The sequence below is a fragment of the Brachyspira pilosicoli genome (genome assembly GCF_008016535.1).
GTDB lineage: Bacteria > Spirochaetota > Brachyspiria > Brachyspirales > Brachyspiraceae > Brachyspira > Brachyspira pilosicoli_A.
Window position 1 is genome coordinate 1 of sequence record NZ_SAXY01000032.1, and the last position, 57,671, is coordinate 57,671.

53 protein-coding genes (1 of these 53 running past the window's edge) are annotated in these 57,671 nt (G+C 26.7%); 15 read left to right on the plus strand and 38 right to left on the minus strand.

The window, feature by feature from the left end; translation table 11 throughout:
• Positions 1–265 precede the first annotated feature (265 nt).
• Positions 266–727 (minus strand): hypothetical protein, encoded by a 462-nt coding sequence (locus EPJ72_RS05020; RefSeq protein WP_147731121.1) that lies wholly within the window; start codon positions 725–727, stop codon positions 266–268.
• A 271-nt stretch (positions 728–998) separates the two neighbouring features.
• Here EPJ72_RS05020 and EPJ72_RS05025 point away from each other — a divergent pair, with 271 nt between their 5' ends.
• Complete coding sequence (locus tag EPJ72_RS05025) at positions 999–1,703, plus strand: B3/B4 domain-containing protein (protein WP_147731122.1); 705 nt, start codon at positions 999–1,001, stop codon at positions 1,701–1,703.
• 13 nt (positions 1,704–1,716) lie between these two features.
• Positions 1,717–4,140: a TIGR03960 family B12-binding radical SAM protein gene (locus tag EPJ72_RS05030; RefSeq protein WP_147731123.1), complete on the plus strand. Its 2,424-nt coding sequence runs from the start codon at positions 1,717–1,719 to the stop codon at positions 4,138–4,140.
• A gap of 521 nt (positions 4,141–4,661) precedes the next feature.
• On the opposite strand, the gene EPJ72_RS05035 is transcribed toward EPJ72_RS05030, so the two are convergent.
• Both EPJ72_RS05035 and EPJ72_RS05040 read right to left on the minus strand, forming a co-directional pair.
• Positions 4,662–5,297: a class I SAM-dependent methyltransferase gene (locus EPJ72_RS05035; protein WP_147731124.1), complete on the minus strand. Its 636-nt coding sequence runs from the start codon at positions 5,295–5,297 to the stop codon at positions 4,662–4,664.
• A gap of 34 nt (positions 5,298–5,331) precedes the next feature.
• On the minus strand, positions 5,332–6,330 hold the full coding sequence (locus tag EPJ72_RS05040; RefSeq protein WP_147731125.1) for an aldose epimerase family protein: 999 nt from the start codon (positions 6,328–6,330) through the stop codon (positions 5,332–5,334).
• Positions 6,331–6,484: 154 nt separating this feature from the next.
• Here EPJ72_RS05040 and glyS point away from each other — a divergent pair, with 154 nt between their 5' ends.
• Positions 6,485–8,572 (plus strand): glycine--tRNA ligase subunit beta, encoded by a 2,088-nt coding sequence (glyS, locus tag EPJ72_RS05045; protein ID WP_147731126.1) that lies wholly within the window; start codon positions 6,485–6,487, stop codon positions 8,570–8,572.
• Positions 8,573–8,783: 211 nt separating this feature from the next.
• Here the strand turns inward: glyS and EPJ72_RS13380 are convergent, their stop codons facing one another.
• The 3 genes from EPJ72_RS13380 to EPJ72_RS05055 are packed head-to-tail and all read right to left on the minus strand — an operon-like array spanning position 8,784 to position 9,840.
• Positions 8,784–9,041 carry a hypothetical protein gene (locus EPJ72_RS13380; protein WP_242004926.1) on the minus strand — a complete coding sequence of 86 codons (258 nt, stop codon included), beginning with the start codon at positions 9,039–9,041 and terminating at the stop codon, positions 8,784–8,786.
• Positions 9,042–9,079: 38 nt separating this feature from the next.
• The gene (locus tag EPJ72_RS13385; protein WP_242004927.1) at positions 9,080–9,445 is read right to left on the minus strand and encodes a YczE/YyaS/YitT family protein; all 366 of its coding nucleotides are present in this window, start codon (positions 9,443–9,445) and stop codon (positions 9,080–9,082) included.
• Positions 9,446–9,447: 2 nt separating this feature from the next.
• Positions 9,448–9,840 (minus strand): MarR family winged helix-turn-helix transcriptional regulator, encoded by a 393-nt coding sequence (locus tag EPJ72_RS05055; RefSeq protein ID WP_147731177.1) that lies wholly within the window; start codon positions 9,838–9,840, stop codon positions 9,448–9,450.
• Positions 9,841–10,141: 301 nt separating this feature from the next.
• Between EPJ72_RS05055 and EPJ72_RS05060 the strand changes: the two genes are divergently transcribed.
• From EPJ72_RS05060 to recN, 4 genes are all read left to right on the plus strand, one after another.
• Entirely contained in the window at positions 10,142–10,576 is a 435-nt protein-coding gene (locus EPJ72_RS05060) for a PepSY-like domain-containing protein (RefSeq protein WP_147731127.1), read from the plus strand.
• Positions 10,577–10,712: 136 nt separating this feature from the next.
• Positions 10,713–11,447: a hypothetical protein gene (locus tag EPJ72_RS05065; protein WP_147731128.1), complete on the plus strand. Its 735-nt coding sequence runs from the start codon at positions 10,713–10,715 to the stop codon at positions 11,445–11,447.
• Between the two features lie 430 nt (positions 11,448–11,877).
• A complete protein-coding gene (locus EPJ72_RS05070) occupies positions 11,878–12,750 on the plus strand; it encodes an NAD(+)/NADH kinase (RefSeq protein ID WP_147731129.1) in 873 nt (290 codons plus the stop codon).
• 2 nt (positions 12,751–12,752) lie between these two features.
• Complete coding sequence (recN, locus tag EPJ72_RS05075) at positions 12,753–14,480, plus strand: DNA repair protein RecN (protein WP_147731130.1); 1,728 nt, start codon at positions 12,753–12,755, stop codon at positions 14,478–14,480.
• A 193-nt stretch (positions 14,481–14,673) separates the two neighbouring features.
• Here recN and EPJ72_RS05080 read toward each other — a convergent pair whose 3' ends face one another.
• The 7 genes from EPJ72_RS05080 to EPJ72_RS05110 form a co-directional block, all read right to left on the minus strand.
• The gene (locus EPJ72_RS05080; RefSeq protein ID WP_147731131.1) at positions 14,674–15,183 is read right to left on the minus strand and encodes a nitroreductase family protein; all 510 of its coding nucleotides are present in this window, start codon (positions 15,181–15,183) and stop codon (positions 14,674–14,676) included.
• Positions 15,184–15,206: 23 nt separating this feature from the next.
• A complete protein-coding gene (locus tag EPJ72_RS05085; protein ID WP_147731132.1) occupies positions 15,207–16,199 on the minus strand; it encodes a cobalamin biosynthesis protein in 993 nt (330 codons plus the stop codon).
• Between the two features lie 19 nt (positions 16,200–16,218).
• Positions 16,219–16,812, minus strand: a complete 594-nt coding sequence (locus EPJ72_RS05090; RefSeq protein WP_147731133.1) for a histidine phosphatase family protein — start codon at positions 16,810–16,812, stop codon at positions 16,219–16,221.
• Positions 16,813–16,829: 17 nt separating this feature from the next.
• Positions 16,830–17,720, minus strand: a complete 891-nt coding sequence (locus EPJ72_RS05095) for a patatin-like phospholipase family protein (protein ID WP_147731134.1) — start codon at positions 17,718–17,720, stop codon at positions 16,830–16,832.
• Between the two features lie 26 nt (positions 17,721–17,746).
• On the minus strand, positions 17,747–19,231 hold the full coding sequence (locus EPJ72_RS05100) for a hypothetical protein (RefSeq protein WP_147731135.1): 1,485 nt from the start codon (positions 19,229–19,231) through the stop codon (positions 17,747–17,749).
• A gap of 72 nt (positions 19,232–19,303) precedes the next feature.
• Complete coding sequence (locus tag EPJ72_RS05105; RefSeq protein ID WP_242004930.1) at positions 19,304–19,582, minus strand: integrase core domain-containing protein; 279 nt, start codon at positions 19,580–19,582, stop codon at positions 19,304–19,306.
• Positions 19,583–19,625: 43 nt separating this feature from the next.
• Complete coding sequence (locus EPJ72_RS05110; protein WP_147731137.1) at positions 19,626–20,240, minus strand: transposase; 615 nt, start codon at positions 20,238–20,240, stop codon at positions 19,626–19,628.
• A gap of 221 nt (positions 20,241–20,461) precedes the next feature.
• On the opposite strand from EPJ72_RS05110, the gene EPJ72_RS05115 reads away from it, so the two are divergent.
• Entirely contained in the window at positions 20,462–21,118 is a 657-nt protein-coding gene (locus tag EPJ72_RS05115; protein WP_147731138.1) for a DNA-formamidopyrimidine glycosylase family protein, read from the plus strand.
• A 111-nt stretch (positions 21,119–21,229) separates the two neighbouring features.
• Positions 21,230–21,646 carry a single-stranded DNA-binding protein gene (locus tag EPJ72_RS05120; protein ID WP_147731139.1) on the plus strand — a complete coding sequence of 139 codons (417 nt, stop codon included), beginning with the start codon at positions 21,230–21,232 and terminating at the stop codon, positions 21,644–21,646.
• Here EPJ72_RS05120 and tmk read toward each other — a convergent pair.
• From tmk to EPJ72_RS05145, 5 genes are all read right to left on the minus strand, one after another.
• Entirely contained in the window at positions 21,615–22,226 is a 612-nt protein-coding gene (gene tmk, locus EPJ72_RS05125) for a dTMP kinase (RefSeq protein WP_147731140.1), read from the minus strand. The genes EPJ72_RS05120 and tmk overlap by 32 nt on opposite strands.
• A 37-nt stretch (positions 22,227–22,263) precedes the next feature.
• Positions 22,264–23,412: a phospho-N-acetylmuramoyl-pentapeptide-transferase gene (gene mraY, locus EPJ72_RS05130; RefSeq protein WP_147731141.1), complete on the minus strand. Its 1,149-nt coding sequence runs from the start codon at positions 23,410–23,412 to the stop codon at positions 22,264–22,266.
• A 141-nt stretch (positions 23,413–23,553) separates the two neighbouring features.
• Positions 23,554–24,354, minus strand: a complete 801-nt coding sequence (gene hdhA / locus EPJ72_RS05135; protein ID WP_147731142.1) for a 7alpha-hydroxysteroid dehydrogenase — start codon at positions 24,352–24,354, stop codon at positions 23,554–23,556.
• Between the two features lie 203 nt (positions 24,355–24,557).
• On the minus strand, positions 24,558–24,734 hold the full coding sequence (locus EPJ72_RS05140) for a type II toxin-antitoxin system HicB family antitoxin (protein WP_147731143.1): 177 nt from the start codon (positions 24,732–24,734) through the stop codon (positions 24,558–24,560).
• Between the two features lie 2 nt (positions 24,735–24,736).
• On the minus strand, positions 24,737–24,979 hold the full coding sequence (locus EPJ72_RS05145) for a type II toxin-antitoxin system HicA family toxin (RefSeq protein ID WP_147731144.1): 243 nt from the start codon (positions 24,977–24,979) through the stop codon (positions 24,737–24,739).
• A gap of 149 nt (positions 24,980–25,128) precedes the next feature.
• Here EPJ72_RS05145 and EPJ72_RS05150 point away from each other — a divergent pair, with 149 nt between their 5' ends.
• Both EPJ72_RS05150 and EPJ72_RS05155 read left to right on the plus strand, forming a co-directional pair.
• A complete protein-coding gene (locus EPJ72_RS05150; protein WP_147731145.1) occupies positions 25,129–25,383 on the plus strand; it encodes a DUF4160 domain-containing protein in 255 nt (84 codons plus the stop codon).
• 2 nt (positions 25,384–25,385) lie between these two features.
• Entirely contained in the window at positions 25,386–25,631 is a 246-nt protein-coding gene (locus tag EPJ72_RS05155; protein WP_147731146.1) for a DUF2442 domain-containing protein, read from the plus strand.
• Positions 25,632–25,747: 116 nt separating this feature from the next.
• Here the strand turns inward: EPJ72_RS05155 and EPJ72_RS05160 are convergent, their stop codons facing one another.
• The 7 genes from EPJ72_RS05160 to EPJ72_RS05190 form a co-directional block, all read right to left on the minus strand.
• Entirely contained in the window at positions 25,748–27,715 is a 1,968-nt protein-coding gene (locus tag EPJ72_RS05160; protein ID WP_147731147.1) for a hypothetical protein, read from the minus strand.
• 66 nt (positions 27,716–27,781) lie between these two features.
• Positions 27,782–28,330, minus strand: a complete 549-nt coding sequence (locus tag EPJ72_RS05165; protein ID WP_147731148.1) for a hypothetical protein — start codon at positions 28,328–28,330, stop codon at positions 27,782–27,784.
• 131 nt (positions 28,331–28,461) lie between these two features.
• Positions 28,462–30,135: a retron Ec67 family RNA-directed DNA polymerase/endonuclease gene (locus EPJ72_RS05170; protein WP_147731149.1), complete on the minus strand. Its 1,674-nt coding sequence runs from the start codon at positions 30,133–30,135 to the stop codon at positions 28,462–28,464.
• Positions 30,136–30,351: 216 nt separating this feature from the next.
• Positions 30,352–33,312 (minus strand): Eco57I restriction-modification methylase domain-containing protein, encoded by a 2,961-nt coding sequence (locus EPJ72_RS05175; RefSeq protein ID WP_147731150.1) that lies wholly within the window; start codon positions 33,310–33,312, stop codon positions 30,352–30,354.
• 258 nt (positions 33,313–33,570) lie between these two features.
• On the minus strand, positions 33,571–34,491 hold the full coding sequence (locus EPJ72_RS05180) for a hypothetical protein (RefSeq protein ID WP_147731151.1): 921 nt from the start codon (positions 34,489–34,491) through the stop codon (positions 33,571–33,573).
• 481 nt (positions 34,492–34,972) lie between these two features.
• Complete coding sequence (gene ileS, locus EPJ72_RS05185; RefSeq protein WP_147731152.1) at positions 34,973–37,744, minus strand: isoleucine--tRNA ligase; 2,772 nt, start codon at positions 37,742–37,744, stop codon at positions 34,973–34,975.
• Between the two features lie 371 nt (positions 37,745–38,115).
• A complete protein-coding gene (locus EPJ72_RS05190; protein ID WP_147731153.1) occupies positions 38,116–38,778 on the minus strand; it encodes a DDE-type integrase/transposase/recombinase in 663 nt (220 codons plus the stop codon).
• Between the two features lie 236 nt (positions 38,779–39,014).
• On the opposite strand from EPJ72_RS05190, the gene EPJ72_RS05195 reads away from it, so the two are divergent.
• A complete protein-coding gene (locus tag EPJ72_RS05195; RefSeq protein ID WP_147731154.1) occupies positions 39,015–40,976 on the plus strand; it encodes a methyl-accepting chemotaxis protein in 1,962 nt (653 codons plus the stop codon).
• Positions 40,977–41,141: 165 nt separating this feature from the next.
• On the opposite strand, the gene EPJ72_RS05200 is transcribed toward EPJ72_RS05195, so the two are convergent.
• The 11 genes from EPJ72_RS05200 to EPJ72_RS05235 all read right to left on the minus strand — a co-directional run bounded on the left by EPJ72_RS05200 (position 41,142) and on the right by EPJ72_RS05235 (position 49,842).
• Positions 41,142–42,620, minus strand: a complete 1,479-nt coding sequence (locus tag EPJ72_RS05200; RefSeq protein WP_147731155.1) for a hypothetical protein — start codon at positions 42,618–42,620, stop codon at positions 41,142–41,144.
• Between the two features lie 126 nt (positions 42,621–42,746).
• Entirely contained in the window at positions 42,747–42,944 is a 198-nt protein-coding gene (locus tag EPJ72_RS13185) for a hypothetical protein (RefSeq protein ID WP_014936289.1), read from the minus strand.
• Entirely contained in the window at positions 42,941–43,243 is a 303-nt protein-coding gene (locus EPJ72_RS13190) for a uracil-DNA glycosylase family protein (RefSeq protein WP_199749266.1), read from the minus strand. The genes EPJ72_RS13185 and EPJ72_RS13190 overlap by 4 nt, the downstream gene beginning before the upstream one ends.
• A gap of 140 nt (positions 43,244–43,383) precedes the next feature.
• A complete protein-coding gene (locus EPJ72_RS05210) occupies positions 43,384–44,133 on the minus strand; it encodes an N-acetyltransferase (protein WP_014932750.1) in 750 nt (249 codons plus the stop codon).
• Positions 44,134–44,150: 17 nt separating this feature from the next.
• Positions 44,151–44,888, minus strand: a complete 738-nt coding sequence (locus EPJ72_RS05215; RefSeq protein ID WP_147731156.1) for a lysophospholipid acyltransferase family protein — start codon at positions 44,886–44,888, stop codon at positions 44,151–44,153.
• A gap of 126 nt (positions 44,889–45,014) precedes the next feature.
• Positions 45,015–45,245, minus strand: coding sequence for a leucine-rich repeat protein (locus EPJ72_RS13730; protein ID WP_439897263.1), 231 nt, complete (start codon positions 45,243–45,245; stop codon positions 45,015–45,017).
• Positions 45,246–45,248: 3 nt separating this feature from the next.
• Entirely contained in the window at positions 45,249–45,851 is a 603-nt protein-coding gene (locus EPJ72_RS13735; protein ID WP_439897262.1) for a leucine-rich repeat domain-containing protein, read from the minus strand.
• Positions 45,852–46,028: a hypothetical protein gene (locus EPJ72_RS13390; RefSeq protein WP_242004928.1), complete on the minus strand. Its 177-nt coding sequence runs from the start codon at positions 46,026–46,028 to the stop codon at positions 45,852–45,854.
• A 71-nt stretch (positions 46,029–46,099) separates the two neighbouring features.
• Positions 46,100–47,530 carry an SGNH/GDSL hydrolase family protein gene (locus EPJ72_RS05225; RefSeq protein ID WP_147731157.1) on the minus strand — a complete coding sequence of 477 codons (1,431 nt, stop codon included), beginning with the start codon at positions 47,528–47,530 and terminating at the stop codon, positions 46,100–46,102.
• A 69-nt stretch (positions 47,531–47,599) separates the two neighbouring features.
• Complete coding sequence (locus tag EPJ72_RS05230; protein WP_147731158.1) at positions 47,600–48,355, minus strand: class I SAM-dependent methyltransferase; 756 nt, start codon at positions 48,353–48,355, stop codon at positions 47,600–47,602.
• 11 nt (positions 48,356–48,366) lie between these two features.
• Positions 48,367–49,842, minus strand: coding sequence for an MBOAT family O-acyltransferase (locus tag EPJ72_RS05235; RefSeq protein WP_147731159.1), 1,476 nt, complete (start codon positions 49,840–49,842; stop codon positions 48,367–48,369).
• 275 nt (positions 49,843–50,117) lie between these two features.
• On the opposite strand from EPJ72_RS05235, the gene EPJ72_RS05240 reads away from it, so the two are divergent.
• Positions 50,118–51,242: a glycosyltransferase family 4 protein gene (locus EPJ72_RS05240; protein ID WP_147731160.1), complete on the plus strand. Its 1,125-nt coding sequence runs from the start codon at positions 50,118–50,120 to the stop codon at positions 51,240–51,242.
• A 91-nt stretch (positions 51,243–51,333) separates the two neighbouring features.
• Positions 51,334–53,205, plus strand: a complete 1,872-nt coding sequence (locus tag EPJ72_RS05245) for an AMP-dependent synthetase/ligase (protein ID WP_147731161.1) — start codon at positions 51,334–51,336, stop codon at positions 53,203–53,205.
• A gap of 59 nt (positions 53,206–53,264) precedes the next feature.
• On the opposite strand, the gene rpoD is transcribed toward EPJ72_RS05245, so the two are convergent.
• Together rpoD and dnaG are read right to left on the minus strand one after the other, a co-directional pair.
• A complete protein-coding gene (rpoD, locus tag EPJ72_RS05250; RefSeq protein ID WP_147731162.1) occupies positions 53,265–55,028 on the minus strand; it encodes an RNA polymerase sigma factor RpoD in 1,764 nt (587 codons plus the stop codon).
• Entirely contained in the window at positions 55,018–56,832 is a 1,815-nt protein-coding gene (gene dnaG / locus EPJ72_RS05255; RefSeq protein ID WP_147731163.1) for a DNA primase, read from the minus strand. Before dnaG ends, rpoD begins: the two co-directional genes overlap by 11 nt.
• A gap of 271 nt (positions 56,833–57,103) precedes the next feature.
• On the opposite strand from dnaG, the gene EPJ72_RS05260 reads away from it, so the two are divergent.
• Positions 57,104–57,671, plus strand: partial view of an aminotransferase class I/II-fold pyridoxal phosphate-dependent enzyme gene (locus EPJ72_RS05260; RefSeq protein WP_147731164.1) — the 5' portion only. Its footprint extends 413 nt past the window's final position; 568 of the gene's 981 nt are visible here — the first part of the coding sequence; it begins with the start codon at positions 57,104–57,106; its stop codon lies off the right edge, out of view.

The following is a 57,671-nucleotide window of genomic DNA, read 5'->3' on the forward strand; positions in this document are numbered from 1 at the left end:
AATTAAAAGAATATACACATTTTTATAACAATCAAAGATTGATTTCTTCGTTATTGTATATTACAATCAAAGAAAGAATCAAAAATATTATAGCAAGTAAAAGTACAATATCTATGGCTCCATGACATTAATTTTTTAAGCTTATCAAAAATTATATTTTCTTTACATATATATAATTATCTTACAAAAAAGATAAAAAATAAAATCTTACTATATTAAGACATTAATAAAATATTAACAAATAACTATTTTAAACAGCTACAGTTTATTTAAAATTTCTGTCTATTTCTAAATTTCTTAAAGTTTCCATCATCTGTATTTGCATCTGTATTCTAAAATTATCATTAACAGCACTATTTACAGCATTATTATTTGGAGATTTTTGATATATTTCTGACAGTATTTTGGAATTATTTACTCTCACTCTATCTTCAAGCATTCTAATTCTTGGAGAATATCTGCCGTCTATTGCTTTTAATTTTTCTCTCTCTTGATAAGTCATATATACGTTTCCAAATTTATAGAACCTACCATTTTTGTAATATGTTTTTGTATATCCATAATTTTTATATCTTTGATTATACAAATCATAACGAGGCTGATACATTGGTATTCTCTGATTAGGTATTAATGGTTTTACATTGCCTACTCTTGGTGTTGGAGAATAATAGTATTGTGAAAATAAATTAATTGATAGTATAAAAAATATACAAAATAATTTCTTCATCGTTTTACCTCCGTATATATTAATTATACAAATAGTAAAAATAAATTCAATAACTCCGCATAATATAAAATATTACACTGAGTTTTTGAGTAAATTATGAGTAATTATTCTTAAGTTGTGTATTTATTATATTAGACGATTGATATTCAAAAAAAGTTCCCAAAAAATTATTTTTTTATATATTTTTTATGTTTTTTAATACTTTGACAAATGAAGCATTTTATTATATTCTTTATAGAATTATAAAAATAAAATTACATAAAGGATTAGTATGAAATTTAAAATAGAAGAAAAAGTATTTAACACTCTAGACAATTTATGTATAGCATTTGTTGTTGCTAAAAATATAGACAACAGAGAAAATGATAAATATGTTATGGATTTACTTGATAATAATTTATCAAAAGCTCAAAAAGAATTAGAAAATATAAAGATAAAAGAATACAGCGAAATATTATGCTATAGGAATGCTTTTGAAAAATTATCTATTAACCCTAATAAGTTTTTATCATCTATAGAGGCTATACTTACAAGGGTGTCAAAAGGTAAAGGTTTCCCTCATATAAATAAAATAGCAGATTTAGTTAATGCTTTATCTATAAAATATAAACTTCCTATGGGTTCGCATGATATTGATTCTATGAATAATGATTTTTGTGTAAGATATTCTGTTAAAGGCGATAAGTTTTTGCCTTTTGGCGAAACTGAAATAGAGTTATTAGAAGACAATGAACTTGTATACACATCTGGTAACGATATAAGAACAAGAAGATGGATATGGAGACAAAGCGAATATGGAAAGATTGTAGAAACTACTACTAATATTATTTTTCCAATAGACGGTTTTATTGGAGTTAATGATAAAAAGGTAATAGAGGCAAGAGATGAGCTTGAAACAATTTTAAAAGAATTATTTAATTGCACTACTATCAAAGGTTTTTTAAGCAAAGAAAATAATGAATCTGAAGAGTTTTAATTAAAGGGTATTTATGAACAATAATTCAAGCAGCAACATGAGAGAAGAGATATTAAATCTTGTAAAAAGTGAAGATATAATAAAACCTACTAGATATTTAGGCGGTGAGATAAATGCTATAATAAAATCTGATATGCCTTTTAAATTCGTTATGTGTTTTGCTGATATGTATGAAGTAGCAATTAGCAATTTGGGACTTTCTATACTTTATGAGGTTATTAACTCTATTGAATATGCTTCTTGCGAGAGAGTGTATAGTATAGCTGAAGATTTTGAAAAACTTTTAAGAGAGAAAAATATACCGCTTTATACTTTGGAAACTTTCAGCAGAGTAAAAGACGCCGATGTTTTGGGATTTACTTTACAATATGAGCTTATATATACAAACATACTTCAAGTACTCGAATTAAGCCAAATACCTATACATAGAAATGAAAGAGGAGAAAATGTGCCAATAATAGCAGCAGGCGGACCTAGTGTATTTAATCCATTTCCTTTGGTTGATTTTATTGATGTGTTTTTATTTGGGGAATTTGATTTTGAGATGAAAAACTTCGTTGATATAATTTATAATCTCAAAAAAAATGGTGCTAAAAGAGATGATATATTAAAAGAGCTTTCAAAACTTGAATATGCTTATGTGCCTAAATATCCGAGAGATAATGTAAAGAGAATATTTGTTGAAAACATTAATGAAATGCCTTATGTGAAGAAACCTTTAGTTCCTCTTGTTGAAGGAATTCAAAACAGAATATCCGTTGAAATAGCAAGAGGCTGTACTCATAGCTGCAGATTTTGTTTGGCTGGAATTACTTATAGACCTGTAAGAAACCGCACTATAGAAAAGATTGTTGATATAGCAATGGAGTCTTTAGAAGCCACTGGAGCAAACACTTTAAATTTATTTTCTCTTTCTGCTGATGATTATCCGCATATTGGAGAGTTAATAGAATATTTACAAACACTCGGAGAGCATAAAGGTTTTTCTCTCTCTCTGCCTTCATTAAGAATAGATTCATTCGATAAAGAAACAGCCGAAAGAATTGCACAATTTAGGAAAACAGGATTAACATTCGCATTAGAAGTGGGAAGCCATGAATTAAGAGAAAAGATAAATAAATCAATGGACGAAGATGCAATTTATAATATACTTGCTGATGTTCAGAAGATGGGCTGGAAAATAGTAAAAATATATTTTATGATAGGATTCACAGATAATCCAGAAAAAGAAGCTGATGAAATAATAGAAGCATTAGAAAAAATGCTAGAAGTATCAAAAAAGAAAGTAAAAATAAATGCTGCTATTAATGTATTTATACCAAAGCCTCATACACCTTTAGAAAATAATAATCAGCTTACAGATGAAGAAGCTATTTACTATATAGGAAAAGTGAAAGAGCATTTTAGAGGAAGTAAAGTAGCTATAAAATATCACCCACCTAGAATGGCAGAGATTGAAGGCATAATTTCAAGAGGCGATGAAAAAATAGGAGAGATTATTTATAGGGCATATAAAAAAGGAGCAAGATTTGATGCTTGGGTTGAATATTTTAAATATGATGTATGGAAAGATGTGATAGAAGAGAGCGGATACACCATAAAAGAACTATTAATGAAAAAAATAAATATGCCTTGGAAATGCATTGATACTCTTGTAAGCCAGCAATTCTTTGACAAAGAATATGAAAGATTTCAAAATGGAAAGTTTACAGACTACTGCTTTACAGGAAACTGTCAAAACTGCGGTATAGATTATAAAAAATATTGCCATAAATACAAAAAAGAAGTTTTAAATACAAATTTTACTCAAATGGTTGAAGAATTAAAAACTCTAAAGAAAAGAGATATATTTGCTGTAAACTATAAAGTATTTATGAAGTTTAAAAAAGAAGGTATATCATCACTTTTGGGTATGCATGATTTATCACGTGTGATGGTTTGTGCTTTTAAAATCGCAGGGGCTAGTATATCTTTAGGCAGGGGATTTCACCCTCTTGAAAAAATAGTTTTTACCCCACCTACTCCTTTTGCCTGCGAAAGTGATGCTGAATATATGGAAGTAAGTTTAACAGATAATATAGACATAGATTTATTAAAAAACAAAATTAATAATTTACTCTCTCATATAGGAATAGAAATATTAGAAGCTAACTTTATAGCTGAAAACATCAAAAAAATACAAACTCTTCCAAAAAATGTTTTATATAAAATTAATACCAATGATAATAATAAAGCATTTAATTTACTTTCAAATAAAGAAGACTTAAAAGAAAGTGAAGAGCGTTTGGGAGATTATATATTAAACAAAAAAGATGATGAAATATTTATAACTATACTTCAAAATGATAATAAACCTATAAGAATTAGAGATATTAAGAGCTATCTTTTAAATAATACTATTAATATAAAAAATATTAGAAAGCTTAAGTTAGTATAATCATTGTTTTTATTGGGGTATTAATTTTTTATTAATATTTCACTGTATAATAAAAAGTAATATGTGCTTTTGCAACTTTTGCCACGGGAAAAGTTGATATGAAATTACATACCTAAACAACTATATTTTGTCAAAAATAAAATCATATTTTTGTTTTTATATCTGGGGCTTTGCCCCAGACCCCAGTTCTTTTGCCGATAGGCACCTACTCGGTACGACCGAAGGAAGTGCCTGCGGTATTGGTATAAAAGAACCAAAAAAACTGCATTGTTAGTCTAAATTTAGGTTATACCATACATTTAATACATATATTTTTAATATAAAGTTCTAGTAATTGAGTTTTTCGCAAAGCGTACCCATAGGGTAAAAACTTTTTGACGAAGTCCGCACAGCGACCGAAGGGAGTCCTTCAGGGCGACCGAAGGAAGTGCCTGTGGTGCGAGTGTGGCAAAAAGTTGATAATTCTATTAAAGTGCATCAATTAACAAACTTAAAAATTTTTACTATAAAATAGCTTTTATTTAATAATCTATAAATACAGAAAAATCGTTTTGCAAATATTTATCTTCTATGTGTATTTTATAATTTAAATTAAGCTTTTTTAATATATCTTGAGTAAGCAGAAATATATCATCTTTTTTATAATAATAATATTTATCTCCGTATTTCTCTTTACAAGGTATATCAAGCAAATTAAAACAAACGCCCTTTCTTGCCACCAACAAAAATGCTTCTATAGCCTCTTTTAAAAATGCTTCATTGTTTCCCAAATTCAAATTAAATATTCCAGAAGTATATATATAATCAACATCATCTTTTATATCAGTCTTTTTAAAGAAATCCATAGTCATAAATTGAGGGTTAATATTTTTATAAGTTTTTGATTTAGCTCTCTCAACCATCTCAGGCATAATATCTATACCTATGTAATATAAGTTAATATTATTATTATCTATGTATTCTGCCAAACTTCCAACACCGCATCCAACATCAAGCAAAACATTACCTTTCATATTAAAATGTTCTATCAATGCTTTAAATCTTAAATTCTGTGCCTCTTCAGACTCCCAGTCCACTACTTTATAATCTGGTATATTTAAATCAGTTACTCTATTTATATAATGCTCTACTATTATAGATTTTCTGCTTTCTTCCATAATATAATCTCTCTTTATTTATCAATTTATATAATTATTTATTCAAACTTAATTTATATATAGTTCTCTCTTTATAATCCTTATCAGTCGAATATATTATACTAGGAAAATGTAAAAAATTCAAAGCACAAGCTAAATACTCACTCTCAAAACAAAAAGCCATATGTTTGTTTAATACAGTCTTGCTCACCTCTCTATTATTAAGCATGTTTCCAGAATAAAAATGCATAGCAGGTTGTGTTGTATAAAACTCTAAACTTATGCCTGTTTTCTCACTATAAGCCTTAGCTTTTAATTTGTTTATATCATTATTAGCAAATATAAAACAATTATCATAGCCTCCACATCTTTCTATATCAGCACCTATTTTTTTGTTTTTCGTAAAATCAAAAGGACTGTTCTCTGTCTTTAAAATCTCTCCAGTAGATACACATTCATCTGTTACAGGAAGATAATATTTTGAGTCTATAAATAATTCATGTTCATATATAGTACCATCACCATTTAGATTCCAGTATGCATGATTAGTTAAGTTCAAAGGAGTTTTTTTATCTGTCTTTGCAAAATAATCTATTATTATCTCATTATCATCAGTAAGAGTGTAAGTGATGTCAATATTTACGTTTCCTGGATATCCTTCTTCACCATCTTTTGAAAAATAAGAAAATAATACACTTCTATCATTAATGCATTTAGAATCAAACTTTTTAAAAGATATTCCCTCAACTCCTCCATGAAGATGATGTTTATTGTTATCATTTTTAGCTAATTTATATGTTATATTATCTAATGTAAACTCTCCATTTATAGTTCTATTTGCAACCCTACCCACAGAAGCACCTATATAATCATGAGCTTTAAGATAAAAATTAATATCATCGCTTCCAAAAGAAACCTGAACATCATTATTATTTTTATCTTTTACAAATACGCCAACTATTGAAGCCCCAATATCTGTAAGTTTTAATACCACATCATTTTTGTTTTTTAATTCATAAAGTAAATATCCATTATTAAAATTTTTTATTTGCATCTTTATATATTCTCCAATTTATTATAGTAAAGATTATATAAATATTTTAAGTAGTTTTCAACTTAATTTCATTTATATTTGCAATAAAAAATATTGTTTTTTTTATATACTAAATATAAAATATAGAACATAATTATTTTTAAGGATTATAGAAGTGAAAGATTTACTTATTGAAATATTGGTTGAAGAAATACCTGCAGATTTTGCCTATCCTGCAAGTGTCAGTTTCAAGAAAATTATGGAAGATACTCTAAAAAACAATGGTATAAATTTTAACTCCATAATGGCTTATACAACTCCAAGAAGATTATCAGTTCTTGTAGAAGAAGTAGAAGAAAAGTCAAAAGACGAAATTATAGAGTCAAGAGGACCATTATTAGATAGTGCTATAAAAGACGGCACTTTAACAAAAGCAGGAGAAGGGTTTCTAAAATCTCATAATATTGACAATATTAAAAATATAGACGAAAAAGAAGATTTTAATAAAGCATATATAAAAGAAGTAAACGGAAAAAAATATTTATTTGTAAAAAAAGAAAAAAAAGGAGTGGATACTAAAAAATTATTTGAAGAAGTTTTAGAAGATATTGTATCTAAAATAGATTTCAAAAAGAAGATGAGATGGGGAAATAAAGATTTTGCATTCGTACGCCCTATTAGAAATGTATTAGCATTATTTGGAAATGAAGTTATAAAAACTACCGTTGCTGGAATAGAGACTAATAATAAAGTAACTGGGCACAGGCTGCTCTCTCCAGAGTTTAAAGAAATTAATAACCCTAGAGATTATGAAAAAACTTTAGCTAAAAAACATGTAATTGTTTCAAGAGAAAAGAGATTAGAAAACATAGTTGGTCAATTAGAAAAAATAGAAAAAGAGCTTGGTTTTGAAGCTGTTTCAAAGAAAAAAGTTTCTGAAATAGTTGTTGATTTGGTAGAAGAGCCTTATTTGCTTACTGCTGAGTTTGATTCTAAATTCTTAGAAGTGCCTAAAGAAGTTTTAACTAGTGAAATGATTGAACATCAAAAATACTTCCCATTATGTAAAAAAGACAGCTCTTTAACTAATATATTTGTAATCACAGCTAATCAGCCTAAAACTCCTCAGATAATAGCAGGAAACATAAGAGTATTAACAGCAAGACTTTCTGACGGAAGATTCCTTTATCAAGAAGATATTAGAAAGGGAATGGACGAAATGAATGAAAGACTTGAAATGCTTATGTTTAGAAAAGAACTTGGAAGCGTTGCTGATAAAGTAAAAAGACTTGAGAGAAACTCTGAACTTTTAATAAAGCTTTTAGGTTATGAGAAAGATAAAGAAAATATACTTAAAGCTATAAAATATATGAAATCAGATTTGGTAAGTAATATGGTTTACAACTTCCCAGAGCTTCAAGGTATAATGGGCGGATATTTTGCTAAGTCTATGAATCTTAATGATGATGTGGCTTTGGCTATTAATCAACAATATAAACCTTTATTTGCTGCTGATGAAATACCTTCAAATGATACTGGCAAGGCTATAGCTATACTTGATAAAATGGATAATATTGTGGCTGGCTTTTATGTTGCTGATATACCTACTGGCTCTCAAGACCCTAATGCTTTAAGAAGACAGGCTCTTGGTATTATAAACATTCTTATAAAATCTAAAAAGCATATTAATCTTAAAAAATTAATAGAGGATTCTATTAACTCTATGCCTAAATATGCTAAGGTAAACAAAAGTAATGATTTATTGAATGATATATTTGAGTTCTTTAAATCTCGTTTTGAAAATGATATTGACTTTGCAAAAGATTCTGTTGCAGGAGTTCTTTCTACTGGCATAGATGATATGTATGATGCTTACTTAAAGATAGAAGCTATTGATGCATTTAGAAAGAAAAATGAAGAATTATTCTCTAATCTTTTATTAGTATTCAAGAGAGTTAAAAATATGATTAAATCTGCTAAAGAAGTTAATTTAGATGAATCATTATTAAAAGAAGAAGCAGAAAAATCTTTGTATAATATTTATAAAGAAAAATTAAATGAAGTTAATAAACTTATGGAAAAAAGAGAATATGAACAAACATTTGCTTTATTAGCAAGTCTTTATGAACCATTAGATAAGTTCTTTAAAGATATTATGGTAAATGTAGATGATGAGAAAATAAAAAATAACCGCATAGCTTTGCTTTCTTCGGTTGATAAAATTTTCAAGAATATGCTTGACTTCTCTAGTTTGGTAAAATAATAATTATTATTGCAAAATTAAAGGGGCTTTATTAATAAAGTCCCTTTTTTATATAAAAAATAATTGATTAGGATAAATTGAATTATATTTTGTCAATTTTTATTTTTTATAAATATATTGTCAACTTTTTCCCGCCGCAAAAAGTTGCAAAAAATGCAAATATTTTAACTTTATATAATATTAATATGATAGAATATAATTTTAAAATATTTTATGATAACAAATACTTCTCTTCTAAGGCTTTTAAAGGTTTACTAAATTGCTTGGCTAATAATCCCACAAACACAGCACTCGCAATAGTACCCTCTCTCACTCCTTCCAAATGTACTAAAAATGATAATACTGTAACTATTGATACTGCTACTAAAAATATATCGAATGCCATTTTTGTATTGCCAAATTTGAGAGAAAATATTTTACAAATAGCTAAAACTACTCCCTCACCCGGTGTAGTAACTAATTTTGCCATTACCTCTATACTTACCACTAAACCAAGTAATATTATCCCTAATATACATATAAAGCCCATTGCTGAATATAATTTGTATATGTTATATCTTTTATTATATAAGCAGAAAAATCAATCATGAGTCCAAATAAAACAAGCGCAGGTATTTGAAAAAGCTGAAATAAATCATACTTTTTTCTGAGCAGCAATATTTGTATTAATATAAACACAAGATTGATAATAATAGTTGTTGCTCCCACTGATAAACCTGATATTGAACTTGCCACATACGGCACACTAGAAATTGGAGAAGTACCAAGTGCAGCTTTAATAGAAAAAGCTATACCTAAAGACATGATATAAAGTCCTATTAATAATATTATACATCTTTCAATAAAATGATTTTTAAAAATTTCTCTCTTCATAATTAAACTCCCCTAAGCGACTGACACATTTTCATTAACAGTTCTTTTAATTTTTCTTCATCTTCTTTTGACATCTCATTTGTAGCAATACTTTCTATATCCTCAAAAACCTTCTGCATATAATTTGAAGCTTCTATTCCTTTTTCTGTTAGAGAAACATAAAGAGAACGCCTATTACCATCATGCTGCTTCCTTAAAATAAGTCCAGCATTTTCCATACCTAGTAATATGCTTCCAACAGTTGTCTGCTCTATTTCCAAATAATTTGCTATGGTTTTCTGGTCTGCCTCTTTGAATTTAGATAGAAAATATAGAACTTTAGGCTGACCAGATGTAAGCCCTATTTTGTTCGCTTCAAGCATTACTCTTTTTGCAAAAATAGAATTAGCTTTCATTAGCAAATAATGCAGATTCTCCAATGTGAGTATCCTTATAATAAGTATTGTTATAATAAGATAGCTTATTATATATCCTTTAAAAAAATATCAAATAAATTATTATTACTTATAAGTATTATATAAAATATGATATTTTGATTTTGGAGAGTAAAAAATTACATGCAAATAAAAAAAGATTACAAATATTTTGTAAAAATAATTTACCTTTTTACAAAAAAACTGTAAAAAAACTTGACAAATATTAAACAATATACTATACTATTATTATACTTATAATAAAACCGTTAAGGAGAGTAAAATGAAAAAACAAGTAAAACAAATTATTCTAATTGCTTCTATTATGATGCTATCTATAGCTGCGGTATTTGCAGCAGACATGCCTATACAGGCTAATCAGCTTCCAAAAAAAGCACAAGATTTCATCAAAGCTAATTTTGCAAACGACCAGATAGTTTATGCTGAACAGGATAGAAATAGTTTTAAAGCAGAATTAGCTAGCGGAGTTGAAATAGACTTCGATAGAAACGGAGATTGGACTGATGTATCTTCTAAAATGCCTTTGCCTACAAAATTTATACCTACCGCTGTAATTAAAGCAGTAGGAACTAAATATCCTCAAGTTCCTGTTTTAGAAATAAGTAAAGAATATAATAGCTACAAATTAAAACTAGGAAACAATAGAGAAGTTTATGTAGATAATAGTGGTAAAATTGTAGGAGATAAATTAGACTAATAGAAAATAGAAATTAATTATTAAAGAAGAGAGAGGTTTTCATGCTTCTCTCTTTTTTATTAGAATTATAAAAATATTTCATTTTTTTCGTATATAGTATATAATTAATGAAAAATACATAAAAGGATAATAATTTATGAAACATTTAATAATTTTGGCACTATCTATTTTCATTATTTCATGTGGCGGAAACACTGAAACAAATAATCAAACAACAACAGAGCCTGCAACACTTACTATAGACTTTCAGGCTATATTTGGTGAAAAAGCTAATGATGACAATACTATAATGGAAAACTCATATTTAAAAGTGACAGGAAGCTATGGAGATATAGATGCTAAAGTAGATGCAGTTACAGGAGCTTCTACACCTACAGGTGCTACAAAATCTTGGGATTCATATAGATACGAAAACAAACAATTTGCTAACAATAAGATTGAAAGAGGATTAGGATTTTTTGTATTATATGGAGTATCACCATCTAAAACTTATAATTTTGACGGTATGACAGGGACTTCTATATCACAAAAAACTTTAGATGGTACTAATGGACCAAAAGTTACAGGAACAGGCATTACAAAAGATGAAACTGGTGTTATAACTATCAGATATGCACATGCAGGAGGTCCTACTGTTTATCCTTGGGCTTATGAATTAAAATCTGATACTAATGGAATATTTAAAATTGGTTATGATTTAGAAAACAACAAAATGAGTAAATTACAAATTTCTAATGATATTGATTTTGCAAATATAGAAATGGTTACAGATAAAGCAAAAGATGGAATTTCTTATTGGCAAGGAGATTTACAGGGTACTTTTGAAAATGATATTCTTACATTAAAAGGTACTTTAAAAGAAGTTAAATAAACTAAATATTTAATAGGGGATTTTTATCCCCTTTTTATATATAACAACATTTTTATCTTAAAAACATTTTGAAATTTAATATCTACTTACCGCACGCTAAATTAAACAATAAATATAAATTAATTTGAAATACAATTTTAATTATTTTATTAGTTTATTTAACGTGCGGGATATGGTATATTAAACCTAATAAAAATCTTGGGTGGATATGCTTTTTTTATTAAGAATTTTAGAATATAAAAACAAAAATTTTTTATAATACAGAAAGGTTAATAGGGCGGGAATCAAAATAGATTAAAAAACTTAAATGTATATAAAAAAAATATTTTGTGCCTATTAAATACATTATATATTTTTATTTTACTTGATATATTGCTAAAAGTTTTATATAATATTTTAATTAAAAACTATTTATTGTAAGAAAAGTAAGATGAAAAAAAATAATAATATAGAGAAGAAATTAATAGGCATCATAATAAATAAAAGCAGAAATAATACTGACACTATAGTAAAAAAAATAAAAAATATTATAAATAAATATAATGTAGATGCCATACTTATAGATTATGATATATCATCTTATAACAATATCAACAAAGCAATAAAAACCTTAAAAAATGTATCAATGCTTATATCCATAGGAGGAGACGGCACATTATTATCAGCATTAAAAATAGCCATTAAATATAATATATCTGTTTTGCCTATATATAACGGTACATTAGGTTTTATCTCAGAAATTCCTCCAGAAGAGGCATATCTTATTATAGAAGAATATTTTAATAATAAAAAAACATTATATGAAATAGAACCTAGAACACTTTTAGATATAGAAATAAAAACTGAAAAATCTATAAAAAAATATTTAGCAATAAATGAACTAGCATTATGTAAATTAGATGGAAGAACTTTATATATGGATATAAACATATCTGGAAAGAAAGTATCATCTATAATCGGAGATGGTGTTATTATGGCTACTCCTACAGGCTCAACGGCATATGCTTTAAGTGCAGGAGGACCGATAATTGTTCCTACAATAGATGCTATGTCTTTTGTACCAATAGCACCTCATTCACTTACATTTAGACCGCTTGTTATACCTAAGGGGGATAATGTAGAAATAAAACTTTCTCAAAAATCCCAAAAAGGTATGATAACAATAGATGGTTATGATATATATAAATTTGGAAAAAATGATATTGTAAAAGCAAGTATAAGTGATAAAAACTGCTATATATTTCAGAGTGCAAATAGATTATTTTATGATATACTTAGAAACAAACTTAACTGGGGCATATAATAATGCTTAAATATTTAGATATTAGAAATTTTGTATTAATAGATAAAGTAAAAATCAACTTTGAAAATGGATTTAATGTTTTAACAGGTGAAACAGGTGCTGGAAAAAGCATTATCATTAGTGCATTAGAATTAATTACAGGAGAAAAAGGCTCTACAAGAATGGTAGGCTTAAATGGAGATAGGCTAACTGTAATAGGAACTTTCTTTTTGCAATCATCATTAAATATAGTAAAAAACAAATTAAAAGAATGGAATATAGAAATTACAGGCAATGAACTCAATATAAAAAGAGAAATTACAAAAGACGGTAAAAGCCGTTCTTTTATAAACAATATTGGTGTGCGTGTAGCAGAATTAAAAGAATTAGGAGATTTAATTGTAGACATACATGGTCAGCATGAACATCAATCACTTTTTAATGCGGCAAATCATATTAATTTTTATGATGCTTATTTAAACATTGGAGATAAATTGCAAGTTTATAGAGACAATTATAACAAACTTACAAAACTAATAAAACAATATAATGAAATATCACAAAATAAAAATACAATATTAAAAGAAAAATCGTTTTTAGAATATGCTATAGAAGAAATAGAAAAGGCAAACTTAAAATATAATGAAGATGAAGAGATAAAAAATGATATAGCAATGATGTCTAATGCAGAAAATATAGCCTCTGCCCTATCTGTTATAAATAAAGATATATTTGGAAATGAATCTGGTGCTTATTTAAAACTTACAAGAAGCATTAATACATTACAATCAATTTCTCAATATGATGATAGGCTTTCAGATTTAGCATCACAAATAGAAGCTATATCATTAAACCTTGAGGACATAAAAACAGTATTCAGCGAAATAAGAGCGAAGGCTAAATTTGACCCAGAAGAATTACAGGCTCTCAATGAAAGACTTTTCTTTATAAACACATTAAAAAAGAAATATGGAAACAATATTAAAGAAATTATTAATTATGCCAAAGAGGCTAAAGAAAAATTAGACTCTCTTAATTTCTCTGATGAAGATATTTTAAAACTAAAAGAGGAAATAGAAAACATAAGAAAGGAAACATCAGCACTAGCAAAAGAGATTTCTGATATAAGAAAGTCTAAGAAAGATGTTTTTATAAATGCTATAGAAAAAGAGATGTGCGACTTAGGAATGACCTCTACAAAATTTGATGTTGAGATAACCTATGATGAAGATGATGAAGACGGCATACTTAATATAGACGGCACAAACTTAAAAGCAAACTATAATGGTGTAGACAATATAGAGTTTATAATAGCACCAAATAAGCAGGCTATGTTTCAGCCTTTAAGAAAGATTGCTTCTGGCGGAGAGATATCAAGAATTATGCTTTCATTAAAAAGTGTGCTTTCTAGCGGAGATTATTGCGAGACTTGTGTATTTGACGAAATAGATGTAGGTGTTGGCGGAAGGATTGCAGAAGTTATAGGAGAGAAAATTGCTGCTTTATCAAAACAAAAACAAATATTAAGCATTACTCACTTAGCACAAATTGCAATATATGCTAATAATCATTTTAAAGTAATAAAAAATGAAAAAGATGATGTGGTTACTTCTACTATAGAAGAGTTAAATGATTCTAATAAAGTAAACGAAATAGCAAGAATGATAACAGGAAAAGAAATAACAGATGCAAGCATAAAGCATGCCGAAGAATTGTTGGAACATGCGAAAAAGTCATCTGGCTTATTTTAATATACAGTGAAATTTTTATATTTTAATTATTTGCGGGGACTAGCCCACGCACCCCCAGTTCTTTTATTGGTATAAAAGAACCAAAAGAACTGCATTTTTACTTTAATTTATCTCTTATAATATACTTAATGCATATTATAAAAATATAAATATTGAGAAAATAAATCCTCATAAAATAATCAAATAATTAAAATTAATAAGCCTCATAATGAATTTTGTTTGATTCAAATCTATCAGGCATAGCTACTTCACCATCAGGATAGCCCACAGCAACTATTCCAAGAGGTTTTATATGCTCTGGTAAATTAAACAATTTTATAATATCATTCATTCTCTCTTCACGAGGAGCCACCCCAAGCCATACGCTTCCCAAATCTTTTGCCTTACAAGCAAGCATTAAATTTTCTATTGCAGCAGAACAGTTTTGCTGCCAATAAAGTTTTCCAGATTCATCAGATAAATCTCCGCATACAATAACAGCCAAAGTTGCAGTATATAGCATTTTAGCATAAGGGTGAACATCTGCTATTTTATCTAATGTCTCTCTCTTCTCTATAACTATAAACTCCCAATTTCTTTTATTGTTCGCAGAAGGAGCATACATAGCAGCTTTTAATATATACTCTATCTTTTCTTTTTCAACTGCCTTGTCTTTAATATATTTTCTTATACTTCTTCTTGTAAATAAAATATCTTCTTGCATGAAAAATCCCCCCATATAAATAATTAAAAAAATAATTTATTAAAAATAATTCCAAACAACATAAATAATAGTTTTAAAACTATCAACACAAATAAAGCAATTATAGCTCCCATAATAAGTATTTTATTAGATGCCACTATATGACTAGATTCTAATTTGTTAATAGCATCTCCAACTAAAATTCTATCATGAATCTCAGAACATTTAAAATATTCTCCTCCAAGCTCTATATCCAAAGCCCCCGCAACAGCACACTCCAACCTAGCCTTATTATCATTTCCATCTCTCTTAAAAACTCTAAAAACCTTTTTTATATCATATCCCAAAAGAAAATCAGCAGCCGCATATGATAAAAACGCAAATATAGAAGGTATCATATTAATATAGTATGCAAAATTAATATTAAACATTCCATATTTATCTTTAGCCCTATTTTCATCAATAGCAACATCATTATCTGATGATATATCAGAAAGCATGCATAATATTTTATACATAAAACAAAGAGGTACACCACCTAAAAGAAAGAAAATAGAAGTATATATATAATCTTCCCCAACACTAATAGAAGAATATTCTATAGTCTTTTTAATAATATTTTCTCTATCAATATCATTAACATCTATATTAGTATTTTCTTTTAAAATCTTCTTTGCCTCGTCTAAGTTTACATATTTAACAGAAGAATATATTGAATCGCTAACTTCAAAAGGTTTCCTTATTCCTATAATAATATAAGCCGCTATAAGTTCTATTATAATTCCTAATAAAAAATTAACTTTATATAAAAAATAAAATAAAAAATATGGTATGATAAAAGAGATAAATAAAACTATTAAAGATACTATTATTCCCAAAATAAGCTCTAATGTTTCATTATTTTTATAAACTTTATCTCTTAATAAATATTGCAATTTTTCTACTGGAATCTTTATATATTGAAATATATCAATTTTAAATTTATATACAAAAATATTTAAAAGAAATGATATAGGAAGTATTAATAAAGTTTGCATAAAATTAATTTCCGTTATTTTATAATAAAATTTTTTCTATTATTTTTAAATTGTTATTTTCTATAATTTCGGTAAGATATCCGCAACCATTAGGTAAAAGATAATCATAAAATGGAACTTTTTCTGAACTATTATATTTATCTAATATAGTCATAATTACACCTCCATGTGTAACTACTGCAGTGTAGTTTAAATTATTTTTTTTCATATCTTCTATTATACTTAAATATACATTATAAACTCTATTAAAGAAATCATTAGTTATCTCTCCGCTAGGTACTTCACTTCTCCAAGAACTTTTAATAAACTCTTTATAATAAGGATTATCTTTAAGCTCGCTATAAGTCATACCTTCAAACTTTCCAAATCCTCTCTCTCTTAAATCATTTAAAACTTCATAATTCATATCGTCAAAATATATTTTAGCCGTTTCTGTGCATCTTTTCATAGGGCTTGAATATAATTTATCAAAAGGTTTATATTTATCTATTTTGCTTTTATTTTTTAATAAAGCATTTATACCCTCTTGCCAAAGTGATACATCTGTAGAACCTAACCATTTTTGCTCTGCATTGTTTTTTGTTTGACCATGTCTTATAAATAAAATTTTCATTTTCTGCTCCGTATTTATTAATCATCTATTTTTAAATCATCTATAGCTCTATACAATTTACTCTTTAATCTGCTTCTATCATTATAACTTTTTATATTATAATCTTTAATCTTATCACTCATATAATTAACTTCATCTTCCATAATTTTAAACTCAAATACCGCTTTCAATATCTCCATAGTATCAATATATCCTCTCTCTATTCTGTACATTGCCCCATCTAAAGTAAAATCTAATCCTCCATTAGTGAAAGCACCTATATCTTTATTAGGCACTATCTCATAAACCTTGCAAGTTTCAGACTTCTCCACTATAGCATCTCTATATAAATTAACAACTATAATCTCATCGCACCCATATTCATATAAAGGTGTAAGAGGCAAATTATTCCCATTTAAAAACTCAATCCCCCCATCAACATAATTAACCCCATTAATCTTCTGCCTTCCAAATATTATAGGTATAGCACTTGTAGCCATCATTATCTCTTTTATCTCTTGTATACTTTTTCCATTTAGCTTAAAATACTCGACATCAATATTATGTAAATTTACTGCCGCAGCATATATTGGATATTTGCAATTTGATACAGTTTCTACATTTAAATATTTATCTATAATCTCAAGTAACCCCTCTCTGCTAAATATTCCATTTGCTGATATGCTTTTGTTTCTGCTATCTAGCTTTTTTTTGGATAATATTTTATCTTCTATTTCTTTAGTCCAAATATGCTCTGCTATAGTGTAATCATTCTGTGCCATTAAGCATGCATTCAATACTCCCACAGAAGCTCCCGATATAGCCTTTATCTGTTTGTCAATATTATATTCTCTTAAAGCCTTCCATACACCTATCTCATAGCTTCCAAGTCCTCCGCCGCCTCCTAAAACTAATCCTAATTTATTCATTATATACTCTCCAAAAAATTATACGACTATTTTATCTTACTTAAATAAAGCCCCCAAAAATCATTCAAAAAATCTAAATACTCTTTTTTATTATCATCTTTAGTTTTATCTATCTGCTTAGATATTTTATCCTGATATTTTTTTGTTTTTTCATAAAGCTCTTTTAATCTGTTTTTATATCTATATAATTCTTTATTATTAGAATGCTCTTCAAAATACTTATTTAAATATTTCATAGATTTATCATATTCACTTTTAATTAAATATACTTTTGCAATTTCCTTATAGTCTTTAGTTTTAGACACTTCTTTTACTAATATTTTATATAGAGAATCAATCTTCATATTCAAAATCTCTTTATTATTTCCTTTTATTTTACTAGACTCTAATATAACTTTTAAATACTGTTTTGAAGAATAATACTCTTTTATTAACTCTAAACCATTTTCTAAACTTATAGCTGGTACTTCTATTTTTGTTGATATTATTTTTAATTCATTCATTATTAAAACTATAAGCTCATAATTATTAATAGTTGTTTCATAATCAAAATTTGAAATATTTTTTCCATATTCTTTTATTAAATCAAATTTTATATCTGTTATGTTAGCTTCTATATTTGAAGAAGTAAGTTTCTCTAATATAGATGATACTATATAATTCTCTTCAGAGTTTAATTTTTCTAATTTTTTTACAGCTCCAAGTATAGGAATAAATATTTGAGCCACATCATTATTAATATCAATTAAAGAAAATATTTTATCTATTAAATAAGGCTTTTCAATAAATTTAAGATAAAAATCTTTTAAAGATGTAGAGCCTTCTAAGTTTATATTAAAATCAAATAATATAGACTTAATCATAAAAATATTATCTTTAAATACTAAACTATCTTTTTTATTATTTGAAGTTATGCTATGATACAAATCATTAGATAAGCATATTAATCTCTCTATATCATCCATCTCAATATATTTTAAACCATTATATTCTAATATATTTTTAGAAGCTTTAAACTCTAATAGCTGAACCTTTTTTTCTATATTATCTATTCTGCTTGATTGCTCATCTATCTTATTTAATAAAACATTAAATGACTCTCTAACATTTTCACATACTGCTATTAACTCTTCGTCTATATCTTTTCCTATATTATTAAGTTTATTATTTAAATATATTATTCCCTCATAAGTTATTTTATTTTGTCTTGCTAAAGTTTCTATCATTTTAATAGAAGCATTTTTTACTATAGAGTAATTATAATCAATTTCGTATCTTATCTTTCTATTTTGTCCTGTAATTGTATTTAATATATTTTTAATAAACCCCTGATTAGCAATAAATTGTGTTCTAGATTTTGAAGCACTTAATGATGATACAGCATCCATTGTAAGTTCTGTTAGTTTAGCATAATTATTTTTATATTCTTCTACATTATTTTCTATATATTCTTCTATTATCTTTTTGTCAGATTCTTTTATTTTATTTTCGTAGGGAATAGTTAAATTCATGTATACTCCTTAAAGCACCTTTATTATACTATTTTTGTAACTTTTCCACAATAAACTATAAGATGCATAATGTCATGGAGCCATAGATATTGTACTTTTACTTGCTATAATATTTTTGATTCTTTCTTTGATTGTAATATAACCTAACGAAGAAATCAATCTTTGATTGTTATAAAAATGTGTATATTCTTTTAATTTTTCTCTTAATAATTCTACAGTTATATTTTTATTTAATCGTGAATAAAATTCTCTTTCGTCTATGCCGTGTACTCTTTCTACTACGCCATTGTATCTTGGTGTTGCTATAGGAATATATCTCCTCTCTAATTTATTTTTTAAGACAATATTCATCAAAAATATTTATTTTAGGAGTATTAATACAGCGATAAGTATATTATAATCCATTGTCCGTTTGTATAGCTTGTATCTTAAAAGGTGAAGTTTTTAAGACATATTTTAAGAAAGATAAAGCACTAGAAGGTGTTTTATCTTCATAGATTTCTCTCCAACTATAACGAGTAGCTAAATCTACAGCAGTGAATTGATAAACTGTTTTTCTGCCTAATTTGATATATTTAGTGTCTATTTGAACTATTTTGCCTTCTTTTTGTATTTTAGAGACAAATTTTCGTTTATCATATCGCTTCTTTTTCTTTTTTATTTTGTATCTCCAAAGATTATTTCTTTTTAGTACATTTTCAACGGCAGTAACACCTATCTTAATTCCTTTACGATTTAAATATGCTTTAATATAATGCTTACCTCGATATTCTTTAGTATAGAGTTTAATAATTAAATTAATAGCTTTTTGGTTATTAAAGATATTTGGAGAAGTTTTCGGTCTAGTGCTAAAATTAGCGACAGTTCCAGTGTCTTTATATTTCTTAAGCCAAGTGTAAAAAGTGGATTTATTTATTCTTTCCATCTTTAAAAATCTTTTAATATTTTTAGTTTTTAATGCTTCATCCACTATAAATAATTTAAATTCTGTGCTATAATCTTTTTTCATAGTAGTATCCTTTTATTTGTTTTCTATATCAAAATATTATAACAAGGATACTGCTTTTTTTATACTAAAAAATGTCCAATATCTCACACTCCTAAACACTATAAGATGCATAATTTTAATAAATTACTGCATTATAAAACAATATAACATTTATTCAGATTGCTTTTTTTTATAAAAATGTTAAAATCAAAGTAAACATAATATATACGGGGTTGTAGTGTATGAAAGAACTACCATATTTAATTAATTTGATTAATGCATTAAAGGGTGAAATTTGTTATTCTTATATTAATAATGTTGTTGCTTTAGACAAAAAATACAAAGAGCTTGAAGAAGTTAAAGGACAAAAAATAATAGATGTATTAAGACATGGCGGATATATGCATTTTCAGTTCTCACAAGATGCTATGCTTGTGGACTTGGGTTCTGGAGGTTCTTTTGTACTTACAGAAAATAATACTTATAAAAATGCTATAATAAAATTAGAAACTGATAACGGAAACTTTTTTGTTGTAGATGAAAGTAAAGATAAAGATGATGCTACACATATTATACCTATATGGAAAGATTATACTACAATGCCTCAAGTAGGTTATGACCCTCTCACTAAACAATTTAATTATAATTTATTTTGTCAACTGCTTGCAGATAATACTACAACTGTAGAAAAACTTATTAAAAATCCTCTTATAATAAGCGGTATAGGAGATACTTACGGAGATATGATATTAAAAAGAGCTTCTATCACTAAAAGAACTAAAACTACAGATATAAATAAGGCTAAGGCAAGAGAGATTTTTGATGCTATAAAACAAGTTCTAAGAGAGGCTTCTGGAAACAGAGATGATGAAGAAGAGGGCGAAGATTCTGAAGATTAATATATTTCTAAAAAATTAATAAATTCTAAAAAAATAAAAATAAAATCAGGCATATTTTTTTATAATTTTTGTTTAACTAATACTATAATAAAAAATAAGGAGTAAAAAATTATGTCTGGAAATGCTAATATAATAGTAGTAGAAGGAAGACTAACAAGAGACCCTTCATATATAAAAACTAAAAACGGAAAATCTTTATGCAAGTTTTCTATAGCCAACAATAGATATTATTATGTTAATGGAAGTTTACAAAAAGAGGTTTACTTTTTTGATTTAATAGCTTGGGGATTTACTGCAGAAAAAATCGCTGTTAACCTTCTTAAAGGAAGACATATATTAGTACATGGAGAATTAAGACAGAACTCTTATATTGCTAAAGATGGAACTAGAAAAAACTCTATTTATATACTTGCTCTAGAAGTAAAAAGTTTAGATAAAAAAACTATAGATAAAAATAATTATTATAACAATGCAAATAATCAAATTGTATCAGATGTTATTGAAGAGGGTTTGGAGCAAGCATTTTAGTTTGTTTTAATATATCAATGAGTTCTTTGTGTATATCATCTATAGATTTATCAGCATTAATATGATATATAAAAGGCTCATTAAAACTACTAAATATGCTGTTTACTTTTTTTAGATATTCTTTATTTTCGAATCTATCTATGAAGCCTCTTTTTTCTATGATTCTATTTAAAGATTTTTCTACAGGCAGATGAAAAATAAAGACTATATCTGGAATTAGAATAAAACTTTTATGCATGTTTTTTATTTTTTCTATATCTATACCCTTAGCACCCTGATAGGCAATAGATGAATACATATATCTATCAAGCACTACAGTTTTACCTTCTTCTAAAGCTGGTTTTATCATTAGTCTTATATGCTCTTTTCTATCATCTACAAAAAGCTTTAATTCTCTATCTAAATCCATATCTTTAGAAAGCATAGTATCTCTTAATTTAGCTCCATAGTAGGCGTTTGTTGGTTCAAAAGTGTATATTGTTTCTATATTATTTTCGTTTAATGTTTCTGCTAATTTTTTTGCAATTGTAGACTTACCGCTTCCGTCTATTCCTTCTATAACAATCAATTTTCCTTTCATAAAGCTTTACACCTATATATAAATATTAAATATCGTATTATCTTATTTTCAAAGTTGCTATGCCAATTAAAGCAGTTATTATACCAATTATATAAAACCTAAAAACAACCTGCGTTTCTTTCCATCCAGACTTTTCAAAATGATGATGCAAAGGAGCCATTTTAAATACTCTTTTTTTAAATAGCTTATAGGAAAATACCTGCACAACAACACTAAAAGCCTCAGACACATAAACAGCTCCAACTATCACAAGCAAAAGCTCATGTTTTATAAATAAAGCAATTATCCCTAAAACTCCTCCAAGTGATAAACTACCCACATCCCCCATAAAAACCTGTGCAGGATGAGCATTAAACCATAAAAATCCTAAACCAGCCCCAATTAAAGCACCAACAAATACTGTAACTTCTCCAGCATCGGATATAAAAGGTATTTTTAAATATGTTGAGATTAAAGAGTTACCAGATACATAAGAAAGCACTGCAAAGGCCATAGACATTATTATTAAAAGCCCTATAGCTAAACCGTCAAGTCCATCAGTTAAATTTACAGCATTACTCATACTCACAACCACAAATATAGAAAAAGGTATATAAAGCATCTTTAAGTCTATATAAATATTGCTGAAAAATGGTATAAATAAAGTTGATGAAGGAACCTGTGCAACTTTTACAGCTTCCAAAACACTTATACTCTTCTCCAAATCAAATTTCATTAAAAAAGTTGATTTATCAAAATAATACAAATATATTCCTATTATTAATCCAACAATTACTTGAAATACAATTTTATATTTACCGGGTAATCCCTTAGAGTTTTTGTATTTAATCTTAAGAAAATCATCTAAGAATCCTGCTATAGAAAGTATGATTAAAGATATTGTAAGAAGTATAATTTTTATGTTGTCTAATTTTCCCCATAATAATATACTTATTAACACGCTTCCTACTATAAATATGCCGCCCATTGTAGGTGTACCAGTTTTAACTAAATGAGTTTCTGGTCCATCATCTCTTACAACCTGACCAAAATGCAGCTTCTTTAATTTTTCTATTATACCCGGAGCAAATACCAATACTAAAATTAATGCAGTGGCAACAGCTCCTGCAGTTCTAAAAGTAATATATCTAAAAACATTGAAACCAAAAAAACTTTCTCGAAGCGGATAAAAAATCTCATATATCATAATTAGGAAGCCTTTAAATAAAAATATATTATTATAAGTATAATTTTAGCAAAAAAGTAAAATTATTAAAAATAAACTATTTAATAGTATTATAAATTTATTTTTTGTCAATTAAAATAATTATGTTAATATAAAGTTTTATTATCCCTTTTTCATCATATCCTGATATAATGCGTACATTGGAGAAGGCACTCCAAAACCTCCAGAAACAGGCATAGTCTCTCCTGTAATAAACGAAGATAAATCACTAGCAAAAAATAATACGGCATTTGCTATATCTTCTGTTGTAGCAGGCCTATTTAAAGGAACGTTCTTCAAAAAAGCACTTAAAAACTCTTTTGACATATTCTCCATAGCAGCTTCTGTTGCCACAAATCCCGGAAGCACAGCATTGCATCTTATATTCTCTCTTGCATATTGTACTGCTATATTTTTAGTTAAAAAATTAATAGCATTTTTGGATATACCATAAGCTAATCGAGATATATCCGGAAATAATCCTCCAACAGATGAAATATTAATTATACTTCCTCCCCCATTTGCTTTCATATTTTTTACAGCCGCCTTACAAGGTAAATAAACACTTTTTATATTCTCATTTACAATTTTAAAAAATGTGTCAGTATCTCCATTAATTAAATCTAAATCTTTATTAACATCAGTTGTACCAAAATTATTAACTAGTATATCTATTTTGTTTTCTTTTTTTATAACATCTTCTATCATAGAAGTAAAAGTTTCTTCTTTTGTAGCATCAAAATAAACAACATCTGCCTTACCGCCATTTTTTATAATCTCATCGACTATCTGTTTACCGGCATCAAGTCTTCTTACTGCCAAATAAACCTTAGCTCCATTTTCTGCCAATTTCTTACTGCATTCTAAACCTATACCCCTAGTTGATGAAGTTACTAACGCTATCTTATTTTCTACAAGTTTCATAATAATACTCCTTTATTAAAAACTATCAATTATAATATATACAATATTTTATATAGGTCAACAATATAAATTAGTTTAAGAAATTAAAAATGATAATTTTGATATACTATCTGATACTTTGCCTATAGATGCATTTCAGACTACTATAGATATAATAGTATCTAACTATAAAACACTATAAACTTTAAATAAAATTGCAATATTTATGATTTATTTAATGGTATATTTTTCTCTTCAAAATATAATGCTATAACATTTTTTATTTCTTTTAAAGCTTCCTCTTCTGTTGCTCCAAAAGCACTTATATTATCTAATTCTTCTGATAAAGCTATATAACCCTCATCTTCTTCACTATAAAAAATTTTGATGCTGTATTTCATAATTACTCCTCCAATCTATATTTTTTTACAAGAAATAAAAATTGTTTAACTTGATAAGGTTTCACTTCTCCATTAACATTTTGTATATTAATTAATTCACTAACACCTACTTTAGAATATATTCTATGGCTTCCTCTTTGCCTTTTACATACAAAACCAAAAGACTCTACAATATTACAAAAGTAAGAGTATTTAATATTTTTATTATTGTTTGTAAGTTTAGTTATAACTTCTTTTTTATCCATATTTAATTATAAAGTTATTAAGTATAAAATCAAGTATTCGCCATACGGAATTTCCGCAACAATCTATATCTACTACATTAAAGAACAATAAACCATTTGTAAAAACATAATCTATATGTTAAAATTAATTAAAAAATAAGGACTTAAAAATGCCTGTTATATCAAGATTTTATGGTATCATTATTAAAATGTATTTTCAGCAGAAAGAACATAATCCTCCGCATTTTCACGCTATATATGGTGAGTATGTGGGGGTGATTGATATAAACGAATTAAAAATGATAGAAGGAGATTTACCTAATAAAGCATATTCTCTTGTATTAGAATGGGCTAAAAATAATAAAGATGAACTTTTAAATATGTGGAAGACTCAAAACTTTAAACAATTAGAACCTTTGGAGTAATTATGACTTTCCATAAAATTAAAAATGTTAAAGCTTTGGATAATCTCATTTTAGAGATAATATTTGAAAATGAAGAGATTAAATATTATGATATAAAAAAACTACTCTCTGAACATAAAGAGTTTGAAATTTTGAGAGACAGGAAATTATTCAATCTTGTAAAAGTGGATGTTGGAGGATATGGTATTTCTTGGAATAACGATTTAGATATATCCTGCAACACTTTGTATTACGACTACTCGCCGTAGGGGCACTCCGCACGCCATAGCTTTAACCTATTGCGTATGTACTAGTGTGCGGTTCATTATCGCATATTAGGCAAGAAATAACTAAAAAATTACTAACAGCACCAAAATAGAATCAATCATTTTTTATGTATAACTTTTTTTATTACAAAATGAAAAATTACAGCACTAGATATACTTAAAGAAGTAACTATGTGAGATACAAAAGAATTAAATTCAACAGTTAATACTTTTTTTAAAAAATAAGAAGCTATAGATATAAAAATTGCAATAATATAACCAACAAATATTTTGAAATTATCAGATTTTCTTATATTTTCATCTTTTATTCTTTCTATTTCATCTTTTAATACTTTTATATTATCATTATACAATTCAGTTTCTGTTTCTTTTTCTTTCTTACTTTCTTCTTTTATTCTTTCTATTTCATCTTTTAATACTTTTATATTATCATTATACAATTTAGTTTCTGTTTCTTTTTCTTTCTTACTTTCTTCTTTTATTCTGTTTATTTCATTTTCTAAATTTTTTATATTTTTTTCATATTTAATATTTTTTTCTTTTAATTCTTCTAATTCATCATTTTGTCTTTTAATTTTTTCAACTATTTCATTAGGATCCATATTTATAAGATTAGACCAATTATCCACATCGGCAGCATATGCTAGTAAGAGTTTCTTATTTTCTTCACTTATATTTTGATTATTTATTATATCATTGAATTTGACAATAAGTTCATTTGACATAATATTATTACAATATTCAAATATTATTGTTCTAAAAATTTCTGTGTTTATATTTATATTAGATAAAACATTATCTAATATAATAATTCTAAAAAACTGTTTAATCCACATTATATTAGAGTATGTACATTCATTTTGTTTATAAGGTAATGATATTAAGATAGCTTTTTGATATGTTAAAAATATTTCTTTTATACTTCCTAATTGACTATTTAGGTTTTTTTTAATTTCTTCTTCATAATATTTAATTATTATATAATCATAGTTAGTTTGTTCTTCAGATGGTCTGATTTCTATTTCTCCACTATCAAATAATGTATTTTTATATATATCATTTCTAACACTAGATATCGTATTATATATAGCATCTTGATAATCTACTTTGATTCCTAGTTCATCATTATTAACTATTATATTATATTCTTTTAATCTTAATATTATATTTTCTTTTATTAGAGGTGTAGGAATATCATTAATATTTAAATATTTATTATTTGGATCTAAATATTTTAAATAATAATAAAATGTACCCATAATTATATTTTTATGATTTGCTAAAGCCTTCTTATATTTTTTTATAGCTGTATATATAATTTCCAATGTTTCTTTATGAACTTTAATAATAAATCCATCTTTTTGTAAATGTTGTAATATTAAAATTGAACTCTTATGTCTAATATTATTGCACCAACCTAAAATATTACCTACAAATATATTATCAAGATATATAACAGGAAATTCTTTATTTTTATCTTTATTATGCGATATAGCTTTTATTATAGCTATTCCATGCATTATATGTTCTATTACATAAAAATATTTTTCTTCATTTAAAGTTCTTAATTCTTCTATTAGAATAGCTATTTCTAAATCTATATCCGTAAGACTGTTATTAGTATCATTATCATCTAATAGGTTATTAAAAAAATTATAAAAAATTTCGTTGAAATTAATTGTATTAATATTCTTTAAATTATTTTTAGTTGCAATATGCAATGAATGATCTTTTAAATTATTCCATAAGTCTTGACTTTCAATAATATATGTATTTAATTTGTAAATTTCACTATCTAAAGTTAATCTATATGCATCTTGATATTCATCATACATTATAATATTATCATTTTTAAAATATTCTAAAAAGCTATCAATTATATCTACATCAATGTTGAAATTTTGAAAAAATAACATTACTTCATTTCTTTTATGATAATTTTTATCAATTAAAATATAACTTATTAATGGTTCTAATAATAAAAAATGACTTTTTAGTTTAAGATCTTTTTTATTAAAAAAATTAGATATAACCAACATCAAAATTATTTTTTCTCTAACATCCATATCGACTCCCTTTATTTATATAATATAATATTGTTTAAAAAAATTACACAATTTATAGTTCCTTTTTTACTCCCCTTCTATAATCCTCTTTTCCTCATCATTTAAATTATAAATAGAAAACATCAAATTATCAAGTTGTTTTTCACAAGCTAAAATCTGCCTATTTATCATATTTAAAGAGTTAGGATTTTTTTCTGTATTAACCTTTTTATTAAGCTCAATGATGTTATCAACGAGAACAACTATTTTATCATGCACCTCCTTATGACTTGAGTTACTCAAATCAATAACAGGCATAGGAATTCTTGAAGTTACAGGATTATCAAAGTGCATTGTTCTAATCGCTAAACCAAAAATAAAAATATATACATACCAAGATATTAATTTAGAATTCAAAATTGCTAATATAAATCTTGTATCCAAATTACTAATATTTTCAAGTTGATTTACTGTGTTTAATAAAATATATTCGTCTTTATTATCTAATATACTTGAAGGCATAGCTATAATTTTTATATGTGGTGTAGGGTTCATTATATGAGCTACTATGTTCTGTACTAAAATATAATTATTTTTTATAAGACCTTTATCATTTACAATATATTTTTTCTCCAACTACTCGCCGTAGGGGCTTTCCGCACGTCATAGTTTTATAGCGTATAGTATGTACTAGTGTGCGGTTCATTATCGCATATTAGGCAAAAAATTAATTAACAATTCAATAGTAAAATAAATACGAAACAAAATTATTTATTTTTATAATCTATATTTATTTCGTTAATAATATCAAATATCTTTTTAAAATTAATAAATTCAGATTCTGCTAATTTTCTAACAATATGAATAGCAAATTTATTTTTACTTAAACCTTTTTCACCTATTTTATAAAATATTTTTTTATCTTTATTTTGTATATCTAACTCTAATTTATGACCTTTAAAAGGAGTATTTAAAACTTCATCAGAAAAATAATACTCTATTGATATATATTTTTTATCTGGTAATTCTGGTATTGGAAAATAATATACATTTGGTTCTAAAAATAGATATTGTGCATTTTTTTGTTCAAAGTCATTAACAAATTTTTTATTATCTCTATCAAAAATAATTATAATAGGATTTTTAGGTTTAACTAATTTTGACCTTTTCAAAAACATATTAATTCTATCTAAGAATTTTGTTTCTTTAAACCTTGATAATAATTGATTTAATGAACCTTCACCAGAATTTTTTTGAGAATTAGTTCTTGAGAATGGATTTTTAGTTATTATTTTTAATTTAAACTTATATTCTGATTTAAAATATTTAAATGCTGATTTTATGTATATTTTATCTGTTATTCCTTCAACTAAAATAGTAATATTATTGTTATTAATAAAGTTGTCAAAACAAAAAAAATTTTCTAACATTTTCAATGATAAATCTCTATTATTTTCTATATTAATCTTTCTAATTTGATGAATAAATGCTATTCTACCTTCAACAATTTTTCTTCTTGAAATATAGTCATCTGAGCTAGGATATAATACTAAATGGTCTAGCATTGCTCTAGTTGCTCTTATATACGAACGTTTTATGTTTACTTTTTTATTAGTAATTAATCCTGTAACCTCTTGTCTAGATGTTTTATATTGCATCCTGATTTTTTCAAAATTTATATCAAAATGATTATTATTAATTACTTCTATAATTTTATTACCTAAAAACCATTTTTCTTCATATTCATCAAAATAAGCTATTCCTTTTGGAAATTCTCTTAAATTCGTAGATATAGTAATATCATCAGCATATCTTGTATAAGTAAATCTATATTTTTTTGACAATGAAAATAAATACTTATCTAAACTTAATGCAAGCAAATTTGATATTATCGGAGAACATGGGCTACCTTGTGGCAATTGATTATTATGACATGCTATTTGTGCTATTAATGTTGCTATATCTTCATTTAACTGAAAATATTTATTTTTTATAAAAAATCCTCTTACTCTTCCAAAATTTATACTAGGAAAAAAATCTTTTAAATCTATATTCAAAACATATCTTTTATTTTTATGATATTGAGAATTAGTTATAATTGATTTTTTTCTTATAAATCCATGAGCTAATCTTTTATTAAAATTATTATGCGTAATAGCTATATAACACATATCAAGATTTTTTTTTAAATTGTGTTGGATTCTCTTTAAATGTTCATTTGGAGCAGATATGTTTCTCATACTGCCATTTTTTTTAGGAATTGTAAATTCGTTATACAATGGTTCTTTATTTATGAGTAAAATATAATATATAGTTTTTAATCTGATATCCAACCAATCAGAAAAATCTTTTTTTGATTTACAATTTACTAATTCTTCTAATTTTTTTACAGCTCTTTCAATTTCTTCTTTTTTATACATATTTTCAAATATTAAAAACAAGCTTACAGATACTCTTAAGTAAAACCGCACCAAGCTTGGTGCAAAAAAATAAACAGATATATAGCTATATACTGAAAAACTCTTGCTATAATAAATCTTCTCATGCGAAATGCAACATGAAATATCTATCTGTAAGCTTTTTATATTCTACAATTTTAATAATATAATTCAAGTATTTTTCATAAAAAAATATAATATAAAATATACATTTTTAATTTAATTACCTTCTATAATTCCTATTTCCTCCTCACTAAGCCCATACAAAGAATAAACAATTTTATCAATAGCAGCATCAACAGCTTGTATTCGAGTATTAAGCATTTCTATAGTGTTAGGGTTCTTTTCGTAGGATAATTTTTTGTTTAAATCGATGATATTGTCAACAAGATTAACTAATTTATTTTCAGTATCCTTATCAGGCTCTGGAATTGGAAACGGTTCTATAGCATCCTTTCTATATTGAAAACCTGCACTACCTAATTGTATATTAGAATAAAAATTATAAAAAATATAAAAACCTGCTTTTGAAGATAATACAGACATAATATATTTTAAATGTTCGCCTGTCATAATAAAATTTGTTTTGTCAGGAATAAAATTTTCTTCATCATAATAAAAATTAGCTGATGTCGTGGTTTCTGGATAAATTAATTTCGGCTTGTCAAAATCTAATAAATAAGCACAATTTCTTAAATTATAAGGAGTATCTCCTTTATCTTGTCTTTTTTCTAATTGTTTATAATATTTATCCAAATGTTTTTTTATAGCTGGATAATCCTTTACGTCTATAGGTGATATATCTTTATTTTTTACTCCATTATGAATATTAATTAAATATAAATTATGGAAATTACAAATATATCTTTTTATATCTCTACCTCTAACTAATTTTCTAATAATTTCTGAACTTTTTTCATCTTCATTTATAAGATTATTTTTTGTTTCTTCATCAATAATAAATGCTTCATTAAATCCTGTTTTTATACCATAATTAATTTGCACACCCCAATCTTTTAAAGGTTTATGTTTAATTATTTTTTCAAAAATACTATTTTCAACATTATTCATTATTACCCATTCTTTATCATGATTGGCTATAACTATATCATTTTTAAATTCTAAATCTTTAAGATTTACTAAATCATCATAAAATTTTAAAGCCTTAAACTCTCTTGGTTCATTAATTTTTATTTCACCGTCATTTTTTGAATATAATATTATGCTCGTATCAACTGTAGCTCCTTTAAATCTTCCTGCTCCCAAATCTACAACACCATTAACATTTGCATTCCTATAAAAATAATCTCTTGTAATTGCACCATATCCCGCACGCATCCACTTATTAGAAGTTATCATTCCAACAATTCCGCCAATTTTTAATACATCTAAACTTTTTTCAAAAAATAACTGATAAATGTCGCCTGTTAAAACATAATTTTTATAATTAGCTTCTTTGTAACCTTCTTTAAGTTCTTTTTCCATACCTTGAATTTGAACATACGGAGGATTGCCAATAACAACATCAAATCCGCCTGATTTCATTATGTCCCTAAATTTTAAATTCCAATCAAAGCAGTTAATTTTATATAAAGTGTCATCGTCCAAATCTAAATGACTTTCATAAAAATCATTGCCTATCAAACTGTTTCCGCACTTGATGTTGTCATCCAATGACGGTAAAGCCCGCTCATTAAATAAATCCTGATTGTTCTGTATTGACGCTGGGCTCTCACCCTCCAAACATTTCATTAGCAGCGATAATTTCGTTACCTCTGCCGCATTGCTGTCTATATCTACACCAAATATGTTGTTGCGTAATATCTGCTTCTTTATCCAAATTGTTAAATCCCCATTCTCCTTTATTACATCTTCTTTCACCCCCTTAAACTTCGCCCTGTCCTTTATCTTGTTGTAATATTCTATATGATAATTAAGTAAATATTTATACGCCCCAAGTAAAAAACTTCCGCTTCCGCAAGCGGGGTCTAATATCTTTATATTGGCTATCTCCTCTGGCTTTTTGCCCTTTATAGCTTCTCCAACCGTATTTTTTACTATATAATCAACTATATACTCAGGCGTATAATAAACCCCTCCTGCCTTACGCACCTCTGGTTTTAATTCTATCTTCGCACTGTGATTTTTGCCGATTGTGATAGTTTTGCCCAAAAACTGCTCATAAGCATTCCCTATTATCTCAACCGATATCACAGAAAACTCATAAGGACTCAAAGGATAATAAAGCTCATTAATAATCTCTTTTATCACCTTATTATCAATCACAATACTGCTGCTAATACTGTCTTTAGAGAAATCAAACAGCCCTGAATTATACCTACCGTCTGCATGTTCAAAAACTCTTAAAAGGTTGCTGTAAAAATTGTCATTTTTGTTTTGGCAAGTTTTTTTCAAATCACCATACTCCTCAATGCCTCTGTCTTCCGCCGCCCTCAAAAATATAATCCTGTCAATAATCTGCTGAACTGCATAATTTAAATCGCGTACAGATAAATCTTTGTTTAATTTAGATATATTAGAAGCGAGTTTAGTACGAAGATTGTCAAGGGTGCTTAAGAAATCAATATCAACGCTTTCAGTACCTTTTTTGTTAGAAGTCCCTGCTATATACTTTTCAAGCGAACCCTGTTCAATTCTATCTTTATTGAGTATCTCATAGAGAAAATCAAACCTTTTTAAATAATCCTCAAAATGAATATACTCAATTCTTGCAGTAGAGGCCTTATCATTAACATTAGGTTTTCTAGTGCAGTCATAAACGGCAAGCTCTTCAAAATCTGTGAGAAAACTAATCCCGAGCTTTGCACTCCAGCCGTATCTTCTAAGCTGAAAAGCAGGCAAACTGTCATCTTTGAGATTAACACCGGGCTTTTTCGCCTCCACAAAGAAAACCCTACTCCCCCCAATACGAAATGCATAATCAGGAGCTTTAGTTTCTTTACCAACTTTAACTTTATCCTCATGAATTACATCTCTGTAGGTCTGCGATTTCCCTGCCTTGTTAGACACATCCCAGCCAAACGCCTCAAAGAACGGATCCAAAAAATCCCTTCTAGTCTCCGTTTCATTATAATTTTTGTTAGTATATTGTTCTCTGTTATTTCTAAACTTAATAACAAGCTCTTCAACTTTTTTATAAACTTCATCTTTGCTATACATAAAACAATCTCCCAATTAGTTATATAAGAAAACATTAATCAAAAAAACATTGATTATAAAAAACAATTTTGTTATTTTTACATAGTATAAGTAATTTTTTTTAATTATTCAATGAAATATAGAATTTTTTATTTATCATTTTTCAGAAAAAAGACTATACTACTAATAACTATATTATAAAACTACAACAAACAAAAAAGGACAGCCATTACAGCCACCCTTTTCAATTTAATACATTATAATTTATAAATTTATTACTTATCTTATTTTAGCTTTAACCTTTTCATAATCTAATATATCTTCATCCATAAGTTTTTCTAAGTTAGCTATTCTCTTATCCCCATATTGAACATGCTCAACATTATAAAATTTTTCATGTTCTTCATCTTCAAGAGAATGATTTAACTCATTCCATTCTTTTTCAATTTTATTATTATAAAATATCCAAATAGGTCTTCTACTACCATATTCTTTATCTTTAGCTTGAATTGTCAATTCTCTAACCATATCTACATAATCCACCATATGTGTTCCAAATACTTTATCATATTCTTTCATTTTAGAATACCATGGAAAATCTTTTTCTTCTTTACTAATTATCTCAAAATATTCATTCATTTCTGAATTAATAACTTTTTCTCTTTCATCTGTAAACGTATTACCAATAGTAGTAATTAATGCATGAGCATACATAACTTTTATTAGATAATAAGGAACTAAAAAATCAGATTTTACTAAATTATTTTTTATACCTTTATGTTCATCTAACATTTTAAACATATACATAAAAGCTTTTATAGCATTATAATCTAGTAAGTCATTTTCTATAGTTATTGCTTTCATAAATGTTGTAACTACCCCATTAATGCTTCCTGTTCCATATTGATTTCCAGCAACTATATTTAATTCATAATTAAACTTATCAAATATGGAATCTACCATATAATAATCTCCACCATCCATATTATATGAAGGTAACCTAAAATCAAGCATCCTTCTACCATAATCATACATTTGTTCTTTTTCAAAACCATCATCCACTATAGCACCTTTATCTTTCAAATAAATAAAATCACTATATTCTGGTTCTACAATTTCATATTTTTCCCCACAAGAAATTATTGTAATAGTAAAAGTTATTAATAGAATAATTAAAGTAAATTGTTTGATATTTTTCATAATTTTCCCTCTACTTTGTATTATTATATACTATATTTTTATATATTCTAACTATATATTGTTTCCAAATACTTAATTAAAAATATTTTCTTAAGTAATGTATAAAAACAAGAATAGTAATTATAATATGATTATATATTGAATTATTTTATATTATATAATATAGACAAGATTTTAACTATTTTCTTAAATTGATTAATAAGAAATATAATAAACATATATTTAAGTAATTTAAAATAATTTCTAAGATGAATAGCTGTGCTGTGCTGTGCTGTGCTGTGCTGTGCTGTGCTGTGCTGTGCTGTTATACATAAAATATACCTCTATAATAACTATATGGTATAATACATCAAAATTAAACATTTTGCAACTAAATATATAATAAAAATTAATAGTAAAACATTATAAAATATGAATAAAGCAAAAAAGGACAACTATTTATTTATAGCTGCCCTTTATATTTAAAAAATTATATTATTTTTTATTTTACTGCATCAGCACATCTAGTACATAACTCTTTATGCTCGCTGTCTGAGCCTACACTGTCATAATGTCCCCAACAACGTACGCATTTTTCATGACTAGCTTTATCTGTCTTAACAAAAGAAACCCCACCCTCTATAAATGTGCCGTCCTTGCTGTCAGAGAGTGTTACTTTACTTACAATGAAGATTTCGTTTAAATATTTTTCGTATTTAGCAAGCAAGTCTTTAGTTGTTGATTCTTTAGTGCATATTGTTATATAAGCCTCTAAAGATTTTCCTATTGTGCTGTTATCTCTAGCTCTTTCAAGCGATAATAATACATCATCTCGTACTTTAAGAATTGAAGCCCACTCGCTTTCTAACTCTAAATCAATTAAACTATCATCAGCTTTAGGATATAATTCTAAATGTACAGAAGAAGCATTTTCTCCTTTGTAGTATCCCCAAACCTCATCAGTTGTGAAAGGAAGTACAGGAGCTATTAATTTTACTAATACATCTAATATCTCAACAAGTACAGTCTGAGCACTTCTTCTTGAGAGCGAATCTTTTCTATCACAATATAATCTATCTTTTATAATGTCAAAGTAAGTAGCAGAAAGCTCAACAACACAGTAATTTATAAGTCTTTGATAGAATAAATGTAACTCATAACCATCGCAAGCTTTCTCAGCAACTTTTATAAAACTATGAAGTCTTGATAAAGCATATCTGTCTACAGGAAGTAAATCTTTAACTTCAACCTTTTCTTTACTGTAATCAAAATCAGAAATGTTGCCTAACAAATATCTGAAAGTGTTTCTTATTTTTCTGTAGTTGTCAGCAATAGCCTTCATCATATTATCACCAACACGTGCATTGTGAGTAAAGTCTTCGCTTATACACCAAAGTCTTAATATATCAGCACCATATTTGTCAATAACTTCTAAAGGTGAAACAACATTGCCCGCACTTTTATGCATAGCTCTGCCCTGCTCGTCTAAAGTCCAACCATGAGTAACAAGCTCTTTGTATGGAGGTATTCCTCTTATAGCCATAGAAGGCCAAATTGCAGCTTGGAACCAACCTCTGTATTGGTCGCCTCCCTCTAAATATATATCAACAGGGAAAACTCCGTCCAAATCCTTATTAGTTTTTTGTGATGCAAAAGATGATACCCCAGAATCAAACCAAACGTCCAAAATATCTTCTTCTTTATCAAAATCACAGCTTCCGCATTCACATTTAGTGCCTTCAGGAAGTAAGTCTTTAGCCTCTAATTCAAACCAAACGTCCATTCCTTTAGTTTTTACTATTTCAGCAAAATGCCTTGTAGATTCTGCAGTAAGCAAAGTCTTTCCGCAGTTCTTACAATAGAATGCAGGTATAGGAACTCCCCAAGAACGTTGTCTTGATAAACACCAGTCAGGGCGATTTTCAAGCATTTTTTTCATTCTTTCATGTCCCCAAGCAGGATACCATTTTATATTATCTAAAGATTTAACTGTTCTATCATCTATATTATCATGTGTCATATTCATAAACCACTGAGAAGTAGCTCTAAATATTAACGGATTTTTACATCTCCAACAAATAGGATAACTGTGAGTAACTTTCTCTTTATAGAATAATGAACCGTTATTTTCAAGTATCTCTACTACTTTAGGATTTGCATCTCTTACTTTCATGCCCTGCATTTCTGGAAACTCGCTTGTATATCTTCCCGCTTTATCTACAGGACAATATATATCAAGTCCATAATTCATACCTGTCTGATAGTCTTCCATACCATGACCGGGAGCAGTATGAACAACACCAGTACCAGAAGCAGCCTCAACATAATCAGCAAATACAACAGCAGATTTTCTGTCTTTTATAAATGGATGAGCTATTTCAAGTTTTTCAATCTCTTCCATAGATATAGGAATAATATCCCTTCCTTCTGATTTCATGTCTTTTTTAGATAGAACTGTATCAACCAAAGAAGTTGTCATTATTGCATATCTTCCGTCAATCTCAACAGCCACATATTCCAAATCTCTATTGAAAGCACAAGCCATATTTGAAGGCAATGTCCAAGGAGTAGTAGTCCATATCATAACATCAACATTACCGTTTAATTTATCATTGATTTTATTTAATACTGGAAATCTTACATAAACACTTGTAGAAGTATGGTTCTCATCATATTCTATCTCAGCAGCAGCCAAAGCAGTTTCACAGTCCATACACCAGTGAATAGTTCTAAGTCCTTTATATATGTAGCCTTTCTCTACTAGTTGTGCAAATACTTCAACTATTTCAGATTCATATTCAGGCGACATTGTAAGATAAGGATTTTCCCAATCTCCCATTACACCAAGTCTTTTGAACTCTTTTCTTTGAATGTCAATATATTTCTGAGCATAAGCACGGCATTTTTTTCTCATTATAAATTTAGAAGTTTCTTTATATTTATCTCCTAAGCTCTCTTGTACTTTTAACTCTATAGGCATACCATGACAATCCCAACCCGGAACATAAGGAGAATCAAACCCCTTAGCAGATTTATATCTCACAATAATATCTTTAATAATTTTATTTAATGATGTTCCAATATGAATGTCTCCATTCGCATAAGGCGGTCCATCATGTAAAATACATTTAGGAGCACCTTTTCTTAATTCTCTAAGCTTTTGATAAAGTTTTTCTTCTTCCCATTTTTTTATTATTTTGGGCTCTTTTTCCTTCAAACCAGCTTTCATAGGAAAAGCGGTTTTAGGCAAATTGATAGTAGAACTATAATCCATCTTTTTTTGCTCCATTTTTTTATTTAAAATTTTTTATAAAGATATTCAATTTTATATTATAAGCTAATTTTTTACAAGGTTTTTATCTTATAATAATGTCATGGAGCCATAGATATTGTACTTTTACTTGCTATAATATTTTTGATTCTTTCTTTGATTGTAATATACAATAACGAAGAAATCAATCTTTGATTGTTATAAAAATGTGTATATTCTTTTAATTTTTGCCTTAAGAACTCTACAGTTATATTTTTATTTAATCGTGAATAAAATTATCTTTCGTCTATGCCATGTACTCTTTCTACTACGCCGTTGTATCTCGGTGTCGCTATAGGAATATATCTTCGTTCTAATTTATTTTTAAGACAATATTAATCAAAAATATTTATTTTAGGAGTATTAATACAGCGGTATGTATATTCTAATCCATTGTCTGTTTGTATAGCTTGTATCCTAAAAGGTGAAGTTTTCAATACATATTTTAAGAAAGATAAAGCACTAGAAGGTGTTTTATCTTCATAGATCTGCCTCCAACTATAACGAGTAGCTAAATCTACAGCAGTGAATTGATAAACTCTTTTTCTGCCTAATTTGATATATTTAGTGTCTATTTGAACTATTTTGCCTTCTTTTTGTATTTTAGAGACAAATTTTCGTTTATCATATCGCTTCTTTTTCTTTTTTATTTTGTATCTCCAAAGATTATTTCTTTTTAGTACATTCTCTATAGCTGTAACCCCTATCTTAATGCCTTTACGATTTAAATATGCTTTAATATAATGCTTACCTCGATATTCTTTAGTATAGAGTTCAATAATTAAATTAATAGCTTCTTGATTATTAAAGATATTTGGAGAAGTTTTCGGTCTAGTGCTAAGATTAGCGACAGTTCCAGTGTCTTTATATTTCTTAAGCCAAGTATAAAAAGTGGATTTATTTATTCTTTCCATCTTTAAAAATCTTTTAATATTTTTAGTTTTTAATGCTTCATCCACTATAAATAATTTAAATTCTGTGCTATAATCTTTTTTCATAGTAGTATCCTTTTATTTGTTTTCTATATCAAAATATTATAACAAGGATACTGCTTTTTTTATACTAAAAAATGTCCAATATCTCACACTCCTAAACAAAAAAACTTATAAAAAATATTGAAAAAAATGATAAAAAGTTTAGAATAACATCTATTTAATAGACAAAGTTTATTTTAAAAAACTAATGACGAAAATACATAAATATGTATTTTTTATAAAATATATTGGAGAGAAGTATGTTTAAAAAATTAAATTTACAGGCAAAAATCAGTGCTGTTATATTAATTCCTTTTTTGCTTATGATTATTGTTTCTGGTGCTGTCAATGTGAAATCTGTAAGTACTATTACTAAAGATTTGTCATATAAGGTGCTTGAGCAAAGTTCTACAGGCGAAGCTACTATATTACAATTTTTCTTGAGAGAGGAATTATTATATATTACAGGTTTACAATATGATATAGAAACATTATATAATAATGGCACTAGAACAAGAGCAGCATACGAAAATATGATAAGCAATTTTTTAGACAAAATGAATCCAAATGTATGCGGAATGTCTATTACATTCTTACCAAATTATATAGACGATGATATAAATTATATAAATGATCCAAAATATTCTGCTGCAAACGGTCAATTTAGCTATTATATTGCTAGAAGCGGAAATCAAAAAGAATCCAGAGGTTTTACATCTCAGGAATTAACTGAAGATTACATAACAAAACCATTATCAACAGGAAAACCTTATATTACATCTATATATGAATATTTATCAGTTGGCACTCAAAAAGAGTTAATTTTTACTTGGTGTGTGCCTATTAAAAATAATGGAAACACTATTGGAGTTATTACTATAGATATACTAGTCTCTTCAATTAATTCTTTAGTAGCAAATATACAGCCTTTTGAAGGAGCAGAAGCTTCTTTATTTGATAGCGACGGAAATATATTATATGATGCACAAGAGACTAATAATGTAACTAAACAATTATATGCAGCATATGATTATTACAAACAATATAATGTATTAGACCAAATCAATAAAGGAGTATCAACAAACTTCTCTGCTTATAGTGCAAAATTAAAAAATAATGTTACATATACATTTGTACCATTAGAACTTACATCAGGACAGTATTGGGGACTAAAATTGCTTGTTCCAAACAATGTTATCTTTAGAGAAAGCAACAATATAAGAAATAGAATTATTATTATTTCATTAATTATTATGATTGTAGCATTTGTTCTTACTCCGCTTATTATCAAAAAGAAAGTAAGCAACGTTATTTATCTATTAGCACAAGATATGACTAAATTATCAAATGGAGATATATCTTGGAATCCGCCTGCACAGTTCTTGGCATTAACTGATGAATGGGGAATTATAGCTAAGGGTATGCAAAATACTATAACTAACCTTAATAAAATAGTTCAAATTGTTAAAAACTCTGCTGAGCATGTATCTACTGCTGCAAATGAAGTTTTGAGCGGAAATAATGACCTTGCAAGCAGAACTGAAATGCAAGCTTCAAGTTTGGAAGAAACTGCTTCTTCTATGAATGAAATAGCGAGCAATATAAATGAATCTGCTGATGGTGTATTAAAAAGCTCTCAAATGGTTATGGAGGCTAAAGAATATATAAACAGAGTTGGAAATATAGTTAAAGAAAGTGTTATAAAGATGAATGATGTTAATGAAGCTAGCGGTAAAATTATGGATATTACCAAGCTTATAGAAAATATAGCTTTCCAAACAAATATACTTGCTCTTAATGCTTCTGTTGAGGCAGCACGTGCAGGAGAGCAAGGAAGGGGATTTGCTGTTGTTGCTTCTGAGGTAAGAAACTTAGCACAAAATGCTCAGGAATCTGTAAAAAATATTACTAACCTTATTAATGACAGTAATGACAAGGTTACTTTAGCTACTGAAAGTGTAAAAGAATCTCAAAGTATATTTATAGAGTTGGAAGAGAAAATGGATAAAGCGGCTGATATTATGGAAAAAATAAATAATGTTTCTCAAGAACAAAAAAGAGGAGTTGAACAAATAAACTTAGCTATCATGGAAATGGATAGCTCTGTACAAAAAAATGCTGCTTTGGTAGAAGAAGCTACTGCTGCTTCACAATCTCTATTAGAGGAATCTAGAGATTTAACAAAATCTATTGAATATTTCAAACTTAGAGAAGAAGAATAATTTAATAAACTAAATTGTTAAAATATAAAGAGTATGTTTATAAATATTAAACATACTCTTTTTTGTATTTAAAAACATACTTCTAAACTAACTTTATTTTTAGTATTTAGATTTAAAATAAATATAAATAACTGATGAAGTTAATATAAAAAAATTAAAACTTTATTATTTTTCAATTAGCCACTTATCACCATATTGTTTTACTTCTAAAAGTAAAAACTTTCCCATATCCTCATTACTAATGCATAAAACATCATCAGAATAAATTGTTATATCATCAAGTTTCATTTGATTATTTATAATATCAAGATAATAGTCAATTTCCTGAGTTGCCAAAAACCAATCAGCATCCATACCTTCTGGAGCTCCGTCATTTTGTTTATTTTCTTCCAAATGCTCTTTTATTTCTTCAAAACTATTCTCTAAACTTTTAATATAGTTATCAGAAAAATATCCTGATTCTCTAAACTTAGATATATAATCATTAGCATTGCCCATATTAACTTCATAATATCCGCCATTTTCAAAATTAAACTCAACTATTTTGTTGAAGGCTTCATTTATTTCATCATAATTTTGAGCATACCATTTACAAGCATTATAATATGCTTTCTCTTTAGTGCTTTTATCATTAGAGTCAATTTGTTCAGGCAGTTTTTTATATATGCCAGTAAATCCATAGCTTCCGTTAGGCTCTGTTACTATAATAGTATCAGCATTTATAGGCTGAATTGATATAATATAGCCTCCATCAGCCCCCACAACTTCTTCATAATCTAGAGTATAAGAACCTACAGAGCAATAAGGTTCAACATATTGATTTTCTTCTAATATCATTTTGTTTGTGTCTGTGCTTTGAATATTGGTTAATATATCACCATTTTCATTTGTTATTATATTAATGGCATATAAATAAAAACTCTCATCATCATTTTTATTTAACTCAATAGAAGCATTATTATTTGAATATATACCGTCAAAATTATAATTATTAATATCCCCTACTTCTTCTGCTTTGTAGTCTGACTCATTTATTAATATACCTTCCTGTCTTTCATTATATTTATCAAAAGTTACATCTGCTTTATTCTCATAAGGGAAATTATCAAAATTAGGATTTTCTTTTACTTCTCTGTAATAATAATTAGAATAATAATTTTCTCTTTCCCATTTAGTAATTATAGTTCCAACAGGGTCGCTTTCATATCCCTTGTAATTATCCTCATAAAGAATGCCGTCTTTTACAGAAAAACCTTTGTAATTTGCGGCGATATTGCTTGGTCCTTTTTCGTATCTATCTTGTATATTATAAAGCTCATAATAATAGGCATTAGTGCCGTCTAAAGAAGATTCGAATATATAATTTTTATCTTCTCTGTAATCTCCAGAATTAAACACATACTCTATATCGCCATTATCTTTAAAAGTGTATTTAGCTCTGCCGCTTATAATTATTTTATTTTTTACCTTATCCAAAAATGCCGCATCTGACTGTGATAATATTTTTGCTGCAGGTATAGTTTCATTTGACTTAACTATTTCATTTGTAGAATTATTGTTATTATCAATATTTTCTTTTGTTTTACTGTTACATTGAATTATAATCAAAGAGATTGTTATAGTTAATATAAATATTTTTTTCATAATTTAATCCTTTTAATAAGTATACTATAGTAAATTTCTTATTTCAATAGATAATAATTGCTATATATCAAGTTAAAAATATGATTTTCTAATTCATATAATAGTTATTTATTAATGCAAATGAAATTAGTTTATTATTTTTAGCATAGCAGCAATATCTTCAGTTATCATTTTTACTTTTGATTTTTCAATTAAAATATTTCCTCCTGTAATTATATATGAAGGCATCACTCTAATTCCATTATAAAATAATTCACTATATCTTAACTTATAAGTAGAAATGGAAGGTATAAGATTTTTATTTGTATGTTTTTTACTAATCATATTAAATGCTTTTTTGGCAACATCCCCATAAGCATTATAACTTTTATATTTTTAAATAAAGAAATTTCTTCTTCAAGATATGGTAAACTATTTTTTATACTGCTTTTATCAATTGTATATTCTTTCTTTGGAGTTTTTACGGCATTTGTAATATATATTCCTATTTTCAATATATCATCTATTGAATTAACTTCAGCTCCAACACTTTGTAAAATATCAATAACTGTTTTTATGTAATTAGAATTATGTTCTCCATAAAAATCTTCTGAATGTTTATGCTGTACTACTTCATTTATCATAATAGCTTTAATTGTAATAGGATCTATTTCAATATCATTTATATATATGTTATCTGATACATTTACTTTTTTCTCAATCTCTTTTTTATATTCATATATTTATTTTACTCCATAAGTATTTATTTAAAATATTTATAGATTCATAATTTGAATTTCTTTTTTAAAAATGTTTCATTTAAAAGATGAGTTGTTTCAAATTCTCCATTATAAAAAACAGCCCAATTATTGAAAATACATGGTAGATTTTTAGCCTTATCTAATGTATCAACTGAAATCAGTTTTAATGGTATATTATTTTTATTGCAGTATTCTTTTATCTCTTCAATACAATTCGGTATATATGGGCATTGCATACTATAATAAATTGTAAGCTCTTTATTTTTAATTTTCATTTTCTTTGCATTTTCTAAAAAATATGGTTTCTTTCCATTAAAAGATAAAGCCAAAAGCTCATAATCATTTTTTATTGTATCCACTGTTTCAAAACCATATTTAATAAAAATTTTTTTGTCTGATAGAAATGGTTTTTTCTTTTTTGAACTAATTACGCAAATACCAGATTTATTTTTCTCTTTTGCATCATTAATACAATATTCTATAAGAGATTTTGCATATCCTTTTCCCCTGAAAGAACCAGCAACCCAGAGACAGTAAATATAGAAATAATTATCTCCATTAATAGGAACCCAAGCATTTTCTAATGGAGCATATTCAATAAATATTTTTCCTTTTTCATCAAGTTTACGAAAAACATGCCCTTCTGCAATCCTGTCTTTTAGCCATTCTTTTTTTATACATACTCCAGATTGATGCTTTTTATCAGATATAGCACAGCATAAATGTTCATTATTAATATTATCAATTGATAAGTTTAAAAAATTATCATTCACAATAATTACCTCAATAATTATAATTTATTTCTTAACTCATCATAATTTTTTGTCATTATGTTATACCAATAATCCAATTTATCATTATCATCACCTTCTATATCTTTGAAATAAAAAGGCTCTAAAAATCTTATCTTTATTTTCTTAAAAGGTCTTAACACAAAACTTTTAGCCTTCATAATATCTCTAGTACCATATATAACAACAGGAAGCACAGCTACATCTTCACATCTCTCGGCAATTTTTAATATTCCTCTTTTTGGTTTTTTAATCTCTCCGTCTTTGCTTCTAGTACCCTCTGGATATATTATTATACTTGTTTTTGATTTTAGCCTATCTTCCATATCATCTATAGATTTTGCTGCCCCTATAGTTCCCCTCTTTACAAATATATAATTAGCTAAACTCATACCAAAACCAACCATAGGTACTTTACCATAGGTGTCTTTAGAAACAAAAGCAAACATACCCTTAAATATTGCAAAACAACAAAATATATCAAAAGCACTTTGATGATTTGGAGTAATTAAATAAGTTTTTTTATAATCATAATTCTCTATGCCTTCAATATCAAAAGAGATAAAGGCACTTTTCATCAAAAAAGTTCCCCAGAGCTTTGCTATATTATGAGTAATTTTTATTGAAAGCCTCTTACTAAAATGTCTCACAAAAATAAACAAAATCAAAGCCACTATAAATAAAACAATAGTAAAAAGTACATTTAATAAAATATAAAATATGCTAAATATAATCATAGCGAAAAGTTTAATATAAATAAAAAAAATTATCAATAGCCTAAATTATTATTTTTTGTATTATTAATGCAAAATAACAAATCATCATCTTGTAACAGTTTGAAAACTCCAGCCTAAAAAACTTTTTCATTTTTCATCATCAATATTTAAATCATTAGGCACTTTCAAAGTTGTGAGTTTAAAACAACCTTCAAATGCATTACCTGTATAACTTATAATATCAGGAGAATTACCATAATAAACAACGCTTTTTAATGCTGTAAATGAAAATGCAAATGCTTTATTTCCTATTGTTTTCACTGAAGCGGGTATTATTAATTCTTCTATTTGCAAATAAGTAAAAGCACTTACCCCTATTGTTTATAATGAAGAAGATAATTGCAATTTTTGTAAACTTCCATTTGCAAATACTCCCTCTTCTATTGAAATTACAGAATCAGGAATAACTAATTCTTTCAAACTTTGAGCATATACAAATGCATATTTTCCTATAGTTTTAAGATTTTTACCTAAAGTTAATTTTTCTATGTTTTGAGAATTCTGAAATCCTCTTTCTTCTATTGTAACAACAGAATCTGGTATTACTATTTCTTTTGTATTATATAAATTATCAAAAGACATCTCTCCTATAGTTTTTATTTTATTTTGTGGAAATATAATATTTATAAATATATTTTCAGTACCATCAACTACATATCCAGAAAACATCCATTTATTTATAGTTTCATTGTGGAAATCAATATTTTTTATATCCATATCTATATTCATAGTACTATTAACTTTTGATGCTGCTTTTAAAGTTAAAGTATACAAAGATTCATAAGTACTATAATCTTTAGGAGTTCCCGTAAATATTACTCTATACGAACCCATTTCATCATGATAGGCTTTTAAATTCGCCTCTATTTGTTTGCTTATTTCTGCATCTGCCTGACCTATATCTATACCGTATTTTTTTATCAATTATTCTTCTGTAGGTGTTGTAATTGGCGGTGGTACTGTAGAGCCTCCATCTCCGTTATTACCTTGATTGCCATTATCTGGATTACTCGGACTTGAACACGAAATTGTAAATAAAAAACACAATACCACTAATAATACAATTTTTTTATACATGCATAACCTCTCATATTTACTCAAACTTTACATAATATTACTTAGAATAACATTATATATAATATATTAAAATGTTGTAGTTTTTTTGAAAAAATTTAATAATCTCTTTCTATTGTTTCTGTTATAGAATCATTAGTGTAAGGCAAATCAAAATAATCAACTACTTCTGAAGTGATATTATCATAAACTACCATATTAATGCCATTTGTGGTTTCCCTTAAATTGCTCCTGCTTATAAGTATTCTGTTTCCACTGTCTATCACCAAATCATTATATTTATTAAGCTCTTTATGATAAATATAATTAGTCTCACCCATTGAAGAAAATACAAGCTTGTTTTTATCTATAACATAAGAAACATTATTAGTATATATTTCATTTGTTATATTAAAATTAGAATACAAACTCTTAACAACATTATCATTAGTGGAATACTCACCAAGCATATTTATAACTATAGTATAATCATTAAGATTAGTGATTTTTTCTATATAATCATAAATATTATATGTATCCCTTAAGCCCATATCATAAACTTTATTATACTCATATAAAGCATTTCTCTCCCAAGTATAATAATTAGTATCTCCTCTTCTGTCCGGCAAATCAAAATTATCTTTTAAATATTTTCCCAAAAAGGAAGTATATTTCTGAACGCCCTTATAATTCAAATGCCCAGAATCATTATAATCTCTCCAAAAATCCAAATCATAATCATCATAATAATGATTAAAATTCATAAAAGGAACATCATATTCTTTTGCAATTTCTCCTACCCTATTAAAATGTCTTGCCTCATCATCGGTCATAGGAAAAGGAGAAGCTATCACAACAATAGGTATATTATTTGTTTTTGCTAATTCCAATATTTTTCTGTAATAAGTTTCCTGTTGCTCTAACAAAGGAAGGCTATCTTTAATATTTTTTATATTAGGCTTTTTAACAGAAAATGTTTTATTATGAAAAGAATATCCTTTAAAATATCTATAATGATTATAATTATTAGCATAAGGCACAAAATCTTCTGGCTTTAAATCTTTGTATCTGTTATGATATCTATACATAGGGTTAATAAACTCATCAAACCTTTCTGCTGCAGTTACTTTGAGAGAGTTTATTCTGTTTTCTGACCATTTTAATGCATAAGTGGCAGCCACTATCTGATAATCTACAACATTAGTTCTGCTTGCTGCAATAATATAAGACTCTAATGCAATTAATTTAGGCTTTTGATATTTTAAAACTTCTATTAAATAATGATAAGTACTCCAAATAGGCTGACTTCCAGAGGTAAAATTATAAGCGGCAATTCCATATTCATTAAAAAGTATAGCAGGATTAACATTATAGTGAACATGACTGCTTCCCAAAAAAATTACATCTATAGAATTGGTTTTCTGTTCATAAAAGCTGTCGCCTTGATATATACCATTTTCATTTTTAAATCTTAACGCTCTGCTTGAAAACCAAAGCAATGTAATAAATATCGCTATAAAGCAAATAATTTTTATAGTGTTTTTTATCATTTTACAAACAACCTATTATTTTATAATATTTTCTTATTATTTATCAAGTAATCAACTACATTATAATAATTATAAAAAACTACATTCAAATAAAAACATATCACATTTATCATTAACTGCAATTTCCTTTTCAAAAGAAGAAAATGTTTTAACTTGAGTAAATCCAACTTCTTTTAAATACTGCTCCATTTCACCATATTTATAAAGATGCGTCTGAAAATCCATAAACTCACTTTGAAGTAATTCAGTATTATTATACATCTCATAAATTGACGGCGAGAACTGAGTTTGAGTTTGTTCTTCATAATAATTTTTTGATTTAAGCACTATTTCAAAATCTTCTTTTGTTTTAACAGATACAGCAATATTATAATCATTATCATCTATACATCTATTTTTTATTGTATCAACTGCAAAAACAAATTTACCCGTTTTAAAAAGCCATTCTTTTATTCTTATTAGAATTTGTTTGCAAATATCAATATCTGTAAACAATGATACTGAACCTGAACTAATAAATATATAATCAAATTTTTCTTTCGGATAATATTTCATAATATCAGTATGAACTGTTTTTGCATCAGGAAATTTTAATTTTAGTTTTTGCAGCATTTCATTAGACATATCTATTCCTGTTATATCAAACCCTCTTTCTATAAATGGAATAAGAAATCGTCCGCTTCCGCATAAAGGTTCTAAAATCTTTTTACCTTTTTCAGCATAAGATAAATAAAAGTTTAATTCATCTTCAGGTGCTTTTTTATGTAGTATCTCATACATTTCAGTACAAAGACTGCCATAATAATTTTTTTTAACTTCACTCATTTTTATAATTCCTAAAATTGGAAATATATAAACTGCTTAGGGTCAAAACCCGCTCCATATTTTCCATATATTATTATAAAAAATAATAAGAAAAATATCGCTGCCCATCTAAAATATAAACATTGATTTTTCAAAAACATATAAATAGTTTCTTTCTTTATATATTTTATTAAATCAACTAAAAACAAAATCACCAAAGATATTATAAGTATATTCATTTCAAAACGGTCTAAACCAAGCTTATATAATGAACCGTCAAATATACGCCATAAATCTATTTTAGTAAACATTCTTTGTATATAGTAAAAAGCATCATGTATAGTTTCAGCTCTAAAAAATATCCAAGCCAAATCAACTATTATAAATGTAATAATCACTTCAAGCAATTTAAAACTAAAACTTTTCACTTTTACATTAAGCTTATTTAAGACATTATTTTTAAATTTTGATGTAATATCTTCTATTAAATAGCATACACCATGAATAGCACCCCAAGCTATAAAAGTAAAATTAGCCCCATGCCAAAGACCGCTTACTAAAAACGTTATTAATATATTTATGCTTCTTCTAAACTTTGAGCATCTGTTTCCGCCCAAAGGTATATAAAGATAATCCCTAAACCAAGTAGACAACGATATATGCCACCTGCCCCAAAACTCTTTTATGCTTCTTGCAAAATATGGAGTGTTAAAATTCTCCATTAAATCTATGCCCATAACCTTAGCTGTTCCTATTGCTATGAGTGAATAACTCGCAAAATCACAGTATATCTGCACCGCAAAAAGCAATGCTGATAATACCAATTCACTTGTATTATAAATATAATATCTGTTAAATACAGTGTCTACCAATATAGAAGCTCTATCCGCTATTACCATCTTCTGAAAATAGCCAAACAGCATTAATATTAAACCTTCTGTTATTCTCTGATAATCAAACCTTTTAATTTTATCCATATTCTGTATTTGACCAAGCAAATGTTTTGAACGCTCTATTGGACCTGCCACTAACTGCGGAAAGAATGATACAAACAATGCATACTTAATAATATTTTTTTCTGACTTTATCTCTCCCCTATAAACATCTATAGTATAGCTTAATGCCTGAAATGTGTAAAATGATATGCCTACAGGAAGCACTATATCAAAAGGCTTTTCTACCAACTCAATATTTAATGCCGCCAACAAAATATTAATATTCTGAAGCAAAAAGTCAAAATACTTAAAAAATACAAGTATTGCAATATTTATTATAAAGCTAAATGCTACCACTATTCTTTTATATTTTAATTTTTCTATTAATATACCGCTTAAAAAAGTTACAACAGTGGAAGTTGCCATTAATAATGCATATTTAGGGTTCCAAAACATATAAAATATATAACTTGCTATAAACAAACAAATATATCTTAACTTCTTTGGAAATATCCAATACAAAATAAGCGTTATAGGAAAAAATATCAAAAAATCCGTAGAATTAAACAGCATTTATATAACTCATCATAAAATATACATTTATAACTAAAAAAATCTTTAATTGTAATATAATTAAATTTTATAATATCTTAAATTATATTATAATATTATAAAACTAAATATATTACAACTTACTTTGATGAAAAGTGCAGAATATGATATTTCATACACTATATTTTTTATACATTATAAATAAATATATTATTTTCTTATACTAAAAAACAACTTATAAAACAAACATTATTTTTTATGTTGTAAGTTATTGAAAAATAAATTATTATATTAAAATGAAGATTAAAAAGATTGCTATAATGCATCCTACTTTTGGATATAATGGCGGAGCAGAAAATGTAATACTTGCCACAGTTAAGCATTTTTATGAGAAGTATAATATTGAATGTACTATTTATACTTACAAATTAAGAGAAAATGTTCCAGATTATATAAAACAAATAAAAACAGATATAACTTTAAATCCATTTATTTTTAGAAAAACTGCTAATTTTTTGGCTTATCAATTAAAAGATTATGATGCTATATTGATTCATAATTTTCCAGCAACTATATTTTTTGGCTTGGTTTATAAGTATGCCAAAAAGAACTCTATAAAACTTCCTAAAAGTTTTTGGTATTGTCATGAACCTAGCGTGCGTCTTTATGGTGAAGATGATGAAAGCTATAAATCTAAACAAAAAACTTTAGATTTTATTGCCCGTTATACTATAAAATTAGATAGATTTGGAGTGAGTTTTATAGATTATATAATGGCTAATAGTGAGAGAACTTCAAATTCTGTAAAGCGTGTTTATAATAGAGAAAGTAAGATTATATACCCTTGTGTAACTGGTTTTGATTATGTAATGAACACAAAAAAGGCAGAGCATTTTTTTTATGTGGGCAGATTAGAGAAAGTTAAGAATCTAGAAAATGCTATTATTGCTTTTAAGAGGCTTTTAGAAAGAATTGATAATAAAGATTTAAAGTTTATAATAGCAGGAAAAGGCAGATATGAAGAGAAATTAAAAAAATTAGTTTCTAGTATTGGTATGAACAAAAATATTATATTTGTTGGTTTTGTTAGCGATGAGGAGAAAAAAGATTTATTAAACAAAAGTTACTCTCTTATTATGCCAGCTATAAACGAACCTTTTGGACTTACGGTTATAGAGGCACTTTATTGTTCCTGCATTTCAATTATTTCAAAATATTCTGGTGTTTACGAGGTTGCTAAAGATTGCAGCATTTCGTGTGATATGAATAATATTAATGATATATCTAATTCTATGTATGAAGTATATATTAATAATGACAACATAAAAAGAAAATTGCTCTCTAATGATGATATTTTATCAATTTTTAAAGTTGATAGTTATTGTTTGAGTCTTTTAGAATATATTGAAAATCACTTGTAATATTTTTTATATATATTATGATAGTTAAAAGTAATTAGTTTTATAACATAGTAATAATTAACTATTTTAAAAAATCATTATCGGGGGATTTATGAAAGGATATAATTCTATACCTAGTGCTTATTTTGATACTGTAAAGGAAATGCCTCAAAGCCCTGCTTATAGATATAGGAACAATAATGGCGAAAAAGTAACTATAGTATATAAAAAATTATATGATAAGATAAATGCTATTGCCAAAGCATTTGATGCAAAAGGATTATCTGGTAAGCATGTTGCTATATTTTCAGAGAACCGCATAGAGTGGTTTATATGCGATATGGCTCTTTTAGCTATAGGCTCAGCAGATGTTCCTAGAGGAAACGATTCTACATCTGAAGAATTAAATTACATAATAGATCATAGTGATTCAATGGCTGTAATAGTAGAAAATCAGTATGTGTTAAATAAAATAGATAGATCTTCAAAAAAAATACAGCTTATACTCGTTTTGGATAATTCTATTCATGACCCAAAAAATAATATTTATTCATTTAGTAAGTTTTTGGAGTTTGGAGAAGAGGCTTTAAATGGAGATAAAGACTTTGCTGTAAAAAAAGCCTCAAAAATTAACAATGATGATACAGCTACTATAATATATACATCAGGAACAACAGGAAAACCTAAGGGAGTAATACTTACACACGGAAATATTTTGCATAATGTGAGAGTGCTTCCTGATATAATAAAGCTTCAAAAAGGTGAAAAACTTTTAACTATTCTTCCAATATGGCATATATATGAAAGAACAATTTCTTATGTTACAGCAATAGTAGGCTGTTTTACTGCTATTACCAATAAAAGAGATTTAAAAAATGATTTTGTTGAGGAGAGACCTGACATATTTATATCTGTACCTGCAATTTGGATTAATATATATAATGGAGTTATGAAAAATATAGAGAAAAAGCCTGCTGCAGTAAAAATGATGGTTAAATCTTTCATACAAGGCTCTATTAGATATATAAGAAATTTAAGATATCAAAATAATATGATTTATTTACTTGGGGATGAAAAGAGAGAAAGCAAAAAAACAGAGTATGATATATTGCCATTAGATCCTATGAGTCATAAAATGGCACAAAAATTAGTTTATAAAAAGATAAAAGAACTTACAGGAGGAAGGCTTCGTTTAACTATATCAGGCGGCGGAGCTTTGCCTATGTATATAGAAGATTTTATAGAAGCCACTGGAATTAATTTGGTTGTTGGCTGGGGTATTACAGAAACTGCACCTGTTGTAACTTTAAGGTCTCCTTTTAAAAACTATAGAGGAACTTGCGGAGCACCTGTGCCTGAAGTACAAATAGAAGTGAGAGATAAAAATGGAAATATTTGTAAAGACGGGGAATTAGGAGTATGTTATATTAAAGGACCTAATATTTTTAAAGAATATTATAAAGATAGAGAATTAACAAGACAGGCTAAAAAAGATGGCTTCTTTAATTCTGGAGATTTAGGAGCTTATACAAAACAAGGTGAAATAGTACTTACAGGAAGGGCAAAAGAAACTATAGTTCTTCTAACAGGTGAAAATGTTGAACCTCAGCCTATAGAAAACAAGGCTATGGAATCTAAATATATCTCTCAGATAATGCTTGTAGGTCAGGATAAAGCTGCTACAGGGGCTATAGTTGTAATAGATAAAGAGAATGTTAAAGAGTTTTTAGATAAACATAAAATGCATCATGATGAAAATAATATGGAAGATTCTAAAGATGTTGTTAAACTTATTAAGCATGAATTAAATAGATTAATTAATAGTAAAAACGGATTTAGACCTTATGAAGCTATTTCTAAACTTATTATAACAAGCAAAGATTTTACAATAGAAAATGGCTTACTCACTCAATCATTAAAAATAAAAAGACATAAAATAATGGAAGAATATAAAGACCAAATAGAAGAGCTTTACACAAAATAATAAAATAATAAAGGGAGATAATTAATTATTACCTCCCTTTTATTTTTATATAAGAATTTTTAAGAATCTAAAAACTCTTTTAATTCCTTCTTTTTTGAAGTGGCTCTTAATCTTCTTATAGCTTTAGCCTCAATCTGTCTTATACGCTCTCTTGTAACTTTAAATACATATCCAACTTCTTCTAAAGTGTGATTGTATCCGTCATCTAATCCATAACGCATTCTAATAACTTTCTGTTCTCTTTCAGGCAAATTATCAAGCAAAGAGTCTATATGCTTTCTTAAAATTTTAAAAGTTGTAATATTTTGTGGGCTTTCAAACTCTTTATCTTCAATAAGTTCCCCAAGTATAGTATCTTCTTCATCACCAATAGGAGCATTCAAAGATACAGGGTCTTTTGCAACGTTTCTTACGCTTTTAACCCTGCTTTCTGGCCATCCTAAAGCTCTTGCTATTTCCTGTATAGAAGGCTCTCTTCCATATTGCTGCATATACTGTCTTAATACTCTAGTTACTTTATTAATTTGTTCTATCATATGAACAGGTACTCTTATAGTTCTAGCCTGATCGCTTATAGAACGAGTGATAGCCTGACGAATCCACCAAGTGGCATATGTTGAAAATTTGTATCCTTTTTTGTATTCAAATTTATCAACAGCCTTAATAAGACCAATATTTCCTTCTTGTACTAAGTCAAAGAAATGAAGACCTCTGTTAGTATATTTTTTTGCTATAGATATAACAAGTCTTAAATTAGCCTTAACAATATGATCTTTTGCTTGAGCAATTTTCCTTCTTGAAGAATCAATTTTTCTCACCCATTCAACTAAAGTCTCTTTATCTGTACGAACTTCATCATAAATATCAGCCATACGAACTTGAGAATTATGGAAACTTGTTAATACCGCTTTTATAGCCTCTGGAGTAATATTAAACTCATCAACAAGTCTAGTATATATTTTTTTATTTCCAATTTCTATTTCATTATAGTAATTTTCAAAATCACTTATCTCTCTGTTGTATCTCTTTTTTAGTTTCTCAAAATACTCTTCTATTTGATTAATTCTATGAAGATAAAACTTTAATTTCTCTGCTATTCTATCAATTTCCATTCTATTAAGTTTTACTTTGCTTAATAGTTTTACTATATTTTCTTTTATTTCATTTTGTTCGTTTGTAAGAGTTTTAATAGTTTTTTGTGTAGTAGCTTTCTTTATTCTTTTGTCTAAAGCTAAATATTTCTCTGCCAACTCCACATATTCTTTTTCAAAGTTTTTATATTTTCTCTCTAATTTTCTCTTTTCTTGTGTAGAGACATTGTATATTCTTGGAGGCTCTAATATCTCATGTATAGAAACCTTTCCACTTTTTACACATTTAATAGTATTTAAAACTTCTCCAACCACTAAATGCGTATTTAATATAATAGATTCTATCTCAGATTCTCCAAGTTCTATTTTTTTAGAATACTCTACTTCATCATCATGTGTAAGCAAATCAACTTTGCCAATCTCTTTAAGATAAAGTCTTATAGGGTCATCATTGTTTCCAACTTTATCTTCTACATGTATGAATCTTGCAGCCTCATCAATTTTATTTTGATTTTTAGAAAGACTTTCAAATTCCCTTTTGTCTTCAACAATGGCAATCTTTCTAGCACTTAATAATTGAAAAAGTATATCCATTACATCCGTATCCATATTGTCTATGGTAGCATTAATCTCTTTGAATGTAAGATATTTGTTGGCATTTCCTTTTTCAAGCAATTTTCTAATTTTTTCATTATTTTTAATTAGAAGATCGCAATCCTCTTCAATCATCATAATCACTTCCTTGATATAGTTTTTCCTTTTGCTTATTTAGTAAATGTATTTCTCGGGCTTTATTACATATAGCTTCAAATCCTTCATTATTTTGGAGCGTTGCAGTTTTTAATACTTCCTCTCTCCTATAGTCTATATCCCCGCTTTTTATCTTTACAATAAGCTCTTCTAATTTTTCTTGTATATTATCACTATACAATTTTTCCTTGCTTCTTATCTGATTAGCTATATGCTCATTGCCTAATACATTAAGAGCATCTTCAGCTGTTGCATCTTTATTAAGAGTTAAGAGCCTTATATAAAATTCCCTTGTGATATCTTTCTTAATAAGATCTACACCTATCTCTTTCTCTGCCTCTTTTATTAAAGATGGATTTAAAGCAAGTAAATATATTAAACTATTTTCATAGTAAAATCTGTTATCTTTTATAGGTTTTTGTAAAGCAGAAACAACTTTTGTATTTTGAACTTTATTAGCTAAAGTTTTTAAATAATCTCTATTGAAAGCATCTCTGTCAATAGAAAGTTCTGATGAAACATGAGAGATTATCATTTGTTTTTCCGTCTCACTTTTCAAAACATCTAAATAATTATAAAATAACTTTACTATATAGAGCTTTTCTTCTATAGTAAGTAATGATATATCCTTATTTATTAATGTTTTTAACAAATAATCATACCAAGTTAATTTTTTATTATATAGTATATCAAAACCATTAGCATTATTTATAGTAAAAAACTCATCTAAATCTTTAGTTGTTTCTATCAATAGTATAGTCAATTTTAAATCAAACTTCAATAGTGTTAGTATAGCCATTTTAGTAGCTTTTTGACCCGCCTCATCATTATCTAAAGCTAAAACTACATTATTTGTATATTTTTTTATTTCTTTTGCATGCTCTTCTGTGATGGCAGTACCCAAGCTTCCAACAACATTTTTTATATTCATTTTGTGACAAGCGATTGTGTCCATATAGCCTTCCACTAATATAACTTCATCTTTTTTCATTATATGTGTTTTGGCTATATTTATGCCGTATAAAGCGGATTTTTTCTTAAATATTAAACTTTCTTTCGAGTTTAAATATTTAGGCTCTTTTCCATCAATGCTTCTTCCGCCAAAGCCTATAATCTCTTCTTTTTCATTGATTATCGGAAACATTATTCTATTTATAAATGTGTCATAAAAATGATTCGGATTATTTTTGCTTATGCTTGCTAATCCTAATGCATTTATATTGTTTGTGCTTATATTATTTTCGTTTAAAGCTCTAATCAAAGCATTCCAGCTTGGAGGAGCATATCCTATTTTAAACTCTTTTATAATAGAAAAGGGAATTTTTCTTTTCTTTAAATAATCTATAGCCTCTTTATAAAAATATTCTCCATTATTATTTTTTAATAAAAGGTTTTTACCAAAGAAATTGCAGGCTATTTTATTTATTCTTTTACTTTCTAAAAATATTTGGTCTTTATGTTTATTTTTTTGAGAGAAGAAATTACTAGTATCAACAGAAAATCTCTTTCCCAAATATTTTACAGCCTCTTTAAAATCCATAGCCTCTTTTTCTTTTAAGTATGTAAATACATTTCCTTTAGCACCGCATGTAAAGCATTTGTATATACCCTTAGAATCATCAACAGACATAGAAGGATTTGCCTCTTGACCATCTTTATGAAAAGGGCATTGAACGGTATACTGACTTCCGCCTCTTGATATAACTTTGTATCTATCTCTTAATATATCTATAAGAGATACATTGGATAAAAGCTGATTTAGTTTTTCTGTAAATAAAGTATCCACAATGTTTAAAATATAGTATAATTTAATTTATTTGTGTATAAATATTATTAATATTTACAAAAAAGTCAAGTATAATTTATTATGTTTTTCATATTAAACAATATAAAAAATAATACATTTTTTACATAAAAAATACTATAACTTAAATTATTTACTAAGTATATTTAATAATTTATATCAATAACAAAAAATAAAATAATTAGTAATAGATTTTTACATTAAATAATACTTTCTTATTTATTTTTATGTTTTTTAATATATAATAATTTTTATGAAAAAAGAAAAAGAAAAGATTTATTTAGATAAAAACGAAAACCCTTATAAACCTTCAAAAAATATTATAAAAGAACTTGAAAGTTTTGATATAGAATCTTTTAGGCTTTTTCCAGATTATAGTGCTAAAGAATTAGATTTAGCTATGGCGAATAATCTTAATATTGATAAAGATAATATTATATCTGTTAATGGAATGTATGAGGCTTTTTATTGTATATTAAATTCTTTTGAAAATAAAAAAATATTTCTACAAGAGCCTTATAGAGATTTATATAAAAACATTTTAGAATATTCAAAAATTGATTTTGAAATTATAAAAGCAAAAGAAGATTATAATATAGATTTGGATGCTTTTAATAGTATAAAGAAAAGCATAATAATAACAAGCAGCCCCAATGCAGAAACAGGACTTTTTATAGAAAATATAGAAAAATACATAAATAAAAATAATATATATGTTTTAGATGAATCTTACATAAGTTTTGCTTGGAATAGTGCTTTAAGATTGATAGACAAATATGACAATTTAATAATAATCTATTCAATAGCACATTCTCATTCAC

Excerpts from the sequence above, each read along its gene's own strand:
- EPJ72_RS05200 (WP_147731155.1), bottom strand. The coding sequence starts at position 42,620 with ATGAAAAAAATATTTATATTAACTATAACAATCTCTTTGATTATAATT.
- EPJ72_RS05110 (WP_147731137.1), bottom strand. The coding sequence starts at position 20,240 with ATGAAAAAAGATTATAGCACAGAATTTAAATTATTTATAGTGGATGAA.
- EPJ72_RS13385 (WP_242004927.1), bottom strand. The coding sequence starts at position 9,445 with ATGAAGAGAGAAATTTTTAAAAATCATTTTATTGAAAGATGTATAATA.
- EPJ72_RS05105 (WP_242004930.1), bottom strand. The coding sequence starts at position 19,582 with ATGAATATTGTCTTAAAAAATAAATTAGAGAGGAGATATATTCCTATA.
- tmk (WP_147731140.1), bottom strand. The coding sequence starts at position 22,226 with ATGAAAGGAAAATTGATTGTTATAGAAGGAATAGACGGAAGCGGTAAG.
- EPJ72_RS05080 (WP_147731131.1), bottom strand. The coding sequence starts at position 15,183 with ATGCAAGAAGATATTTTATTTACAAGAAGAAGTATAAGAAAATATATT.
- EPJ72_RS05195 (WP_147731154.1), top strand. The coding sequence starts at position 39,015 with ATGTTTAAAAAATTAAATTTACAGGCAAAAATCAGTGCTGTTATATTA.
- ileS (WP_147731152.1), bottom strand. The coding sequence starts at position 37,744 with ATGGATTATAGTTCTACTATCAATTTGCCTAAAACCGCTTTTCCTATG.
- EPJ72_RS13190 (WP_199749266.1), bottom strand. The coding sequence starts at position 43,243 with ATGATAAATGAAGTAGTACAGCATAAACATTCAGAAGATTTTTATGGA.
- EPJ72_RS05060 (WP_147731127.1), top strand. The coding sequence starts at position 10,142 with ATGAAAAAACAAGTAAAACAAATTATTCTAATTGCTTCTATTATGATG.
- EPJ72_RS05120 (WP_147731139.1), top strand. The coding sequence starts at position 21,230 with ATGTCTGGAAATGCTAATATAATAGTAGTAGAAGGAAGACTAACAAGA.
- EPJ72_RS05115 (WP_147731138.1), top strand. The coding sequence starts at position 20,462 with ATGAAAGAACTACCATATTTAATTAATTTGATTAATGCATTAAAGGGT.
- EPJ72_RS05180 (WP_147731151.1), bottom strand. The coding sequence starts at position 34,491 with ATGAAAAATATCAAACAATTTACTTTAATTATTCTATTAATAACTTTT.
- EPJ72_RS05215 (WP_147731156.1), bottom strand. The coding sequence starts at position 44,888 with ATGATTATATTTAGCATATTTTATATTTTATTAAATGTACTTTTTACT.
- EPJ72_RS05225 (WP_147731157.1), bottom strand. The coding sequence starts at position 47,530 with ATGATAAAAAACACTATAAAAATTATTTGCTTTATAGCGATATTTATT.
- EPJ72_RS13185 (WP_014936289.1), bottom strand. The coding sequence starts at position 42,944 with ATGATTAGTAAAAAACATACAAATAAAAATCTTATACCTTCCATTTCT.
- EPJ72_RS05245 (WP_147731161.1), top strand. The coding sequence starts at position 51,334 with ATGAAAGGATATAATTCTATACCTAGTGCTTATTTTGATACTGTAAAG.
- EPJ72_RS05085 (WP_147731132.1), bottom strand. The coding sequence starts at position 16,199 with ATGCAAACTTTATTAATACTTCCTATATCATTTCTTTTAAATATTTTT.
- EPJ72_RS05040 (WP_147731125.1), bottom strand. The coding sequence starts at position 6,330 with ATGCAAATAAAAAATTTTAATAATGGATATTTACTTTATGAATTAAAA.
- rpoD (WP_147731162.1), bottom strand. The coding sequence starts at position 55,028 with ATGATGATTGAAGAGGATTGCGATCTTCTAATTAAAAATAATGAAAAA.
- EPJ72_RS05150 (WP_147731145.1), top strand. The coding sequence starts at position 25,129 with ATGCCTGTTATATCAAGATTTTATGGTATCATTATTAAAATGTATTTT.
- EPJ72_RS05160 (WP_147731147.1), bottom strand. The coding sequence starts at position 27,715 with ATGGATGTTAGAGAAAAAATAATTTTGATGTTGGTTATATCTAATTTT.
- EPJ72_RS05090 (WP_147731133.1), bottom strand. The coding sequence starts at position 16,812 with ATGAAAATTTTATTTATAAGACATGGTCAAACAAAAAACAATGCAGAG.
- EPJ72_RS05030 (WP_147731123.1), top strand. The coding sequence starts at position 1,717 with ATGAACAATAATTCAAGCAGCAACATGAGAGAAGAGATATTAAATCTT.
- EPJ72_RS05190 (WP_147731153.1), bottom strand. The coding sequence starts at position 38,778 with ATGAAAAAAGATTATAGCACAGAATTTAAATTATTTATAGTGGATGAA.
- EPJ72_RS05025 (WP_147731122.1), top strand. The coding sequence starts at position 999 with ATGAAATTTAAAATAGAAGAAAAAGTATTTAACACTCTAGACAATTTA.
- EPJ72_RS05065 (WP_147731128.1), top strand. The coding sequence starts at position 10,713 with ATGAAACATTTAATAATTTTGGCACTATCTATTTTCATTATTTCATGT.
- EPJ72_RS05140 (WP_147731143.1), bottom strand. The coding sequence starts at position 24,734 with ATGAAATACAGCATCAAAATTTTTTATAGTGAAGAAGATGAGGGTTAT.
- EPJ72_RS05240 (WP_147731160.1), top strand. The coding sequence starts at position 50,118 with ATGAAGATTAAAAAGATTGCTATAATGCATCCTACTTTTGGATATAAT.
- EPJ72_RS05155 (WP_147731146.1), top strand. The coding sequence starts at position 25,386 with ATGACTTTCCATAAAATTAAAAATGTTAAAGCTTTGGATAATCTCATT.
- EPJ72_RS05055 (WP_147731177.1), bottom strand. The coding sequence starts at position 9,840 with ATGAAAGCTAATTCTATTTTTGCAAAAAGAGTAATGCTTGAAGCGAAC.
- EPJ72_RS05070 (WP_147731129.1), top strand. The coding sequence starts at position 11,878 with ATGAAAAAAAATAATAATATAGAGAAGAAATTAATAGGCATCATAATA.
- EPJ72_RS05095 (WP_147731134.1), bottom strand. The coding sequence starts at position 17,720 with ATGAATAAATTAGGATTAGTTTTAGGAGGCGGCGGAGGACTTGGAAGC.
- mraY (WP_147731141.1), bottom strand. The coding sequence starts at position 23,412 with ATGATATATGAGATTTTTTATCCGCTTCGAGAAAGTTTTTTTGGTTTC.
- EPJ72_RS05230 (WP_147731158.1), bottom strand. The coding sequence starts at position 48,355 with ATGAGTGAAGTTAAAAAAAATTATTATGGCAGTCTTTGTACTGAAATG.
- EPJ72_RS05020 (WP_147731121.1), bottom strand. The coding sequence starts at position 727 with ATGAAGAAATTATTTTGTATATTTTTTATACTATCAATTAATTTATTT.
- EPJ72_RS05145 (WP_147731144.1), bottom strand. The coding sequence starts at position 24,979 with ATGGATAAAAAAGAAGTTATAACTAAACTTACAAACAATAATAAAAAT.
- EPJ72_RS05035 (WP_147731124.1), bottom strand. The coding sequence starts at position 5,297 with ATGGAAGAAAGCAGAAAATCTATAATAGTAGAGCATTATATAAATAGA.
- EPJ72_RS05235 (WP_147731159.1), bottom strand. The coding sequence starts at position 49,842 with ATGCTGTTTAATTCTACGGATTTTTTGATATTTTTTCCTATAACGCTT.
- hdhA (WP_147731142.1), bottom strand. The coding sequence starts at position 24,354 with ATGAAACTTGTAGAAAATAAGATAGCGTTAGTAACTTCATCAACTAGG.
- recN (WP_147731130.1), top strand. The coding sequence starts at position 12,753 with ATGCTTAAATATTTAGATATTAGAAATTTTGTATTAATAGATAAAGTA.
- EPJ72_RS05100 (WP_147731135.1), bottom strand. The coding sequence starts at position 19,231 with ATGAATTTAACTATTCCCTACGAAAATAAAATAAAAGAATCTGACAAA.
- EPJ72_RS05175 (WP_147731150.1), bottom strand. The coding sequence starts at position 33,312 with ATGTATAGCAAAGATGAAGTTTATAAAAAAGTTGAAGAGCTTGTTATT.
- EPJ72_RS13380 (WP_242004926.1), bottom strand. The coding sequence starts at position 9,041 with ATGGCAAAATTAGTTACTACACCGGGTGAGGGAGTAGTTTTAGCTATT.